Annotated in this window: 37 protein-coding genes, 2 pseudogenes and 1 CRISPR repeat array; of the genes and pseudogenes, 18 read left to right on the top strand and 21 right to left on the bottom strand. The window is 67.9% G+C overall.

The window, feature by feature from the left end; translation table 11 throughout:
• Positions 1-112: 112 nt before the first annotated feature.
• Positions 113-682: a HAMP domain-containing sensor histidine kinase gene (locus tag PHN62_RS15425; protein ID WP_300152192.1), complete on the top strand. Its 570-nt coding sequence runs from the start codon at positions 113-115 to the stop codon at positions 680-682.
• A 285-nt stretch (positions 683-967) separates the two neighbouring features.
• Positions 968-2,386: an MFS transporter gene (locus PHN62_RS15420; protein WP_300152190.1), complete on the top strand. Its 1,419-nt coding sequence runs from the start codon at positions 968-970 to the stop codon at positions 2,384-2,386.
• Here the strand turns inward: PHN62_RS15420 and PHN62_RS15415 are convergent.
• The 7 genes from PHN62_RS15415 to PHN62_RS15385 all read right to left on the bottom strand — a co-directional run bounded on the left by PHN62_RS15415 (position 2,383) and on the right by PHN62_RS15385 (position 8,188).
• Positions 2,383-2,634 (bottom strand): ribbon-helix-helix domain-containing protein, encoded by a 252-nt coding sequence (locus tag PHN62_RS15415; protein WP_300152188.1) that lies wholly within the window; start codon positions 2,632-2,634, stop codon positions 2,383-2,385. The genes PHN62_RS15420 and PHN62_RS15415 overlap by 4 nt on opposite strands.
• Entirely contained in the window at positions 2,631-3,587 is a 957-nt protein-coding gene (locus tag PHN62_RS15410; protein ID WP_300152186.1) for a CPBP family glutamic-type intramembrane protease, read from the bottom strand. Before PHN62_RS15410 ends, PHN62_RS15415 begins: the two co-directional genes overlap by 4 nt.
• A gap of 142 nt (positions 3,588-3,729) precedes the next feature.
• Complete coding sequence (locus tag PHN62_RS15405; RefSeq protein ID WP_300152184.1) at positions 3,730-4,632, bottom strand: electron transfer flavoprotein subunit alpha/FixB family protein; 903 nt, start codon at positions 4,630-4,632, stop codon at positions 3,730-3,732.
• A gap of 1 nt (position 4,633) precedes the next feature.
• Positions 4,634-5,395, bottom strand: coding sequence for an electron transfer flavoprotein subunit beta/FixA family protein (locus PHN62_RS15400; protein ID WP_300152182.1), 762 nt, complete (start codon positions 5,393-5,395; stop codon positions 4,634-4,636).
• 105 nt (positions 5,396-5,500) lie between these two features.
• The gene (gene gatA, locus PHN62_RS15395; protein ID WP_300152180.1) at positions 5,501-6,985 is read right to left on the bottom strand and encodes an Asp-tRNA(Asn)/Glu-tRNA(Gln) amidotransferase subunit GatA; all 1,485 of its coding nucleotides are present in this window, start codon (positions 6,983-6,985) and stop codon (positions 5,501-5,503) included.
• A 5-nt stretch (positions 6,986-6,990) separates the two neighbouring features.
• Entirely contained in the window at positions 6,991-7,278 is a 288-nt protein-coding gene (gene gatC / locus PHN62_RS15390) for an Asp-tRNA(Asn)/Glu-tRNA(Gln) amidotransferase subunit GatC (protein ID WP_300152177.1), read from the bottom strand.
• Positions 7,279-7,360: 82 nt separating this feature from the next.
• Positions 7,361-8,188 (bottom strand): sulfite exporter TauE/SafE family protein, encoded by an 828-nt coding sequence (locus PHN62_RS15385; protein ID WP_300152175.1) that lies wholly within the window; start codon positions 8,186-8,188, stop codon positions 7,361-7,363.
• 512 nt (positions 8,189-8,700) lie between these two features.
• Between PHN62_RS15385 and PHN62_RS15380 the strand changes: the two genes are divergently transcribed.
• Positions 8,701-9,699 (top strand): serine protease, encoded by a 999-nt coding sequence (locus PHN62_RS15380; protein ID WP_300152173.1) that lies wholly within the window; start codon positions 8,701-8,703, stop codon positions 9,697-9,699.
• Positions 9,700-9,706: 7 nt separating this feature from the next.
• On the opposite strand, the gene PHN62_RS15375 is transcribed toward PHN62_RS15380, so the two are convergent.
• Positions 9,707-10,240, bottom strand: a complete 534-nt coding sequence (locus PHN62_RS15375) for a low molecular weight protein-tyrosine-phosphatase (RefSeq protein WP_300152198.1) — start codon at positions 10,238-10,240, stop codon at positions 9,707-9,709.
• A gap of 5 nt (positions 10,241-10,245) precedes the next feature.
• Complete coding sequence (gene pepN / locus PHN62_RS15370; protein ID WP_300152171.1) at positions 10,246-12,906, bottom strand: aminopeptidase N; 2,661 nt, start codon at positions 12,904-12,906, stop codon at positions 10,246-10,248.
• Positions 12,907-13,078: 172 nt separating this feature from the next.
• Here pepN and PHN62_RS15365 point away from each other — a divergent pair, with 172 nt between their 5' ends.
• From PHN62_RS15365 to PHN62_RS15350, 4 genes are all read left to right on the top strand, one after another.
• Entirely contained in the window at positions 13,079-13,477 is a 399-nt protein-coding gene (locus PHN62_RS15365; protein ID WP_300152169.1) for a DoxX family protein, read from the top strand.
• Between the two features lie 339 nt (positions 13,478-13,816).
• Positions 13,817-14,845, top strand: a complete 1,029-nt coding sequence (locus tag PHN62_RS15360) for an ABC transporter substrate-binding protein (protein ID WP_300152167.1) — start codon at positions 13,817-13,819, stop codon at positions 14,843-14,845.
• Between the two features lie 109 nt (positions 14,846-14,954).
• Positions 14,955-15,809 carry a proline/glycine betaine ABC transporter permease gene (locus PHN62_RS15355; RefSeq protein WP_300152166.1) on the top strand — a complete coding sequence of 285 codons (855 nt, stop codon included), beginning with the start codon at positions 14,955-14,957 and terminating at the stop codon, positions 15,807-15,809.
• Between the two features lie 4 nt (positions 15,810-15,813).
• Complete coding sequence (locus PHN62_RS15350; RefSeq protein ID WP_300152164.1) at positions 15,814-17,070, top strand: glycine betaine/L-proline ABC transporter ATP-binding protein; 1,257 nt, start codon at positions 15,814-15,816, stop codon at positions 17,068-17,070.
• A 36-nt stretch (positions 17,071-17,106) separates the two neighbouring features.
• On the opposite strand, the gene PHN62_RS15345 is transcribed toward PHN62_RS15350, so the two are convergent.
• Positions 17,107-18,627: an aldehyde dehydrogenase family protein gene (locus PHN62_RS15345; RefSeq protein WP_300152162.1), complete on the bottom strand. Its 1,521-nt coding sequence runs from the start codon at positions 18,625-18,627 to the stop codon at positions 17,107-17,109.
• 150 nt (positions 18,628-18,777) lie between these two features.
• Between PHN62_RS15345 and PHN62_RS15340 the strand changes: the two genes are divergently transcribed.
• Positions 18,778-20,070 carry an FAD-binding oxidoreductase gene (locus tag PHN62_RS15340; RefSeq protein ID WP_300152160.1) on the top strand — a complete coding sequence of 431 codons (1,293 nt, stop codon included), beginning with the start codon at positions 18,778-18,780 and terminating at the stop codon, positions 20,068-20,070.
• Between the two features lies 1 nt (position 20,071).
• Here PHN62_RS15340 and PHN62_RS15335 read toward each other — a convergent pair whose 3' ends face one another.
• From PHN62_RS15335 to PHN62_RS15325, 3 genes are all read right to left on the bottom strand, one after another.
• Positions 20,072-22,099 (bottom strand): M3 family metallopeptidase, encoded by a 2,028-nt coding sequence (locus PHN62_RS15335; RefSeq protein ID WP_300152158.1) that lies wholly within the window; start codon positions 22,097-22,099, stop codon positions 20,072-20,074.
• A 47-nt stretch (positions 22,100-22,146) separates the two neighbouring features.
• Positions 22,147-23,106, bottom strand: coding sequence for a hypothetical protein (locus tag PHN62_RS15330; RefSeq protein ID WP_300152156.1), 960 nt, complete (start codon positions 23,104-23,106; stop codon positions 22,147-22,149).
• 172 nt (positions 23,107-23,278) lie between these two features.
• The gene (locus PHN62_RS15325; protein ID WP_300152154.1) at positions 23,279-25,192 is read right to left on the bottom strand and encodes a propionyl-CoA synthetase; all 1,914 of its coding nucleotides are present in this window, start codon (positions 25,190-25,192) and stop codon (positions 23,279-23,281) included.
• 412 nt (positions 25,193-25,604) lie between these two features.
• Between PHN62_RS15325 and PHN62_RS15320 the strand changes: the two genes are divergently transcribed.
• Positions 25,605-26,753 carry a CaiB/BaiF CoA-transferase family protein gene (locus tag PHN62_RS15320; RefSeq protein WP_300152152.1) on the top strand — a complete coding sequence of 383 codons (1,149 nt, stop codon included), beginning with the start codon at positions 25,605-25,607 and terminating at the stop codon, positions 26,751-26,753.
• Between the two features lie 40 nt (positions 26,754-26,793).
• Here the strand turns inward: PHN62_RS15320 and PHN62_RS15315 are convergent, their stop codons facing one another.
• The 8 genes from PHN62_RS15315 to PHN62_RS15280 all read right to left on the bottom strand — a co-directional run bounded on the left by PHN62_RS15315 (position 26,794) and on the right by PHN62_RS15280 (position 36,415).
• Complete coding sequence (locus PHN62_RS15315) at positions 26,794-27,636, bottom strand: ABC transporter ATP-binding protein (RefSeq protein WP_300152150.1); 843 nt, start codon at positions 27,634-27,636, stop codon at positions 26,794-26,796.
• Between the two features lie 127 nt (positions 27,637-27,763).
• Entirely contained in the window at positions 27,764-29,098 is a 1,335-nt protein-coding gene (locus PHN62_RS15310) for an ABC transporter substrate-binding protein (RefSeq protein WP_300152148.1), read from the bottom strand.
• A 35-nt stretch (positions 29,099-29,133) separates the two neighbouring features.
• Positions 29,134-30,198: a branched-chain amino acid ABC transporter permease gene (locus PHN62_RS15305; RefSeq protein ID WP_300152147.1), complete on the bottom strand. Its 1,065-nt coding sequence runs from the start codon at positions 30,196-30,198 to the stop codon at positions 29,134-29,136.
• Positions 30,199-30,201: 3 nt separating this feature from the next.
• On the bottom strand, positions 30,202-31,173 hold the full coding sequence (locus tag PHN62_RS15300; RefSeq protein WP_300152145.1) for a branched-chain amino acid ABC transporter permease: 972 nt from the start codon (positions 31,171-31,173) through the stop codon (positions 30,202-30,204).
• Positions 31,174-31,184: 11 nt separating this feature from the next.
• Complete coding sequence (locus PHN62_RS15295; RefSeq protein ID WP_300152143.1) at positions 31,185-32,009, bottom strand: ABC transporter ATP-binding protein; 825 nt, start codon at positions 32,007-32,009, stop codon at positions 31,185-31,187.
• The gene (locus PHN62_RS15290) at positions 32,006-33,994 is read right to left on the bottom strand and encodes an AMP-binding protein (protein ID WP_300152141.1); all 1,989 of its coding nucleotides are present in this window, start codon (positions 33,992-33,994) and stop codon (positions 32,006-32,008) included. Before PHN62_RS15290 ends, PHN62_RS15295 begins: the two co-directional genes overlap by 4 nt.
• 210 nt (positions 33,995-34,204) lie before the next feature.
• On the bottom strand, positions 34,205-34,876 hold the full coding sequence (locus tag PHN62_RS15285; protein ID WP_300152139.1) for a Crp/Fnr family transcriptional regulator: 672 nt from the start codon (positions 34,874-34,876) through the stop codon (positions 34,205-34,207).
• Between the two features lie 3 nt (positions 34,877-34,879).
• A complete protein-coding gene (locus tag PHN62_RS15280) occupies positions 34,880-36,415 on the bottom strand; it encodes an AMP-binding protein (protein WP_300152137.1) in 1,536 nt (511 codons plus the stop codon).
• A 306-nt stretch (positions 36,416-36,721) separates the two neighbouring features.
• On the opposite strand from PHN62_RS15280, the gene glmU reads away from it, so the two are divergent.
• The 9 genes and pseudogenes from glmU to PHN62_RS15235 form a co-directional block, all read left to right on the top strand.
• Positions 36,722-38,101, top strand: coding sequence for a bifunctional UDP-N-acetylglucosamine diphosphorylase/glucosamine-1-phosphate N-acetyltransferase GlmU (gene glmU / locus PHN62_RS15275; protein WP_300152135.1), 1,380 nt, complete (start codon positions 36,722-36,724; stop codon positions 38,099-38,101).
• Between the two features lie 193 nt (positions 38,102-38,294).
• Complete coding sequence (gene glmS, locus PHN62_RS15270; RefSeq protein WP_300152133.1) at positions 38,295-40,118, top strand: glutamine--fructose-6-phosphate transaminase (isomerizing); 1,824 nt, start codon at positions 38,295-38,297, stop codon at positions 40,116-40,118.
• 272 nt (positions 40,119-40,390) lie between these two features.
• Positions 40,391-40,810, top strand: a complete 420-nt coding sequence (locus PHN62_RS15265) for a TnsA endonuclease N-terminal domain-containing protein (RefSeq protein ID WP_300152196.1) — start codon at positions 40,391-40,393, stop codon at positions 40,808-40,810.
• 46 nt (positions 40,811-40,856) lie between these two features.
• Positions 40,857-42,848 carry a Mu transposase C-terminal domain-containing protein gene (locus PHN62_RS15260; protein ID WP_300152131.1) on the top strand — a complete coding sequence of 664 codons (1,992 nt, stop codon included), beginning with the start codon at positions 40,857-40,859 and terminating at the stop codon, positions 42,846-42,848.
• Positions 42,835-43,305 carry a hypothetical protein gene (locus PHN62_RS15255; RefSeq protein WP_300152130.1) on the top strand — a complete coding sequence of 157 codons (471 nt, stop codon included), beginning with the start codon at positions 42,835-42,837 and terminating at the stop codon, positions 43,303-43,305. Before PHN62_RS15260 ends, PHN62_RS15255 begins: the two co-directional genes overlap by 14 nt.
• Positions 43,212-43,703 (top strand): ATP-binding protein, encoded by a 492-nt coding sequence (locus tag PHN62_RS15250; RefSeq protein ID WP_367187041.1) that lies wholly within the window; start codon positions 43,212-43,214, stop codon positions 43,701-43,703. Before PHN62_RS15255 ends, PHN62_RS15250 begins: the two co-directional genes overlap by 94 nt.
• 28 nt (positions 43,704-43,731) lie before the next feature.
• Positions 43,732-44,445: a hypothetical protein gene (locus PHN62_RS15245; RefSeq protein WP_300152128.1), complete on the top strand. Its 714-nt coding sequence runs from the start codon at positions 43,732-43,734 to the stop codon at positions 44,443-44,445.
• 15 nt (positions 44,446-44,460) lie between these two features.
• A pseudogene (locus tag PHN62_RS15240) lies at positions 44,461-44,868 on the top strand (TniQ family protein); the annotation flags it as partial.
• A gap of 9 nt (positions 44,869-44,877) precedes the next feature.
• Positions 44,878-45,006, top strand: a pseudogene (locus tag PHN62_RS15235) (IS5/IS1182 family transposase); the annotation flags it as partial.
• 526 nt (positions 45,007-45,532) lie between these two features.
• Positions 45,533-47,862: direct repeats of the CRISPR family, unit length 28 nt; unit sequence CTCCTAACCCCTCATGGGGTGACGGGAC.
• Positions 47,863-47,902: the final 40 nt, after the last annotated feature.

The following is a 47,902-nucleotide window of genomic DNA, read 5'->3' as shown; positions in this document are numbered from 1 at the left end:
GGGACAGGGAATATCTATTCAAGGTTGCAACAGGGAACTCTGATGGTGCTGATTTCGTCAATCGCCAAGGGAAGACGAATTTCTCAAACCTTGTGTCCCAATTTCTCAAACCTTGTGTCCCGCTATACTTCTGGGGCTGATCAACAGCGTGATCCACTTCGTGCGGGTGGATTCGGGCGCCGATCCCCTGCATGAGGTGGAGACGAGTCTCGGCGATTTCCTGACCGACATGGCCCGCGCGGCGACTCCTTCGGCGATGCGGGCGGGGGTGGAGATCCGGACCCATCTGGCGGAGGGCCTGCCTCGGGCCCGGGTGGACGTGCGGCTTCTGGCGGAGGCGGTGGGCAAGCTGATCGACAACGCGGTGAAGTTCACGCCTTCGGGGGGCGAGGTGCGGCTCTGGGTGGGCTACGCCCGCGAGGGCCTGGAGATCCGGGTGGAGGACGATGGTCCGGGAGTCGATCCGGCGGTGGCCGAGCAGCTGATGAAGCCCTTTTCGCTCGGCGACGAGAGCTATGCGCGCAGTCACGGAGGGATGGGGCTTGGCCTGCCGACGGCTCTGCGGGTGATGGAGCGTCATGGCGGACGCCTGATCGTCGAGCGCCGCGAGGGCGGGGGCGGAGTGGCCCGGGCGATCCTGCCGATGGAGCGCCTCAGCCCCTCGACCGAAAGCGCCGCCTGAGAATCCTCCTCAGGTTGCGGTTTCAGGAGTCTTCTCGCGAGATCGCCCTCCTTGCAGGGAAGAGGAAGATTCATGCGCAGGACGCCAGAGCAGCTTCAGCAGGAGCTTTGGGCGACCGACGCGGAGGCCGCCTTCGACGAAGCGCAAATCCGCGGCTTTCGCGTCACATCGGGCGGCGGGGCGCCAGGCGGGGGGCGGCGGGGCGCCGGGCGGGCCTCGACGCGCGGCGGAGAAAGGCGCATAGGGGTCGGCCTGTCCTTCCCCACTCGCCGGACTCCCTGAATCATGTTGATTCCGCTCATCATCGCCTGCGCGCTCTTCATGGAGAATCTCGATTCCGCCGTGCTCTCGACGGCCCTTCCGGCCATCTCGCAGGATCTCGGCGTCGATCCCATCGCGCTCAAACTGGCCTTCACGAGCTATCTGCTCTCCATCGCGGTCTTCACCCCGATCTCCGGATGGTGCGCCGACCGCTACGGCGCCCGCACCGTCTTCCGCACCGCCATCGTGATCTTCACGGCGGGCTCTGCGCTCTGCGGCTTCGCCAGCTCGCTGGAGGGCTTCATCGGCGCGCGCGTGGTGCAGGGGCTCGGCGGGGCGATGATGGTGCCGGTGGGGCGTCTGGTGCTGCTGCGCTCGGTGGAGCGCAAGGATTACGTCCGGGCGCTGTCCTGGCTGACCATCCCCGGGCTGCTCGGCCCGGTGATGGGCGCGCCGCTCGGCGGATTCATCACGACCTATTTCGAATGGCGCTGGATCTTCTGGATCAACATCCCCATCGGAGTCTTCGGCTTCGTCCTGGCGACGATCTTCATCAGGAACTTCCGCGAGGAGAATCCGCCGCCCCTCGACGGAGCGGGCTTCCTGCTCTCGGCGCTCGGCATGACGGGGCTGGTCTTCGGCGTGGCGGTGAGCGGCGTGGGGATGCTGGCGGGCTGGATCGAGGTTCTGATCATCTTCGGCGGCGCCGGATTCCTCGCGCTTTACGCGCGCCACGCCTTCCGCACGCCGCATCCTCTGGTGGATCTGCGGATCCTGAACGTCCAGACCTATCGCGTGAGCGTCATGGCGGGTTCGGTCTTCCGGGTGGCGATCGGGGGGTGGCCTTTCCTGCTGCCGCTGATGCTCCAGCTCGGCTTCGGCAAGACGCCCATGGAGAGCGGACTCCTCACCATGGCCGGAGCGGCGGGCGCGCTCTCGATGAAGTTCGCGGCGCCGCCTTTGCTGCGCCGCTACGGTTTCCGCAAGGTCCTGACCGTCAACGCCTTCCTGACGGCGGTTTCCCTGGGGCTCTACGGCGCGATGACCGTCGAGACGCCCGCCTTCCTGATCTTCGGCCTGATCTTCGCTGGAGGCTTCCTGCGCTCGCTGCAGTTCACGGCCTTCAACGCCATGGCCTACGCCGATCTGCCCAACAACCGCATGAGCCAGGGGACCAGCCTCTCCAGCGTGATGCAGCAGGTCTCCATCGCGGGGGGCGTGACCCTCGCGGCGCTGCTGCTGGAGCTGAGCCGGAGCCTCGACGGAAGGACCGCTCTGGCGGTTCCGGATTTCTCCTTCGCCTTCGTGATTCTGGCGGGTCTGGCGCTGCTCTGCGCGCCTCTGGTGCTGCGTCTGCCGCCTTCGGCGGGCGAGAACGTGTCGGGGCATCAGGAGAACCCGCGCAACGCCAAGCTGCCCCATCTGCGCGAGCCGCCGCATTAAGAGGAGGCTGCTCCGATCTGGCCCTTCAGCGCCGCTTCGAGCGCCCGCACCCGGATCGCCGAGGAGAGGTTGAGCTCGCCCTCCCCGAGGCGCCCGGCGTCGATGCGGGCGGCCATCTCGCCGAGGCTGACGCCCTCGGCGGCGGCCAGCGCCCGGAAGGCCGCCCAGAAAGGCGCCTCCAGAGTCACGCTGGTGCGATGCCCCCGGATGCTCAGGGAATGCTTGACCAGCTTCAGCTTCCCGCTCACGGCCGGAGTCCGATCCAGCGCCCGAACGGCAGGCGCGGCGTCGTGAAGACCCAGAGGCAGGCCCCCACGTAAAGCGCCATCGTCGTCAGCAGCTCCAGCGGCTCCAGGCCCGAAGAGGAGAGCGCCGCCTCCGGCGAGACCTCGCCGCCCTCCATGAAGAGCAGCAGGAAGACGATGTAGTTGTTCATGGCGTGAAAGCCCACCGCGCCCGAGATCCCGCCCTCGGCGCGGGTCATGGCCAGCGTCATCACGCCCATCCCCGCCGCGAAGAGAATCTGGACGCTCATCAGCGACAGGCCCATGTCGGGCGTCACGCTGGTGACGTGCAGCCCCGAGAAGAGCAGCAGCGGCAGCCCCGCCCAGAGCCAGACCGCGCCTCGCCAGCGCGCCGCGAGGATCTGGGTCATGTGGCCGCGAAAGAGCATCTCCTCCGCGCCGGACTGCAGGATCGTCAGCGGAAAGAGCAGGATGGCCATCCAGAGGAATCCGTCCGGCGGACCGCTGCGGGCGCTGTCGGCGACCGCGGCCTCGGCGGCCTGCATCATCGCCAGATTCCCCGATAGCGCGAGATAGCCCAGCATCAGCGGAATGAAGACCACCCGACCCGCCAGAGCGCAGAGCACGCCCCCCCAGAAGGGCCGCGCTTCGAACCGGCGGCTCCATCCCCAGATCGTCGCGGGCGTCAGCCCGTGCAGCCAGAAGCGCAGCGCGAAGACGCCGATCCAGATCCCCGCGAAGGACAGCAGCAGGATCGTCGTGCTCGTGAAGCTGGAGAACTGGTCGAATCCCTCGGGGCCCGCGCCCGCCGCCAGCAGAAGGGCGACGGTCAGCACCATCTGGCTGACCAGAGCCCCGACCAGAGACAGGACCACGCTGGCCCCGACCCGCCATCCGCCGCCCAGAGGCGCCGCGCGGGCCTGATCCAGCCAGATGTCGAAAGGGTCGCGCTTCATGGGCGCCTCCTGCGCTGAGGGCGGGTCTTCCCGGCCGCGCGCATGAACAAGGCGCGCGACCCGTGCAGGGCCGCGCGCCTTGTCGGTTCGCGTCTTATACGCAAGCGCCGCCCTCCTGCAAAGAGGGCGCGGCTTGCGGAGGTCAGCCCAGAGCCTTCTCCAGCTTGGGCGCGATGTCGAAGAGGTCGCCGACGAGGCCGTAATCGGCGATCTGGAAGATGGGGGCTTCCTCATCCTTGTTGATCGCGACGATCACCTTGGAATCCTTCATGCCCGCCAGATGCTGGATCGCGCCCGAGATGCCCAGCGCCACATAGAGCTGCGGCGCGACCACCTTGCCGGTCTGCCCGACCTGCTGGTCGTTGGGGGCGTATCCGGAGTCCACCGCCGCGCGCGAGGCGCCCACCGCCGCGCCCAGCTTGTCGGCGAGGCTCTCGATGATGGCGAAGTTCTCCTTGGAGCCGACGCCGCGTCCGCCCGAGACGACGATCTTCGCCGCCGTCAGTTCGGGACGCTCGCTCTTGACCGTCTCGTCCGAGACCCATTCCGAGCCGCCGCCCGCCCCCGAAGCCGCAGCCGCCTCGCTCGGCGCGGAGCCGGTCGAGGGCGCGGGATCGAAAGCCGCCGTGCGGAAGGTCACGATCTTGATCTTGTCCGAGCTCTTCACGGTCTGGATCGCCGCGCCCGCATAGATCGGGCGCTCGAAGGTCTCGGCGTCCACGACGCCGATGGCGTCGGAGATGATCATGACGTCCAGCAGCCCCGCCGCGCGGGCGAGGATGTTCTTGCCGTTGGAGGTGGCCGCGGCCACGACATGCGAATAATTCGGCGCCAGAGCCGCCAGCAGGGCCGCCAGAGGCTCGGCGAGCCCATGGGCGTCTCCGGGAGCGGTCAGCACCTTGTCGACGCCCTGGAGCTTCGCGACTTCGGCGGCTTCGCCCTGTCCGGCGACGAGGGCGTGGACCTCGCCCCCGAGCTTGCGGGCGGCGGTCACGGCCTTGGCGGTCGCGTCGAGCTGCGCGTCGGCGAGCAGAAGAACGGCCATCTTAAAGCACCTTCGCTTCGGTCTTGAGCTTCGCCACCAGCTCCTCGACGGAGCCGACCTTGATTCCGGCCTTGCGCGCGGGGGGCTCGGAGACCTTCACCACCGTCAGGCGCGGCGTCACGTCCACGCCGAGATCGGCGGCGGTCTTGACGTCGAGGGGCTTCTTCTTGGCCTTCATGATGTTGGGAAGGCTGGCGTAGCGCGGTTCGTTGAGGCGCAGATCCGTCGTGACCACGGCGGGCAGCGCCACCCTGATCGTCTGGAGGCCGCCGTCGACTTCGCGGGTGACCTTGGCCGCGCCGCCTTCGATCTCCAGCTTCGAGGCGAAGGTGGCCTGAGGCCATCCGAGCATCGCCGCGAGCATCTGTCCGGTGGCGTTGCTGTCGTTGTCGATGGCCTGCTTGCCCATGATGATCAGATCGGGCTTTTCGGCCTCGATGATCGCCTTGAGGATCCGGGCCACGGCCAGAGGCTCGACGTCCTCGTCCACGCTGGAGGCCGCCTGCACGAGAATCGCGCGGTCGGCGCCCATGGCGAGGGCGGTGCGGAGCGTCTCCTGAGCCTTGTCCACGCCGATGGAGACGGCGATGATCTCGGCGGCCTTTCCGGCCTCCTTGAGGCGGACGGCCTCCTCGACGGCGATTTCGTCGAAGGGATTCATCGACATCTTGACGTTCGCGAGATCCACGCCCGAGCCGTCGGCCTTGACGCGCGCCTTGACGTTATAGTCGATCACCCGTTTCACGGGCGTCAGAATCTTCATGACGGAGCCTCCCAATCGCAAGATCTGGTCTTGTCCCTTGCGCCTGTCACTAAGGCGCGAGGCGCCGGGCGTCAATATCGACGCCACGGCGCCCTGAAGCGAGCCTCACCACCAGCGGGCGGGCCTGGCCGAGAAGCCGGAATCCCGCTCCACCGCCTCCGCGAGGGCCAGAAGGCCCGATTCGTCGAAGGGTCGCCCGATGAGCTGAAGCCCGAGCGGAGTCCCCTGCCGCGCCAGTCCGGCGGGCAGGCTGATGGCGGGCAATCCGGCGAGGTTCACCGGCACGGTGAAGACGTCCTCCAGATACATCGCCACCGGATCGTTGGTCTTCTCGCCGAGCCCGAAGGCGGGCGAGGGGGTGGTGGGGGTCAGGATGGCGTCGACCTGCCGGAAGGCCTCGTCGAAATCGCGCTTGATGAGCGCGCGCACCTTCTGGGCGCGCAGGTAATAGGCGTCGTAGAAGCCCGCCGACAGGGCGTAGGCCCCGATCATCACGCGACGGCGGACTTCGCGGCCGAAACCCTCGGCGCGGGTCTTCTCGTAAAGGTCGGCGATTCCGTCGCCCTGCGCGAGCTTCGCCCGACGCCCGTAGCGCACGCCGTCGTAGCGCGCGAGATTCGAGGAGGCTTCGGCGGGCGCCACGATGTAATAGGCCGCGAGGGCGTATTTCGTATGCGGCAGGCTGACTTCGATCAGCTCCGCTCCGGCTTCGCGCAATTTCAGCGCGCCATGGTCCCAGAGGCTCTGGACCTCGCCCGAGAGCCCGTCGACGCGATATTCCTTCGGAATGCCGATCCGCTTGCCCTTGATCGAGCCGCCCAGAGCGGCTTCGTAATCGGGAACCGCGATGTCGGCGCTGGTGGAGTCCTTCGGATCGAAGCCCGCGAAGCTCTTCAGGAAGATCGCGGCGTCGCGGACGGTCTTGGTCATGGGCCCGGCCTGGTCCAGCGAGGAGGCGAAGGCCACCACGCCCCAGCGCGACACGCGCCCGTAGGTCGGCTTGAGCCCCACGATGCCGGTCAGGGCGGCGGGCTGACGGATGGAGCCGCCGGTGTCGGTGCCGAGCGCCGCCACCGCGAGATCCGCCGCCACCGCCGCCGAGGAGCCGCCCGAAGAGCCGCCGGGCGTCAGGGGCCCGGTTTCGCCCTTGCGCCGCCAGGGCGAGACGACGGGGCCGTAGACGCTGGTTTCATTGGAGCTGCCCATGGCGAATTCATCCATGTTCAGCTTGCCGAGGAAGACCGCGCCCTCCGCGCGGAGCTTCGCCGTGACCGTGGAGTCGTAGGGCGGCAGGAAGCCTTCGAGAATCCGCGAGGCCGCCTGGGTCGGCACGCCCTCCACCGCGAAGAGGTCCTTCACCCCGATGGGGACGCCGCAGAGATCGGGGGCGCCGCCTTCGGCCAGACGCGCGTCGGCGGCTTCGGCCATGGCGAGCGCCGCTTCCGGCGTGGGATGGGCGTAGGCGTTCAGCGCCCCGTTGGCTGCGGCGATGGCGGCGCCATGGGCCTCGGTCAGCTCGACGGCGCGGAAGTCCTTGCGGCGCAGGCCGTCGCGGGCCTCGGCGAGGGTGAGCCTGGTCAGATCGGTCATGAAGCTCACTCCACCACTTTGGGCACGACGAAGAATCCCTCGCGGGAGTCCGGGGCGTTCATCAGGATCTTCTCCTGGATGTCTCCGTCGGTCACGAGGTCGGGGCGCTGACGGGCCTGGGTCACGTTGGGGGTGGTCAGGGGCTCGACGCCCTCCACATCCACCTCGGCGAGCTGTTCGATCCAGGTCAGGATTCCGTTCAGCTCGGCGGCCAGAGGCTCCAGCTCCTCGGTCTTCACGGCGATGCGCGCGAGCTTCGCGGCGCGGCGGACGTCTTCAGCGTCGACGGACATTCGGGGACTCCTTGCAGACACGCGCCTTTTAATCCCATCCGGACCCGATTTCCAAGCCCGGCCTCCAGCCTTCCGGCGGCGCTCAGCCCCAGAAGGCCTTGCGCAGCATGTTCAGCGCGATCAGCCCGAGAAACACCGCGAAGGTCCGCTTGAGCGGCTTGACGTCCAGCTTATGGGCCAGCCGCGCCCCATAGGGGGCCAGAAGCGCCGTCAGGGGCGTGATGAGCAGGAAGGCGGGAAGGTTCACATAGCCGAGGCTGTAGGGCGGACGGCCCGGCTCTCCCCAGCCGGTGAGGATGAACAGCAGCATCGAGGGCAGCGCGATGATGAAGCCGAATCCCGAAGCCGTGCCGATGGCCCGATGGATCGCCACGCCGTAGAGCGAGAGGATCGCCACGCCGAAGGCGCCTCCGCCGATGCCCATCAGCGCCGAGAGGAACCCGAGCCCCAGACCCCAGGCGGCGCGCGTCGGCCCTTGGGGCGGCGCCTCTCCGAGCCGGGTCTTCGGATTGCCGAGGCCCATCTGCGCCGAGGTCAGCAGGGCCAGGGAGCCGAAGACGATCATCAGCCCGCGCGTGTCGAGGCTCCCGGCGACGAGTCCGCCGAGCGCCGCGCCCGAGGCCACCCAGGGCGCCCAGGCCTTGAGCAGATCCCAGTCCACCGCGCCCTTGCCCGCATGGGTCCGCACGGAGCGCTGGGAGGTGAAGACGATGGTCGCCAGAGAGGTGCCCACCGCCACATGCATCAGATGGTCCTGCGGAAAGCCGAGCGCCGAGAACACGTAATAGAAGGCGGGCACCAGCACCGCGCCGCCCCCGATCCCGAGCAGCCCCGCGATCAGTCCGGCGAAGACTCCCACCGCCGCCAGAAGCGCGAACAGCGGCGCCAGAGTCGCAAGATCCATGGTCATTGTCCGCACCCCTTCGCAGTTGCGGGAAAGATCGGCCTCGCCGCGCGGATTGGCAAGCGAAAACCGCCCGCCTCCGGAGGGCCCGGAGGCAAGCCCCCGCCGAAGATCCCGGCCGAAGATCCCGGGCGAAACCCCGCCGGAATCCCCGCCGGAGACCTCCGCCGGAAGCTCCGGACTCCGGGCGCCTCCGCCCGCGCCGGAAGACAAGCGGAGGCGGCGCTCCTGAAGAGGAAATCCGGTCGGGATGGATCCTGCGGCGTCATCCGGTCGTCGTCATGAAATCAAAGACGAGATTTCCAGAACCCGGTGCGAATTTTGGCGAAATCTGGGCGAACTTCCCAGAAGTTCTCGGAAATTAACGGATTTCCGCATCTTCTTTGGCGTATTCCATAAAATTGGAATGATGTTCTCATGGTTTTACTTCGAAAAACTTCCGGCGTTCAGGTTCGTTTGAGAGTTTCGGCCCAAGCTCCGGACAAGACCTCGGGGGGAGGTCCCGCAAGGAGGGATCCATGTCGTTCAAGAAGGCTCTGGGCTTGGCCCTTGGCGCAAGCGTGCTGGCGACGAGCGCCGTTCAGGCTCAGTCCGCCGCGCCGCGCTCCAGCCTCACCGGGCTCAACGCCTACGCCTGCGGCGCGCCCAACACGGGCCTGCGCACCCAGGCGGGTTCTTCGGAGGTCGGCCAGCGCTACCGCCGCGACCGTCCCGAGCGCATCGGCGAACAGCGCGATCCGATGTTCCCCTGGATCGCCAAGCTCAACATCATCCATCGCGAGACCGCCAGCGCCGGAGGCGTCAGCACCGAGATGGTCAATTGCGGCGGCTCGATCATCGACTCGCGCTGGGTCCTGACCGCGGCCCATTGCGTCGCCGAGGGCGGCTGGTCGCGCATCGAGATCATCGCCGGATCCCACGACATCGAGGGCGGCGTGGTCATGCGCACCGCCGTGGACGCCGTCTGCCACGCCGGCGCCAACATCGGCACTCTGGACCACGACGTGGCCCTGATCCGCCTGAACGAGCCTCTGCCCCAGACCCTCGTCGACACCGCCGCCAAACTGCCGCCCCAGAGCGCCGACGTGGTGCGCGTGGGCGATCTGGCGCATGCGGCGGGCTGGCGCGTCTCGGGCCCGGTGGACCCGGCCCATACGCTGCGTCGCGCCGAGGTCAAGGTCACCGAGGTCGAGCCCCGCGGCTTCGTCACGGTCTCCTCGATCAACGGGGCTCTGCGGGGCATCTGCCGCGGCGAGAGCGGCGGTCCGCTGCTGACCCGCAAGAACGGCGTCGCCCTGACCATCGGCGTCTTCTCGGGCGTGGATCCGGGCGGCCGCGACGCCCGCAGCGGCGCGGCGCTCGGGCCCTGCTCGGCGCCGGGCTACAACATGTATTTCACGCCGGTCTCGCGCTATCGCGACTGGATCGACCAGGTGCGTCTGCACTGCGATTCCGATCCCGACAGCTGCCGCGCCCAGGGGCGCTATCAGGCCGCCGCCGAGCGCAACTTCCCGTAAGGAGAATTCAGGAGGTCTTTGGGGAGGAGGAGGCGCGACGCGGCCCGACCCTGCGGCGCGTCTCCTCCAGAAGACCGTCGGCCGCCGAGGCGCAGAGGTCGTAGACCTCGGCGAACCCCTCGGGGCCGCCGTGATAGGGATCCGGGACTTCGCGCGGCTTCGAGCGCGCGGAAGAAGAAGAGCCCGGGACGAAATCCAGGAACAACTTCAGCTCCGCCCTCGCGCTCGGCGGAGCCTTTTCTTTGAGATCGCGCAGATTGTCTTCGTCCATGGCGAGGATCAGGTCGAAATCCTGAAAATCCGCCGCCCGGACCTGACGCGCCCGCAAGCCGGAGAGATCGACGCCGCGCCGCGCGGCCTCGGCCTGAGTCCGCCGGTCGGGCGGATGTCCCGCGTGCCAGGCCGCCGTCCCCGCCGAATCCGCCTCGACGAGGCCCGAGAGCCCCGCCTCCCGGAGCTTGCGGCGAAAGACGCCCTCCGCCGTGGGCGAGCGGCAGATGTTCCCCAGACAGACGAACAGCACGCGAAACGCCGCATCCATGGCGCTCACCCCAGGATCTTGCCGAGAATCTCGTAGAGATTCTTCGAGGGCTTGCGTTCGGCGCGGAGCATGTCGTTCATGGCGGCGCGGGCCTGAGCCTGCCGCGTTTCGTCATAGCGCCGCCAGCTCTCGAATCCCTTGGCGATGCGGGCCGAGATCTGCGGATTGAGCAGATCCATCCGCCCGATCCAGTGGGCCGCGAAGCGGTATCCCGAGCCGTCGGCGGCGTGGAAGCGCCAGTGATTCGCCATGAAGCCGCCGATCAGCGCCCGGAAGCGGTTGGGCGTGCGCCATTCGAAATCCGGATGGCGCGTCAGGGCCTCCAGCCGCTCCACGAGATCGGCGCGCGGCGCCTGGGTCTGGCGCAGGAACCAGTCGTCGAGCAATTGCGGATCCTTGCGCCAGCGCTCGTGGAAGCGGGCGAGGGCGGCCTCCGCCTGGGGGGCGTCGGCGGCGACGAGGGCGCTCAGGGCGGCGGCTTCGTCGGTCATGTTGGCGGCGGACGCGAACTGACGGGCCGCGAGATCGCCGTCCAGACGGGCGAGATAGCCCAGAGCCGCGTTCTTCAGCGCCCGACGCCCCGCGCTGGCGGCGTCGGGGGAATAGGGCTCGGGAGCGGCGAACTCCGCGTAGGCCGCGCGCAGCGCGGGTTCGAGACGCCGCGCCAGAAGCCGCGTCAGATGGGCCTTCGCGGCGTGGATGGCGTCGGGATCGGCGGTTTCGCCGCGTCGGGCGGCTTCGGAAGCCATCTCCTCGGCGCCGGGCGTGGCGAGGAGCAGCGCCTTGTAGGCGGGTTCGAGCCGCGAATCGGCCAGAGCCGCCGCGAGCGCCTCGGCGTAATCCTCGCCGCCCGCCGGAGCCGCGCCCGATCGCGCCTCGCGGATCAGGCCGCGCAGGGTGGAGCGGGCGAAGTCGCGCCCCGCCTCCCAGCGGTTGAAGGGATCGGGATCATGGATCAGCAGAAAGGCGCGGTCGGCCGCCTCCGTCTCGCGCTCGACGATGACGGGGGCCGAGAAGTCGCGCAGGAAGGAGAGGACGGGCTTCTCGGCGATTCCCTCGAAGACGAAGACCTGCTCGGGCGCCGTGAGTTCGAGGATCCTGGTCTGATCCTCGCCTTCGCCGCCGATCTCCAGAGGCGCGCCGTTCGCCCCGAGCAGCCCCACCGCGAGGGGAACATGCAGAGGCTCCTTCTTCGGCTCGCCGGGCGTGGGCGGAACCTGCTGCGCCACGGTCAGGGCGTAGCGCCGGGCCTCGGGGTCGTAGGCTTCGGAGACCTTCAGACGCGGGGTTCCGGCCTGGGTCCACCAGCGGAAGAACTGTTTCAGGTCGCGGCCGGAAACCTCCTCGAAACAGGCGAGGAACTGCTCCAGGGTGGCGGCCTCGCCGTCATGGCGGCCGAGGTAGAGGTCCGTGGCCTTGCGGTAGAACTCCGGCCCGAGCAGCCGGTGGAGCATGCCCACGATCTCGGCGCCCTTCTCGTAGACGGTCGCCGTATAGAAATTGTTGATCTCCAGATAGCTCCGGGGCCTCGGCGGATGGGCGAGGGGTCCGGCGTCCTCGTCGAACTGCCGCCCGCGCAGGGCGATGACGTCGGCGATGCGGTGCACCGCCCGCGACCTCTGGTCCTGGGTGAACTTCTGGTCGCGGAAGACGGTCAGGCCTTCCTTCAGGGTCAGCTGGAACCAGTCGCGGCAGGTGACGCGGTCGCCGGTCCAGTTGTGGAAATACTCGTGCGCCACGATGGATTCGATGTTGACGTAAGTGGCGTCGGTGGCGGTCTCGGGGCTGGCGAGGACGTATTTCGAATTGAAGATGTTGAGGCCCTTGTTCTCCATGGCGCCCATGTTGAAGTCGTCCACGGCGACGATCATGAACAGCCCGAGATCATATTCGCAGCCATAGGCCTCTTCATCCCAGGTCATGGCGCGCTTGAGCGAATCCATGGCGTAGGCGCAGCGGTCCTCGTCGCCGGGGCGGACGTAGATCCTCAGATCCACCGGCTTCCCGGAGGCGGTCGTGAACCGATCCTCATGCGAGACGAGATTCCCCGCCACCAGAGCGAAGAGATAGCTCGGCTTGCGATGGGGATCGCGCCATTCGGCGAAATGGCGTCCCTCCGGCAGCTCGCCCCGCGCGACGGGATCGCCGTTCGAGAGCAGCACCGGACAGGAAGACCTCTCCGCCTCGATCCGCACCTCGTAGACGGCCATGACGTCGGGACGGTCGAGGAAATAGGTGATCTTGCGGAAGCCCTGGGCCTCGCACTGGGTGCAATACATGCCCTTCGACATGTAGAGCCCTTCGAGCGCCGCATTGGAGACCGGCGCGATCTCGGTGACGCATTCCCAGAGGAAGGCCCCCCCCTGAGGGATCAGCGCCGCCGGAACGGTCAGGCTCTCCTCGTCGAGGGCGAGGTTGGCGGCGGGCAGGGGGCGCCCGTCGAGCGAGGCCGCGAGCAGCCGGAGGCCGCGTCCGTCGAAGCGCAGATCCTGCGGGGCCTCCGCCGGAGCCGCCGGATTGCGCCGCATGGCCAGAGCCGCCGTCACGCGGGTCGCCTGAGGCTCCAGCTCGAAGGTCAGGCGGACCGTGTCGATCAGGTAGGGCGGCGGCGCGTAATCGGCGAGCAGGACCGGAGCGGGAGCGGGGGCGGAGTCGTCGGGGCGCATGGCGGCTTCCTCGGATGGGGGCCTTCGAGCCATAGCGCGGGCCGTCCGGAAAGGAAAGCGGCGGGCGCGGCTCGCGGCGCGATCACGAAGCGCGGAGCCGGGCTGTGCGGCGTCCGGGAAATCCGATAAGGAGACTCGGAAATTTCTCCTTGCCTTGAAATCAGGTGGCCTCATGAATGATCTCGTCCTGAAGCTGAACGGCTGGCGTCCTCAGGCCCTGAGCCTGCTGCGCATCATGTCCGGTCTGGTCTTCCTCGCCCATGGCACGGGGAAGCTGCTGGGCTTCCCCGCGATGGAGCGCGTCCCCGCGATGGGGAGCATGTCCTGGTTCGCGGGCGTGATCGAACTGGTCGCGGGCGCGCTGATCGCCGTCGGCTTCCTGACGCGGCCCGCCGCCTTCCTCGCTTCGGGGACGATGGCCTTCGCCTATTTCATCGCCCATGCGCCGCGCAGCGTCTATCCGCTGCTCAACGGCGGCGACGCGGCGATCCTCTATTGCTTCGTGTTCCTCTATTTCGTCTTCGCGGGCCCCGGCCCCTGGAGCGTCGACGCCGCGCGCGGCAAGGAATAAGTTTTTTCCGATAACATCTTGAATCCAAAAGATTTCCGCCGCGTCCCCGACGCGGCGGACTTCTTTTGCGCGCCAGGAGGTTTGACGAAGGCCGCTCCAGAGGTTACATGATGTCCATCATCCGGCGGCCCTTTTTCCGGGCGCCGCTTCGAGTCTTCTGCGCCGAGGCGTGCGGAAGGCTCCGGTTCTGGCCCTCCCCTTCGTCTTTTCGGAACGGGCGAGGCCGATTCGCTCGGGCGTCGGGTTCCGTCCGTCGTCCCACACTCAATGAGCGTCGGCGCCCGCAGGCGTCGGCTCTTGAGCTTCGCCGGAGTGCGGGGCGCAACGGAGTCTTGATCGATGCGATCCTTTCAAAAGGCCGGCGCGCGCGTCGTGCTGGGTTTTCTCGCCATTTCGGGCCTCTCGACGGGCCTTGCGCAGGCCGAAGCCTGCGAATTGAACCGCCCCATCGTCTTCGCGGGCCTGGACTGGGATTCCAACGCCGTCCACACCGAGATCGCCCGCTTCATCTTCGAAAAGGGCTACGGCTGCCGCACCGACGTCCTGCCGGGGACGACGGTTCCCCTGCTCAACGGCCAGCTGCGCGGCGACGTCGACGTGACCATGGAGATGTGGCGCGACAACGTGCGCGACATCTACGACCCTGCGATTGAAAAGGGCGAAGCCGTGGATCTCGGGGTGAATTTCCCCGACGCGATCCAGGGTTGGTTCGTGCCGGATTACCTCACCGCCGAGGGCGGCCCCGCCGAGGGTCTGAAGTCGGTGGAGGATCTGCCGCGCTTCAAGGAGGTCTTCCGTGATCCCGAGGAGCCCGGAAAGGGCCGCTTCTACAACGGCGTGCCCGGCTGGGGCGCCGAAGGCGTCTCGACGAAGAAGCTCCACGCCTATGGCCTGACCGCGGATTACGTGAATTTCCGTCCCGGTTCGGGCGCGGCGCTTTCGGGCGCCATCGAGGCGGCGGTCCTGCGCAAGCGGCCGATCGTCTTCTATTACTGGGGCCCGACCTGGCTGCTCGGCAAGCTGGGCGACCAGGTGACCATGCTGGAGGAGCCGCCCTTCGATCAGGCGGTCTGGGACGCCCTTCAGGCCGAAGAAGATCCCGAGAAGGTGGCCGCCGCCACGGCCTTCCCCGTGATCGAGGTGACGATCAGCGCCAATCCGGATTTCGTGAAGGCGGCGCCGCAGCTGGTCGAGTTCCTGCGCGCCTATGAGACCACCGGCCAGCAGGTCTCGAACCTGCTCGCCTGGATGCAGGAGACCGACGGCTCCGCCGAAGAGGCGGCGCTCCAGTTCCTGCGCGAGAACAAGGACCAGTGGCGCGCATGGACGCCCGAGGAGGTCGCGGCGCGGGTCGAGGCGGCGCTCTAGGAGCGCCTGTCCTCCCCTCGCCGGGACGCGACGCGGAGCAGGGTCCGGCCTGCTCCGCGCCGTCGTCCGTTCTTTCCTGTTTCTCCGAGCGCCTCGGAAGGATTCCTCCATGTTCGTCGATCTGGGCAAACCCATCGCGGATGGCGTCAACCAATTCGTCCGCCATCTGATCGTCAATTACGGGGACGGCTTCGAGGCCGTCTCCGGCTTCATTCTCAAGATCCTGCTGTTCATCGAGACGGGCTTGCGGGATCTGCATCCGGCGGTTCTGCTGGCGGTGGTCTTCGGCCTGGCCTGGGCGAGTTCGCGCCATCTGCTCATGGCGGCGGGGCTGACCTTCCTGATGTGGCTGATCGGCTGCTTCGGACTCTGGGAGCAGGCCATGCAGACTCTCGCCATCGTGCTGGTGGCGGTGCTGATCTCGGCGCTGATCGGCCTGCCGCTCGGGGTGCTGTCGGCGCGCTCGACGCGCTTCCGGGCCGTTCTGAGCCCCATCCTCGACCTCATGCAGACCATCCCGAGCTTCGTCTATCTCATTCCGGCGGCGATGCTTTTTGGTTTGGGCAAGGTGCCCGCCGTGCTGGCGACGGTGATCTACGCCGCGCCGCCGCTGATCCGTCTGACGGAGCTGGGCATTCGCCAGGTCAACGCCGAGGTGGTGGAAGCCTCGCGGGCCTTCGGCGCGACCCGCTGGCAGATGCTGCGCGGGGTGCAGTTGCCTCTGGCTCTGCCCTCGATCATGGCGGGGCTCAACCAGACCATGATGATGGCTCTGGCCATGGTGGTCATCGCCTCGATGATCGGGGCGCGGGGCGTGGGTGAAACGGTCCTGCTCGGGCTTCAGCGCAACGACGCCGGACGCGGATTGATCGGCGGCCTGGTCATCGTGATCCTCGCCATCGTGCTGGACCGCATCACGCAGAATTTCGGACGCCGGATGCAGATCCGCGGCGGGGAGGGCTGAGGCCATGAGCATGATCGAAGTCCGGAACGTCACGAAGATCTTCGGCGAGAACCCGGCCGAGGCCCTGCGCCTCCTCCGCGAGGGGGCGGCGAAGGACGAGATCCTCGCGAAGACCGGCTGCACGGTCGGCCTGCGCGACGTCTCGCTGGAGATCAAGCGCGGCGAGATCTTCGTGATCATGGGGTTGTCCGGCTCGGGCAAATCCACGCTGATCCGCCATTTCAACCGGCTGATCGACCCCACCGACGGCCAGATCCTCTTCGAGGGCGAGGACATCCTCAAATACGACGCCCGGCGTCTGGAGAAATTCCGCCGCGAGAAGCTCGGGATGGTGTTCCAGCGCTTCGGGCTCATGCCGCACCGGACGGTGCTGGAGAACGCCGCCTATGGCCTGAGCGTGCGGGGCGTGCCTCGCGCCGAACGCGAGGCCAAGGCCATGGAATGGCTCAAGACGGTGGGTCTGGAGGGCTTCGAGAAGCAATATCCGGGGCAGCTTTCGGGCGGCATGCAACAGCGCGTCGGGCTGGCGCGGGCTCTGGCCAACGACCCCGACGCCCTGCTGATGGACGAAGCCTTCTCGGCGCTGGATCCCCTGATCCGCGGCCAGATGCAGGACCAGCTCGTCGAGCTTCAGGCGCAGCTCAGGAAGACCATCGTCTTCATCACCCATGACCTCGACGAGGCCCTGCGCCTCGGCGACCGGATCGCGATCCTCAAGGACGGCGCGCTCGTGCAGGTCGGGACGCCCAACGAGATCCTGCTTGAGCCCGCCGACGACTACGTCCGGGCCTTCGTGCGGGATGTGAACCGCGCCAAGGTGCTGACCGTCGAGAAGCTGATGAAGCCTCCCGCGCATCGCATCGCGCATGACGACCTCGACCGGGCTCTGGCCGAGATGCGCAAGGCGGGCGAGACCTATGGCTTCGTCTACAGGAGCGGCGCCTTCCAGGGCGTTCTGACCGAGGCGGCGCTTCAGGTGGCCGTGGCGGAGGGCTCTTCGGCCAGCCCCTCGGAGCTGGCTCAGGAGCCGCCGCGCATCGAACACGGCTCGGCGCTGGCCGAGGCCCTGCCCATGGCCATGGGCACCGACCTGCCTCTGGCGGTGATGCAGGACGACCAGTTGCGCGGCTTCGTCCATCAGGAGCGGATCGGCGAGGTTCTGGCCATGGAGCCCGCCCCCGAACCGCCCGCCGAAGCCGGGCCTCCCCCCGCCGCCCGGGAGGCGCAGAAGCAGGCCGAGGACGCCAGGCCCGCCGCCTGATCGGGAAGGGGGCCTTGCGCGGCCCCCTCTCCCGGATCATTCGAGGTCGAAGACCACGCCCTGAGCCAGAGGCAGGGCGTCGGAGTAATTGATGGTGTTGGTGGCGCGGCGCATGTAGGCCTTCCAGGCGTCGGAGCCGGATTCGCGTCCGCCCCCGGTCTCCTTCTCGCCGCCGAAGGCGCCGCCGATCTCGGCGCCCGAAGTGCCGATGTTGACGTTGGCGATGCCGCAATCCGAGCCCGCCGCCGAGAGGAAACGCTCCGCCTCGCGCAGGTCCCGCGTGAAGATCGCCGAGGAAAGCCCCGCCGTCACGGCGTTCTGGGCGGCGACGGCCTCCTCAAGCTCCGCATAGCGCATGACGTAGAGGATCGGGGCGAAGGTCTCCTCCAGCACGGGGCCGAGCTGCCCGGGCATCTCCACGAGGGCCGGGCGCACATACCAGGCCGCTTCCGGCCCGACGGCCTCGCGCCCGCCGCCATGGACGATCCCGCCCGCCGCCTTCGCGGCCTCCAGAGCCTTGACCATGCCGTCATGAGCGGCCTTGTCGATCAGCGGCCCCACGAGGGCCTCCGTCGCGAGGGGATCGCCCACCGAAACCGAGGCGTAGGCTTTCTTCAGGCGCGGCACGAGGGCGTCGTAGACCGAGTCCTGCACGAAGAGCCGCCGCAGACTGGTGCAGCGCTGGCCCGCCGTGCCCATGGCGCCGAAGGCCACGGCGCGCAGAGTCATGTCGAGATCCGCCGTCGGCGCGACGATGGCCGCGTTATTGCCGCCCAGCTCCAGAATCGTGCGTCCGAAGCGCGCCGCGACCTTCGGCCCGACGATCCGGCCCATGCGGGTCGAGCCCGTGGCCGAGATCAGCGGAACGCCATGGCTCTCGACCAGGGCCGCCCCGATCTCCGGCCCGCCGATGAGGACCTGACTCAGATGCTCCGGAGCCGATCCGAAGCGCGCCAGAGCCTTCTCCAGCACGGCCTGAGAGGCGAGGGCGGTCAGGGGCGTCTTCTCCGAGGGCTTCCAGATCGCCGGATCGCCGCAGACCAGAGCCAGAGCCGCATTCCACGACCAGACCGCCACCGGGAAGTTGAAGGCCGAGATGATCCCCACCGGCCCCAGCGGATGCCATGTCTCCATCATGCGATGTCCGGGGCGTTCGCTGGCGATGGTCAGGCCGTAGAGCTGGCGCGAGAGGCCCACGGCGAAATCGCAGATGTCGATCATCTCCTGAACTTCGCCGAGGCCCTCGGAGCGGCTTTTCCCCGCCTCGATGGAGACCAGCGCCCCGAGATCCTCCTTGGCGGCGCGCAATTCCTCGCCGAGGAGGCGCACAAGCTCGCCCCGACGCGGCGCGGGGACTTCGCGCCAGATCCGGAAGGCCGCCTGCGCCCGCTCCACGGCCTGAGCGACCTGCGCGAGGGAATGGGGCGTCAGTCCGCCGACGACTTCGCCGGTCAGCGGCGAGCGGCTGTCCAGAGGCCCGCCCTGAAAGGCGGAGGCCGGGACTCCCAGTCGGGCGAGAATTCCGGCGGTCCGGGCGGCGAGAGGCGAGGGCGACATGGCGGGCCTTTCTTGCAAACAGGGAATCGCCGCCAGCTTAAACATGGAGACCCCCGCAAAGCCACCCCGTCCGGCTTGCGCGAAGCCTCTGGCGCGGCGCGGGAATCCGCGCGAGAAAGGGCGGATCCTCCTCCCTTTCCGGGTGCCGCCATGTCGCCGCTCACGCAAGATCCCCGCAGTCATGGACTCTGGGCGCGCAGCGCCCCGCCCGCGCCCGAGACGCCCTCTCTGGCCGGAGAGGCGCAGGTCGAGGCTCTGGTGATCGGCGCGGGCTATACGGGGCTTTCGGCGGCGCTGCATCTGGCCGAAGGCGGCATGCGGACCCTCGTTCTGGAGGCCGAAGAACCCGGCTTCGGCGGCGCCGGACGCAACGTCGGGCTGGTCAACGCGGGCATGTGGGTCATGCCGGAGGCGGTGCTCGAATCCTTCGGGCCGGAGCGCGGCGAGGCCCTGCTGGACCTGCTCGGCGCGGGGCCGGAGCGGGTCTTCCGCCTGATCGCGCGCCATGGCATCTCCTGCGAGGCGGTCCATGCGGGCACGCTCCATTGCGGCGTCGGGCGCAAGGGGATGGCCGAGCTTCAGGAGCGCGAACGCCAGTGGAAGGCGCGCGGCGCCGACGTCGAGCTTCTCGGCCGCGAGGCCGCCGCCGGATTGGTCGGCTCAGGCATTTACGAAGGCGCGCTTCTGGATCGCCGCGCCGGGACGATCCAGCCTCTGGCCTATGCGCGAGGTCTGGCGGGGGCGGCTCTGGCGGCGGGGGCGCGGATCTGCGGCGGCTCGCCCGCCCTTGAGGCCCGCCATGACGGCGAGGCTTGGATCGTCCGCACGCCGGGCGGCTCGGCGAGGGCGCCGCGCCTGATCCTCGCGACAGATGCTTACGGGCGCGATCTCTGGCCCGAGGCCGCCGGACAACAAACCCGCCTGCCTTACTTCAATTTCGCCACTGCGCCTTTGCCGGAGGCTCTGCGGGCGCAGATCTTGCCGCAGCGCCAAGGCGCCTGGGACACCAAGGAGGTTCTGACCTCCTTCCGCATGGACGCCGCCGGAAGGCTGGTGGTGGGGAGCGTCGGGGCGCTTCAGGGGATCGGCGCGCGGATTCACCGGGATTGGGCGCGTCGGGCCATGGCCGCCCTTCATCCCGACCTCGCGGAGATCCCTTTCGAGGCCGAATGGTTCGGCGTGATCGGCATGACCGACGACAGCCTGCCGCGTCTGCATCGGCTGGGGCCTCAGGCTCTGGCGATCTGCGGCTACAACGGACGCGGCATCGCGCCGGGCACGGTCTTCGGGGCGGCTCTGGCGGCGCATCTCCTCGGAGACCTGCCGCTCGAAGGGATTCCCCTGCCGGAGAAGCCCCTCGCGCAGGCGCCTTGCCGGGCCTTGCGCGAAGGGTGGTATGAACTCGGGGCGCAGATGCTCCACGCCGTCGAGAAGCGCCTCTGACTCAGGCCAGGCCGCGTTTCTTCATCATGGCCTCGGGGGCGGGCATGCGGCCCCGGAAGGCGGTGTAGAGCGCTTCGGGATCCCTGGAGCCGCCCGCCGCATAGATGTTCTCGCGCAGCTTCTTAGCCACCGTGGGGTTGAAGACGTCGCCCGTCTCGGAGAAGGCCTCGAAGGCGTCGGCGTCCAGCACTTCGGACCACATGTAGGAGTAATAGCCCGCCGAATAGCCCTCGCCCGAGAAGACATGCAGGAAATGCGGCGTGCGATGGCGCATGGCGATGGTCTCGGGCATCTTCAGGCGCTTCAGGGTCTCCGCCTCGAAGGCGGCGGGATCCTCGGGCGCTTCGGATTCGGCGTGATAGGCCATGTCCACCAGAGCCGAAGCCGCGAACTCCACCGTCGCGAAGCCCTGTCCGAAATTCCGCGCGGCGAGCATCTTCCCGAGCAGATCCTCCGGCAGAGGCTCGCCCGTGTCGTGGCGCAGGGCGTGGGCCTTCAGCACCTCGGGCGTGGTCAGCCAGTGCTCGTAGAGCTGCGAGGGCAGTTCGACGAAATCGCGCGACACCGAGGTTCCCGCGATGGAGGGCCAGCGGGTTTCGCTCAGCATCCCGTGCAGGGCGTGGCCGAATTCATGGAACAGCGTGCGGGCGTCGTCGATGGAGAGCAGCGCGGGCTTTCCGGCGGGAGGCTTCGCGAAATTGCAGATGTTGTAGATGATCGGCGTCGAGCCCGCCCCGAGGCTGAAGCCGGACTGCAGCGCGCTCATCCAGGCGCCGGAGCGCTTCGAGGGGCGGTTGAAGTAATCCCCGAGGAAGACCGCCCGATGGGAGCCGTCGGCGTTCGTGACCTCATAGGCCTTCACGTCGGGCGTCCAGCCCCGGACGTCCTTGCGCTCCTCGAAGCGCAGGCCGAAGAGCTTGCCCGCCACGTCGAAGGCGGCTTCGATGATCCGGTCGAGCTGGAGATAGGGCTTGAGCGCCGCTTCGTCGAAATCGAAGCGTTCGGCGCGGAGCTTCTCCTCGTAGAAGCGCCAGTCCCAGGCCGCGAAGGGATCGTTGGCCCCCGCCGCGCGGGCCAGACGCTCCATGTCGGCCTGATTCTCGGCGGCGCGGGCGCGGGCCTTCTCCCAGACGGGTTCGAGGAGGCCCAGCACCGCTTGCGGCGTCTTGGCCATGGTGTCGTCGAGCTTGAAGGCGGCGTAGCTCGGATAGCCGAGCAGCCGGGCCTTCTCGGCCCTCAGCGCGAGGGTGCGCTTCACGATGTCGGCGTTGCGGGCCTCTCCGCGGGCGATGAAGCCGCGCCAGGCCTTTTCGCGCAGATCGCGCCGCGTGGAGCTTTGCGAAAAGGGCTCGTAGATCGAGCGCGAGAGGGTCACGGCGAAGCGGCCTTTCTCGCCGCGGGCTTCGGCGGCTTCGGCCATGGCCTCCCTGAGCGCCTCGGGGATTCCGTCGAGATCGGCCTCGTCGAGGATCAGGGCCCATTCGGCTTCGTCGGCGAGGACGTTCTGTCCGAATTGCGCGCCGAGTCCCGCCGCCTCCTCGTTGATCGCCGCGAGCCGGGCCTTGTCGGCCGCGTCCAGCCGGGCGCCGGACCGGACGAAGCCTTTCCAGCTCTTCTCCAGCACGCGCAGGGTTTCGGAATCCAGCCCGAGGCTCTCGCGCTGCTGATAAAGCGCGTCGATGCGGGCGAAGAGCGCCGCGTTCATGGCGATGGCCGAGCCATGACGCGCCATTTTCGGCGAGATCTCGCGCTCCAGAGCCTGAAGCTCCGGATTGGTGTCGGCTCCGGCCTTGAGCCAGAAGACCGAGGAGACCCGGTCCAGAGCCTCGCCGGAGAGATCCAGAGCCTCCAGGGTGTTGGAGATGCTCGGCGGTTCGGGATTTTGCGCGATGGCCTCGACCTCTGCGGCGTGAGCCTGCATGGCGGCCTCGAAGACCGGAGCGAAATCCTTGTCGCGGATCGCGCCGAAATCCGGCAGGCCGAGCGGCCCGGTCCAGTGCGTCAGGGGAGAGAGGGCGAGATCGGTCATGGGAATCCTCAAGCGGTCGGGCGGAATCGGCGACTCCCTTCTAGCCGCTATTCCGTGAAAGGTCTGAGCCTTTTCAACAGGCCGCTCCAGGGGCGGGCCTCCGGCGCGGCGAGGAAGGTCCGGCGCAGCAGCGCCGCCGCAGGCTCGAGTTCGGCGTAGCGCAGCTTCAGCCGCAGCAGCGAGCCCGCCAGATCCGCGATCCGGCTTGCGGCTTCGGGCTCGGGGCGGCCCATGCTCTGGGCCCGGAGATGGGCGGCGGCCTCTTCGGCGGGCAGAGGGCTCAGCGCGGGGGCGATCCCCTCCCGACGCTCCAGAACGACCATCGCCGCCAGAGGCGCCCGCATCCCGAAGGGCGCGACTCCCGGCGCGGCGAGATGGGCGTAACGGTCGTCGCGGAATCCGCCATGCCGCGCCAGATGGGCCCTCAGCACCGCCCCGGCTCCGGCGGGCAGGGGCAGCCGCAGACGCGGCGCCGCGCCGAGCGCCAGCCCCTCGCCGCGCGGCGTCAGCGGCAGGACGTCGTCGCAGAAGATGCGCAGGTCAGGATCCGCCGAGAGCCGGGCGATGAGCGTGCTCTTGCCCGCCCTCTGCGGCCCGAGGAGCAGCGTCAGCCCGCCCGAGGCGAGGAAGGCCCCGCAATGCAGCCCGAGGAAGCCGGGGCGGCTCTCGTAGAAATCCTGCGCGAGATCGGCGATCAGCGCGCTGGCCGCGCTGGCGAGCGGCAGGCCGGTCAGGGGCCGGTCGAGGGCTCGGGAGGCGATTTCATAGCCGCCCGCGTCGGGCCGGGCCGTCGCGAGGGGCGCGTGGAAATCCTCGGGCCTGGCGGGCCTGAGGCCGGGCCGCCAGCCCTTGAGCGCCCGGGAGAGCCCCGCGACGATCTCCGGCGCCCGGATCAGCAGGATGGGCGCCGAAGCGCCGGGAAACAGCAGAGCGAGGCTCTCGGCCGCGCGCCGCGAGGCCTCGCCGAAGCTGGAGACGGCGGGCCGCCGTTCGGGAATCTCCTCCACGAAGCGCAGATCCTCCCTCTCCGGAGCCGCAGCGAACCCGACGCCTCCTCAGGCGCGGGGGCGAAAGCTCCATGAGACCCCCCGGAGGCCGGAGTGTCAACCGCGCGGCCCTGAAACAGGCGCGGCGGCCCCCTTCCGGAGGCCGCCGCATGGTTTTCACGTCCGGGAGGCCTCAGGCCTTGGCGCCGTCCGAGCGGTTCTTGCCGATGATCTCCTCGATCTCGCCGAGCACGGCGGGATCGTCGATGGCGGCGGGCATCTCCCAGGGGAGGCCGTCGGCGATCTTCTGCATGGTGCCGCGCAGCACCTTGCCCGAACGCGTCTTGGGCAGGCGGTTGACCGGCAGGGCCATGCGGAAGGCGGCGACGGGGCCGATCCTGTCGCGCACGAGCTTCACCAGCTCCTCCGCGACCTGCGCGGGCGGAGTGGTCACGCCGTTGTTCAGCACGAAGAAGCCCGCCGGAGACTGGCCCTTGAGCGCATCCTGAACGCCGATGACCGCGCATTCCGCGACCGCCGGATGGCTGGCGAGGACCTCCTCCATGGCGCCGGTCGAGAGGCGATGTCCCGCGACGTTGATGACGTCGTCGGTGCGGGCCATGATGAAGACGTAGCCGTCCTGATCGACGAGCCCCGCGTCCGAGGTGGCGTAGGAGCCGGGGAACTCGGCGAAATAGGCGCTCCTGTAGCGCTCTTCGGCGTTCCAGAGGGCCGGGAAGTTGCCCGGAGGCAGCGGCAGCCTGATCGTGACGTTGCCGAGGGTCCCGGGCTCGACCGGATGGCCCTCGTCGTTCAGCACCTCGATCCTGTAGCCCGGCAGCGGCACGCCCGAAGAGCCCGGCTTGATCGGCAGGACGCCGAGGCCCACCGGATTGCCGGTGATCGGCCAGCCGGTTTCGGTCTGCCACCAGTGGTCGACCACCGGCACGCCGAGCTTGTCCTGGGACCAGTGGATGGTCGCCGGATCGGAGCGTTCGCCCGCGAGGAAGAGCGCGCGCATCTTCGAGAGGTCGTATTTCCGGATGAACTCGCCTTCCGGATCCTCCTTGCGGATGGCGCGGATGGCGGTCGGGGCGGTGAAGAAGGTGGTGACGCCATGCTCGGCGACCACGCGCCAGAAGGCGCCGGCGTCCGGAGTGCCGACCGGCTTGCCCTCGTAGACGATGGTCGCGCAGCCGTGCAGCAGCGGGCCGTAGCAGATGTAGGAATGGCCGACCACCCAGCCCACGTCGGAAGCCGCCCAGAAGACTTCGCCCGGATTGGCGCCGTAATGGTTGCTCATGGTCCACTTGAGCGCGGTCATGTAGCCGCCGGTGTCGCGCACGACGCCCTTGGGCTGGCCGGTGGTGCCCGAGGTGTAGAGGATGTAGGAAGGATGCGAGGCCTCGACGGGCACGCATTCGGTGGTCTGTCCGGCGGCCTTCGCCGCGCCCACGACCTGGGCGTAATCGAGATCGCGGCCGGCGATCAGCTCGCAGGGATGGACCTCGCGCTGGAGGATCACGCAGGCCTCCGGTTTGGCCGTCGACATCTCGATGGCCTCGTCGAGCAGCGGCTTGTACTGCACGACGCGCTTGCCCTCGATGCCGCAGGAGGCCGAGATGATCGCCTTGGGCCTGGCGTCGTCGATGCGCACCGCGAGCTGCTTGGAGGCGAAGCCGCCGAAGACCACCGAATGGATCGCCCCGAGCCGCGCGCAGGCCAGCATGGCGAAGACCGCCTCGGGCACCATGGGCATGTAGATGACGACGCGGTCGCCCTTCTCGACGCCCTGCGCCCTCAGCACCGAGGCCAGCGCGCCGACTTCGGCCAGGGCCTCGGCGTAGGTGAATTTCGTGGTCTTGCCGGTGGCGGGGCTGTCGTGGATCACCGCGAGCTGATCGGCGCGTCCGTCGGCCACGTGACGGTCCAGCGCGTTATGGCAGAGATTGCAGAGCGCGCCTTCGAACCAGCGCCCCCAGACTCCGGCTTCCGGATCGAAGACCTTGTCCGCCGGACGGAACCAATCGATCTCCTCCGCGGCCTTCCCCCAGAAGCCGACCGGATCAGCTTGCCAATCTGCGTAGACCTGACCGTAACGAGACATGCTGATGCTCCTCCTTGGCGTCGACCATTTGAAATATCTTTGCGCGTGAAGCGAGTCGACTAACGTCGAAATAGCGGGCGGCGCGGCGCTGCGCAATAAAACAATCCACCCGGGATCCGGGAAGGCGCGAGTCCCCATCGAGTCCCGATTCCGGGCGGGGTTCCGGAGCCTTCCGCCGCCTCCCCGACGCGGATTCGACGCAGGATCCCGGCTCCATCCGCAGGAGGCGGGCCGCCGGAAGGCTTCCGGCGCGGCGGGGCGGCGGATTCGGGACGCCCTCCCGTCGGCGGAGGGAGAATCGCGGCTCCCGGAGGATCGGCGTCCTCCGCCCGGCGCGGCGCGGATTCCTGTCGCCTTCCGCCCGCCTTCCGGATTAGGCTCGGGGCGAGGACGGGCCAGGGCGGAGGGAAGGATGAACGGACCCTTGCAGGGCTTGCGGATCGTCGAGATGGTCGGGGTGGGGCCTGCGCCCTTCGCGGCCATGATGCTGGCCGACCACGGCGCCGAGGTGGCGCGCATCCATCCTCCGGAGGCCCGCCCCGAGATTCCTCTGATGGACACCCCTCACGACGTGACGGCGCGGGGTCGGCGCTCTCTGGCGGTGGACCTCAAGCGCCCCGAGGGCGTCGCCCTGCTCATGGCGCTGCTGGAGAAGGCGGACGGCCTGATCGAGGGCTTCCGCCCCGGCGTGATGGAGCGGCTCGGGCTGGGCCCCGACGAGGTTCAGGCGCGCAATCCGGCTCTGGTCTACGGGCGCATGACCGGATGGGGGCAGGAGGGCCCGCTCGCGCCTCTGGCGGGGCATGACCTGACCTATCTGGCGGTGAGCGGAGTTCTGGGGGCGCTCGGCCCTGCGGATTCGCCGCCGTCTCCGCCGCTGAATCTGGTCGCCGACATGGGCGGCGGCGGGATGATGCTGGCGTTCGGCATGGCGGCGGCCCTGCTCGACGCCCGGCGCACCGGCAAGGGCAGGCGCATCGACGCCGCCATGACGGAGGGGTCGGCCCTGCTGGCGGCGATGATCTGGGGCTTCCGCTCCGGAGGCGTCTGGCGGGACGAGCGTCAGGCCAATCTTCTCGACGGCGGGGCCTGGCATTACGGGGTCTATCTCTGCGCGGACGGGAGGCATCTGGCTCTGGCGCCCATCGAGGCGAAGTTCCGCCGCATCTTCCTGGAGCGCCTGGGGCTCGATCCGGCGGAGTTCCCCGAGGGCGACCGGCGGACATGGCCTGTCTTGCGGGCGAAGCTGGCGGCGCATCTGCTGACCCGTCCGCGCGACGCCTGGGCCGGGCTCTTCGCGGACAGCGACGCCTGCGCCGCGCCGGTTCTGGACTGGGCCGAGGCCGTGAGCCATCCGCATGCGGCGGCGCGCGGCTCCTTCATGGAGCTGGCGGGGGTGATCCAGCCCGTCCCGGCGCCGCGGATTTCGGGATCCGGAGATTTCGCCCCGCTTCCGCCGCCCCGTCCCGGAGAGCAGAGCCGCGAGATCCTGACGGACTGGGGCCTGGCGCCCGGACGGATCGAGGCGGCTTTCGCTTCGGGCGTGGTCCGCCAGGGCTAGAGCCCTGTCCGGCGGAGCCGGAAGGCGCCGCGTCGCGATCTCAGGAGAGCCAGCGCTTGCGGCGCTTGTAGCTCTTGATGTCGCGGAAGGACTTGCGGCCTTCTCCGCCCACGCCGAGATAGAACTCCTTGACGTCCTCGTTGTCGCGCAGATCGTCGGCGGTTCCGTCCATGACGATGCGGCCCGTCTCCATGATGTAGCCGTAGGAGGCGTATTTCAGGGCCATGTTGGTGTTCTGCTCGGCCACGAGGAAGGAGACGCCCTGCTTGCTGTTGAGATCCTTCACGATCTCGAAGATCTCGTCCACCACCTGGGGCGCGAGGCCCATCGAGGGCTCGTCGAGCAGGATCATGCTGGGACGGCTCATCATGGCGCGGCCGATGGCGCACATCTGCTGTTCGCCGCCCGAGGTGTAGCCCGCCATCGAGCCCTTGCGCTGACGCAGGCGCGGAAAATAATCATAGATCATCTCGAGGTCGTCCTTGACGGCCTTGGAGCCGTCGCGCCGGGTGAAGGCTCCGGTCAGGAGGTTCTCCTCGATGCTGAGATGGCCGAAGCAATGGCGGCCCTCCATCACCTGGATGCAGCCGCGCCGCACGAGGTCGTTGGGGCTGAGCCTGTCCACCCGCTCGCCCTTGAACTCGATGGAGCCCTTGGTGACCTCGCCGCGTTCGGCGTGGAGCAGGTTGGAGACGGCCTTGAGCGTGGTGGTCTTGCCTGCGCCGTTGGCGCCGAGGATCGCCACGATCCCGCCTCTGGGCACGGTCAGCGAGACGCCCTTGAGCACCAGGGCCACGCGGTCGTAGATGACTTCGATGTTGTTGACCTTGAGCGCGATCTCGGCGCTGACGTCGGCGGCGGCCTGCGGGGCGGCTTGGGACATGACGGCTTCCCTCCCTGGGGGGATGAAGGCGCCTTGGCGGCGCTCGGGTTCTGAAAGGCGGGGGCGGCCCCCTCCCCGCAGGGAGAGGGCCAGGTCGCGGAGCCGTTCCGGCTTCGCTGGAGGAGGCTCAGTTGTCGCAGGGCTCGGTGCGGGCGGGCCAGGGCGCGTTGCGTTCGGCGAAGGCCTTGGCGTCCTCCTCCAGCAGCGGCAGGACGTACTGGCTGAGGGGCGGCGCGTAATCGGTGATCTTCTCGTAGCTGTCGCCGTCCCAGCGCTGGACGAAGGTCGGGAAATGGCCGTTGTGGTCGGCGCAGGTCAGCTTGACGGGGCTGGTGAAGCCGCCGAGTCCGATCTCTTCGAGGCGCGCCTCGTCGATGTTCAGGTTTTCGAGGCCCCGGCGCACGTCCTCGCCGGTGACGACCTTCTTGCCGGTGATCTCCTGGGCCTTGCGGATGGCCTCGGCGATGAGCATCGAGTTGTAGACGCCGCGGTTGTAGAGCACCTGCCCGATCTTGTCGGGCGCGGTCTGGCTCAGGCCCTTGTCGACGACATGGGTCCTGATGTCCTGATGAAGCGGGAAATCCGCGCCCACGGCGTGCCAGTTCAGCGTCTTGAAGCCCGCTGCGCCCGGACCTGCGCCCGCCGCGTCGTCTTCGCTCGGCCACCAGATGGAGATGAATTTCTCCATGGGGAATCCGGTGCGGACGGCCTCGTTGATGGCGGTCGGGTTGAGCGCGCCCCATCCGTAGAGGATCATGTAGTTGGGGCGGTCGCGGCGCACGCTCAGCCATTGCGAGGACTGGTTCTGCATGTCCGAGGCGGCCACCGGATAGAGCTTCGCCTCGAAGCCCAATTCCTTGGAGAGCTTGTCGATCAGCGGCAGGGGCTCGCGCCCGAAGCTGGCGTCGAGGAAGATGTAGCCGATCTTCAGCCCCTTGAGCTTCTCGACTCCGCCGCCTTCCTGCTCGGCGATGTATTGCAGGATCTGCGTGAAGCCGTCCCAGTAGGTGGCGGGCGGATTGAAGATCCAGGGGAAGGTCTCGCCCTTGGCCGAAGAGGACAGGCCGTAGGCCATCGACAGCACCGGGATCTTGTCCACGGCCGCGCGCGGGATCAGCGGCAGGGTGGTGCCCGTGGACCAGGGATTGACCATCACCGGGCTCTTGGGCTTCACGGCCTCGTAGCATTCGAGGCCCTTCTTGGCGTCGTAGCTGGTCTCGCATTCCTCGATGACCAGCTTGACGCCGCCGATTCCGCCGTCGCGCTCGTTGAGCAGCGTGAGGTAGTCGCGCATGCCGTTGGCGATGGGAATGCCCGAGCCCGCGAAGGCGCCCGTGCGATAGGTGAAGAGCGGCACGTAGATCGTGTCGGCGCTCTGGGCCGCCGCCGGGGCGGGGGCCGCCAGAGGCGCGCCCGCGACCAGAGCCGCGCTCAGCAGGAAAGCCGCTTTGGACAGCTTCATTCTCGATTCCTCCCAAACTCCGTCTTGGTCGGCCCTCAGTAGGGGAAGGGCCAGACGCGGAGCTTTTGCTTCAACAGACGCCAGAGCTGCGCGAGCCCGTGGGGCTCGACGATCAGAAAGAAGATGATGAGCGCGCCGACCAGAAGGAAGGTCAGATGCTCGACCATGGCCGCGTCGCCGCCGAGCGGCAGCATGCGGATCACGATGGGCAGGACATGGATCAGCGCCGCTCCGAGGAAGCAGCCGATCAGGGAGCCCAGACCCCCGATGATCACCATGAACAGGATCTTGAAGGACAGGTTGATGTCGAAGACCACCGGCTCGGCCGCCCCGAGCCAGAAGAAGACCATCAGCGCGCCCGCGACTCCGCAGAAGAAGGAGGAGACCGCGAAGGCCAGCAGCTTGGTGGGCAGCAGCCGGATGCCCATGAGCTGGGCGGCGATGTCCATGTCGCGCACGGCCATCCAGCTGCGCCCGATCCTGCCGTGCACGATGTTGGAGGCGATCAGGGTCATGAAGACCACGATGCTCAGCACCACGAGATATTGCGTCAGCGGCGTGGCGTGAGGCCCGGTGATCGGCAGGCCGAAGAGCGTCCGCGCCGGGATCTGGATCGCGCCGGAGGGGTCGTGATTATAAAGCCAGCCCACGCGCACGAAGGACCATTGCAGGAAGAACTGCGCCGCGAGGGTCGCCACCGCGAGATAGAACCCCTTGATCCGCAGCGAGGGCAGGCCGAAGACCGCTCCCACCGCCGCCGCGAAGAATCCCGAGCACATGACCCAGATCAGCACGTTGACCTGGGGAAAGCTCGTCGTGAGCTTGTAGGCGGCGTAGGCCCCGACCCCCATGAAGGCGCCCGTGCCCAGCGACAGAAGCCCCGTATAGCCGACCAGGATGTTCAGCCCGATGGCCCCCAGAGCCATGATCAGGAAGGGGGTCATGATCGAGTTGAGGAAGAAGGCGTTCCCCAGCAGGGGCACGACCAGAAAGGCGGCCAGAAGGATCACGCCGAGGCCGATCCGGTCCTGAAGGATCGGAAAGACCGCCCGATCCGCCGCGTAGTTATCCTTGAATTGACCTGCTTCGCGATAAAACATGGGCTATATCCGCTCGATGATCTTGTCGCCGAAGAGGCCTTGCGGCCGGAAGAGCAGGAAGACCAGCGCGATCACGTAAGCGAACCACGCCTCGATTCCTCCGCCCACCAGCGGCCCCCAGTAGAATTCCGCGAGCTTCTCGCCCACGCCGATGATCAGCCCGCCCACGATGGCCCCGGGCACCGAGGTGAACCCCCCGAGGATCAGCACCGGCAGCGCCTTCAGCGCGATGATCTGGAGCGAGAAGGAGACGTTGGAGCGCGCGCCCCACATGATCCCCGCCACCAGAGCCACCACCCCCGCCGCGAACCACACGATCACCCAGATCTGGTTGAGCGAGATGCCCACCGAGAGCGCCGCCTTGTGGCTGTCGGCCACGGCGCGGAGCGCGCGTCCGATGCGGGTCTTCTGGAAGAACACCGCCAGCGAGGCGATCATCAGCGAGGCGATGACCGCCGCCGCCACGTCGAGCTTCTGGAAGACCACCATCCCCCCGAGCATGTCGACGTTCCAGGCGCCGCGCGGCAGGAAGAGCTGATCGGAGATCATGGCCTTGGGCTCGCCGCCGAAGATGATCTCGCCGAGGCCGATCAGGAACCAGGTGATCCCGAAGGTGGCCATGAAGAGGATGATGTCCGGCTGGTTCACCAGAGGCCGCAGGACGATCTTCTCCACCGCCACCGCCAGCAGGAACATCACGCCGATGGCCCCGACCAGCGCCACGAAGGCCGCCAGATGCCCCGAAAACCCGTTGCGCGCGAGGAACTGGTAGATCCCCACGAGGCTCAGCGCCGAGAACACCACCATGATGCCCTGCGCGAAGTTGAAGACTCCCGAAGCCTTGAAGATCAGCACGAAGCCCAGCGCGATCAGCGCGTAGAGCACCCCCGAGACCAGACCCTCCCAGAGCACCTGAACCAGCAGGTCGGGCATCTGGGCCATCTGGACGAAGGGATCCATGAAAACGTCATACATGCGCCCGCCCCCTAATGCGCCACGCCGAGATAGGCGTCGATGACCCTGGGATCCGCCTTGACCTCGTCCGGGACGCCGTCGGCGATCTTGTGGCCGTATTCCAGCACCACCACCCGGTCCGAGAGGTCCATCACCACGCCGATGTCATGTTCGATCAGGGCGATGGTCACGCCGAACTGGCTGTTCAGATCCAGGATGTAGCGGCACATGTCCTCCTTTTCCTCGAGGTTCATGCCCGCCATGGGTTCGTCGAGGAGCAGAAGCTCCGGCTCCATGGCCAGGGCCCGCCCCAGCTCGACGCGCTTCTGGAGTCCGTAGGGCAGCTTGCCCACGGGCGTCTTGCGGATGGCCTCGATCTGGAGGAAGTCGATGATGTCCTCGACCACGCGCCGATGCGCCACCTCTTCGTCCATGGCTGGCCCCTTGCGGAGCATCTGCCAGAAGAGGCCGCGCTTCATCTTCAGGGTGCGCCCGACCATGATGTTGTCGAGGGCGCTCATGCCCTTGAACAGCGCGACGTTCTGGAAGGTGCGCGCGATGCCCTGGCTGGCCGCCTGATAGGGCTTCATCCGCGCGCGGGCCGCCCCGCGATAGGAGATCTCGCCCTGTTGCGGATGATAGAACCCGTTGATCACGTTGAGCATCGAGGTCTTGCCCGCGCCGTTGGGGCCGATGATGGCGCGGATCTCGCCCTTGCGGATGTCGAAGGAGACCTTCGTGATCGCCTTCACTCCGCCGAAGGACAGCGAGACGTCGGAGACCTTCAGCAGGGTCTCGCCCCTGGCGAGGCTCGATCTGGCCGAGGGATCGCCGTAAAGCGTGAGGGGCGCGGTCATGCGGCCTCCTTTCGGGCTCCGGCCGCGCCAGCATGGGCGGGGGCGTGGGTTTTCGCTTCCTCGACGCGCAGCCGCCCCGAGATCACGCCCTTGCGGCCGTCCTCGAAGGTGACTTCGGTGGAGACGTCCACCAGATCCGAGCCGTCGTAGAGCGCCGTGATGATCGGGGCGTAGCGTTCGGCGATGAAGCCCCGGCGCACCTTCTGGGTGCGGGTCATCTCTCCGTCGTCGGCGTCCAGCTCCTTGTGCAGGATGACGAAGCGCTTGACCTGAGCCGCCGCCATGCGGGGCTCTTCCGAGAGTCCGCGGTTGGCTTCGGCCACATGGCCCGCGATGAGCTCGTAGACCTCGGGACGCGCCGCCAGCTCCTGATAGGAGGCGTAGGCGATGCCCCGGCGCTCGGCCCAGTCGCCCACCGCCGACATGTCGATGTTGATCATGGCGGTCGCATGGTCGCGATCCTGCCCGAAGGCCACCGCCTCCTTGATGTGGGCGAAGAACTTCAGGCGGTTCTCGATGTATTTCGGCGCGAAGAGCTCGCCCGAGCGCAGCTTTCCGACGTCCTTGGCGCGGTCGATGATGTTGAGTTCGCCTTTGGCGTCGAAGAATCCGGCGTCTCCGGTGCGCACGAAGCCGTCTTCGGTCATGGTCTCGACGGTCTTTTCGGGCTCCTTGAAGTAGCCGACGAACTGCCCCGGCGATTTGTAGAGCACCTCGCCCGCGTCCGAGAGCCTGATCTCGACGTTGGGCAGGGGCGGGCCGACGGTCTTCGCGCCGACATGGCCGTCTTTATGGGCGGTGACGAAGAGGAAGGCCTCCGTCTGGCCGTAGAGCTGCTTCAGGTTCATCCCGAGCGCGCGGTAGAAGGAGAAGAGTTCGGGCCCGATGGCCTCTCCGGCGGTGTAGGCGGTGCGGATGCGCGAGAATCCCAGCACGTTCTTCAGCGGTCCATAGACGAAGATGTTCCCCAGCTTATAGGAGAGCCGCGCCCCGAAGGGGACCTCCTCGCCGTTGAGGATCTTCTCGCCCCAGCGCCTGGCGACCTCAAGATAATGATGGAACATCCGGCGCTTGAGCTTGCTCGCGTCCTCCATGCGGATGAGGATGCGGGTGAGCAGGTTCTCAAAGACGCGCGGCGGCGCGAAATAATAAGTAGGGCCGATCTCGCGCAGATCGATCTCCACCGTCTCGGCGCTTTCGGGGCAGGCGACGCAAAACCCCGCCACCAGCGCCTGAGCATAGTTCATATAGTGGTCGCCCACCCAGGCCAGCGGCAGATAGGCGAGCAGCTCGTCCTGATCGGTGAGCTTGTCGAAAGCCACCGTGTCGCGGGCGGCGGCGATGCAGCCTCCGGCGGTGAGCATCACGCCCTTCGAGCGCCCCGTGGTGCCCGAGGTGTAGAGCATGATCGAGATGTCGTCGGGGCCTCCGGCCAGGCGTTCGGCCTCGATCCAGCGGGCGAAGTCGGGATCCTTCAGACGCTCGCGGCCCCGCTCGACCACGCCCGCGACGGCGTGCAGATGCGTATGGTCGTAATCGCGCAGGCCCCGGGGCTCGTCGTAGAGGATGGTCCGGAGGCGCGGCGTCTTCTCCCGGATGGAGAGGAGCTTGTCCACCTGCTCCTGATCCTGGGCCACCGCGAAGGAGGCCTCGGCGTGATCCAGCACATAGGCCATCTCTTCGGCCACGGAATCCGCATAGACCGGCACCGGGATCGCCCCGAGCCATTGCGCCGCGAGGATCGTCCAGTAGAGCCAGGGCCGGTTGGCCCCGACCACCGCGACATGATCGCCGCGCTTCAATCCGAGATCGCTCAGACCCGCCGCATAGGCCCGGACTTCGGCTTGCGCCTCGGCCCAGCTCCAGGTGCGCCAGATCCCGAGATCCTTGTGCCGCATCGCCGGACGCGTCGGCCGCAGCCGCGCATGTTCCGCCAGAAGTTTCGGAAACGTGTCCGCATGCGCGTGGTCGCTTGCTTGCGCCAAGGCCGCCTGTTCCTTCCCTGAGATTTTCTTGTGCTGGCCGAAGTCGAGCCCGGCCTTGAACCCAGATTCTCAAGCTTGCGGGGTTTTGACAAGCCCGCGCTTGACAGACTCGCGCCGTGGACTTCAGATAAGGTGGTCAGGCGCGCGCGCCGCGCCGCGTCCGGAGAGCGCGTCCGCCCGCCAGGCGCCGCAAGGGCGCAGACCGGTCCCTCAGGCGCCGTAATGGCGCAAGCCGGTCCAGTCCAGCACGCGCAGGCCTCCGCGCTCGGCCCGCAGCACGCCCTGAGCCTCCAGATCGCGCAAGGCGCGATTCGCCGTCGGGCGCGAGACCCCCGCCAGAGCCGCGATCTCCTCCTGATTGATCTCCATCCGGTCGCCGACGAAGGGGCTGATGGTCGGGTTGAACAGCCAGGCGAGGCTGCGCGCCACCTTGCCGGTGCCGTCGAGCATGCGGTCGTGCTCGATGGAGGCGATGAACTGCCCGAGCCGCTCGTTGAGCAGCCGCACGAGCAGCCGGTTGAAGGCGACGCTGTTCTCGTAGAGCCACATGAAGGCGGCGCGGTTGAGCCAGGCGGTTTCGGTCTCGCGCAGCGCGACGACGTCATATTGGCGCGGCTCGTCCTTGAGCAGCGAGCCTTCCCCGAACCAGGCGCTGGAGGGCAATCCGGCGTAGGTCACCGCCTTGCCCGCGTCCGTGACCGAACCGAGCTTGAGCAGTCCGTCCAGCACGCCGATCCAGGCGTCGATCTTGTCGCCGCGATGGATCACCGCCGCGCCGGGCGCGAACCGCCGCAGCGTCACGCCGCGCCGGGCGCGTTCGCGTTCGTCGGGCGGGAGTTCGCGCGCCCAATGGACCCTGGCCTCGAAGCGCGCCTCCTCCATGCTTCAGAGCGCCTCCCCGACGAGCTTCAGGGCCGCCGCGCGGTCGGGTTTCCCGTCGGCGCCGCGGGGCAGGGCCTCGACGAAGACCACATGGCGCGGCTGCTTGAAGCGGGCGATGCGTCCGGCGAGGAAGGCGCCCAGATCCGCCGCCGAGACCTCCGCGCCGGGCTTGCGCGCGCAGAGCGCCGCCACGGCCTCGCCCCATCGGGCGTCCGGCAGGCCGACCACCACGGCCTCCGCGAGGTCGGGATGGGCGAGGAGGGCCTTCTCCACCTCGGCGGGATAGACGTTTTCGCCGCCGGTCTTGATGAGCAGCTTGGTCGGGGCGCGGCCTGCGTAGACGAGGCGTCCCCGGGCGTCGATCCGCCCGAGGTCTCCCGTATGCAGCCAGCCATGGCGGAAGGTCTCCCGGTTGACCTCCTCCTGATCCCAGTAGCCGAGCATCGCCACGGGCCCGCGCACGAGGATCTCGCCGACCGTCTCCGGCGTGGTCGCGGCGAGGGGCGCGCCGGTCTCGTCGGCGAGGGCCAGTTCGGTCAGGATCCCCGGAACGCCCGCCGTGCCCGCGAAGAGGTCGCCCCGGCCGTAGGTGACGTATCCGGAAGTCTCCGTCTGGCCGAAGCCGAGCAGGAACTTCGCGCCGGGCCAGCTCCTGTGGAGCCGCTCGATCATGGGCGGCCCCTCCAGCCCGACCACCGCCCGCAGGCTGGAGAGATCGGCGCCGGTCTCGTCGGCGGCGTCGAGGATCTGTTCGAGGATCGGCGGGAAGGAGCCCGCCAGCGTGACCTTGTGCTCGGCGATTCCGGCGGCGGCGGCTTTGGCCTCGAAACGGGGTTGAACCAGCGTCGCGCCCCCGACGAGCTGGACCGCCGCCGCGAAGCCCACCCCGACGATGTGGAAGTTCGGCAGGGCGCCGAGGAACACGTCCGTTTCGCCCAGAGCCGCCGCATGAGCCAGCTGCGCGCCCGCCGCGACGAGGTTCGCCCCCGAGAGGGTCGCGCCGCGCGGCTTGCCCTCGACGGCGGCGGTGTGGATCAGGCAGAGCGGGTCGTCGGGGCCCGAGGGCTCCAGCGCGAGGGCGGCGGCGGACTCCGGCGCGATCATCTCGAAGGGGAAGGCCTCGGGGCCTTCGAAGGCGCGGACGGCCTTGAGGCTCGGGGGGAGGCCGACGCCCTCCGGCAGGGGCGCGCCATGGAGCAGCAGCTCCGGCGCGCAGCCGCGCAGGATGTCGGTCGTCTCCTCGGGCCCGAGCCGCCAGTTGACCGGCGCCAGAGCCCAGCCGCCGAGCGCGCAGGCCCCGAGAAGGAGATGGATCTCCCTGCGGTTTTCGGAAATCACGCTGATTCGCGCGCCGGGCGAGAGTCCCATCTCGCGGAGGGTCGCCGCCGCGCCGAGCGCCCGCCGGAGGAAATCCGCATGGCTCATGGCGCCTGCGGCGTCGAGCAGGGCGGGCCTTTCCGGACGGATCGCCGCATTGCGTCGCAGCACGCCCGCCCAGCCTGCGCCGCGCAGAATGGAACTTACGGATTTCTCGAACATTTTCCTTGTCCTCTCCCCAAAGCGGCGGCGTCCGTGTCGGCGGGGCCTCCGGCGCCTGCGCGCCCATAGAGCGGGAATTCCGCCCGGAAGTCAAAAGCCGTGGCGCATCGCCGCGCGAAGGGAGGGGGTCGCCGAATGGGCTTGCGGGCTCTCCACCAAATTGTCACAATTCTGGTATGAAGGTATGGACATGTTCGCCATGTTTCCTTTCAGGTTCGCCGTCTGCGCGGCCTCATCGTCCAGGAGGCCGACTCTGCGTTCGTCATTCCGTGTTCTTTACCGCATTGCAGCGCCGGATTCTCCTGCATGACCGAAATCTCCCCTCCTCGCGCGGAACCCGCGCTGAATCTCGTGATTCTCGCCGCCGGCAAGGGCACGCGCATGGCCTCTTCGCGCGCCAAGGTGCTGCACGAGATCGGCGGGCTCTCGCTGATCGGCCACGCCCTGGCGGGCGCGCGGCCCCTGAGCCCCGGGCGGGTGGCGGTGGTGGTCGGCCATGACGGCGACTCCGTCGCGGCCGAGGCGGCGCGGCTCTGGCCGGGCGTCGCGACGGCGCGTCAGGAGGAGCAGCTCGGCACCGGCCACGCCGTCCTCCAGGCGCGCGAGGTGCTGGAGGGCGCCACCGGCGACGTCCTCGTGCTCTACGGCGACTCGCCCTTCGTCTCCACGGGCACCCTGCGGCGTCTGATCGCGGCGCGTCGGGCGGGAGCCGCGGTGGGGGTGCTCGGCTTCGAGCCGGAGGAGCCCGGCGGCTACGGACGCCTCAAGCTCGCCCCCGACGGGGGCCTGGACGCCATCGTCGAGGCGAAGGACGCCACCCCCGAGGAGGCCGCCATCCGGCTGTGCAACTCCGGCGTGCTGATCTTCCCGGCCGAGCGGCTCTTCGGCTGGCTCGACCGCCTGAGCCCGGCCAACGCCAAGGGCGAATATTACCTGACCGACGTGGTGGCTCTGGCGCGGGCCGAGGGCCTGCCCTGCGCCGCCGTGCGCGCGAGCGCCGAAGAGGTTCTGGGCGTCAACAGCCGCCTCGAACTGGCGGGCGCCGAGGCCCTGTTCCAGCAGGAGCGCCGCCGCGCGGTCCTCGAGTCGGGGGTCACGATGACCGCGCCCGAGACGGTCTTCTTCAGCCACGACACGCGGATCGAGCCGGACGTCCTGATCGAGCCGCATGTGGTCTTCGGGCCCGGGGTTCATGTGCGCGGCGGAGCGCGGATCCGGGCCTTCTCGCATCTGGAGGGGGCGGAGGTCGCTTCCGGCGCGATCGTCGGGCCCTATGCGCGGCTGCGTCCGGGGACGCAGGTCGGCGAGGGGGCCCATGTGGGCAATTTCGTCGAGCTCAAGAACGCCCGGCTCGGGGCGGGCGCCAAGGCCAACCACCTCGCCTATCTCGGCGACGCGGCGGTCGGAGCGGGGACCAACGTCGGGGCGGGGGTCATCACCGCCAATTACGACGGGGTGTCCAAGCATCGCACCGAGATCGGCGAAGGCGCCTTCATCGGCAGCAACGCGGTGCTGATCGCGCCGATCCGGGTGGGCGACGGGGCGCTGGTGGCGGCGGGCTCGACGGTCCTGAAGGACATTCCCGCAGAGGCGCTTTCGGTGGCGCGTGCGGATCAGAGAATTCTTCCTGGCGCTGCGGCGCGCCTGCGGGCGCGTCTGCGGGCGGGCAGGACTCCGAAATCCTGAGGCGGCGACTTGTGAAAGGCGTCGGAAAGGCGGGCTTTGCGTGACCTGGCGCCTTTCATGCTGATCACCCTGGGGTGGTCGTTTCGGGAGGGCCGCGGCGCCGGGATGCGCCAGGCCGCTTGAAGGTCGGCGGGATCGGTTCGATCTCCGTCGGCGCGGTTCGTGCGCCGCTTGTGCAATTGAGGAGCGTATCATGTGTGGCATCGTGGGTGTGATCGGGCGGGAGGACGCGGCTCTGGCCGCCCTCGAGGCCCTGAAGCGGCTCGAATATCGCGGCTATGATTCGGCGGGCCTGGCCACGCTGGAGGCCGGACGCCTGACGCGCCGCCGGGCGCCGGGCAAGCTCTCGGCTCTGGCGAGCCTTCTGGAGAGCTATCCCCTGCGGGGGGCTCTGGCCGTGGGCCATACGCGCTGGGCCACTCATGGCGCGCCCACCGAGAGCAACGCCCATCCGCATCAGGCGGGCCGGGTCCTGGTGGTCCACAACGGGATCATCGAGAACTTCCGCGAGCTGCGCGCCGAGCTTCAGGCCGGAGGCAGCGTCTTCGAATCCGAGACCGACACCGAGGTGGTGGCGCATCTCTGCGACCGCTACATGACGCGGGGCCTTTCGCCGGCCGACGCCGCCGCCGCGACTCTGGGGCGGATCCAGGGCGCCTTCGCGCTCTGCTTCCTCTTCGAGGGGCACGAGGATCTGATCATCGCGGCCCGTCGCGGCTCTCCTCTGGCCCTGGGCTACGGCGAGGGGGCGATGTATGTGGGCTCCGACGCCCTGGCCCTGGCGCCGATGACCAACCGCATCTGCTATCTGGAGGAAGGCGACTGGGCGGTGGTCCGCCGCGAGGGCGCCGAGATCCATGACCGCGACGGCCGTCTGGTCGAGCGCCCCGTCCGCACCGTGGCGGTGGAGTCGGTGCTGGCCGACAAGGGCGAATACCGCCATTTCATGGCCAAGGAGATCCACGAGCAGCCTGGCGTGCTGGGCTATGTGCTGGGCCGCTATCTCTCGACCGACCGCCGCAGCCTGGCGGCGCTGGATCCGGCGGTGGACTTCGCGGCCGCGAGCTCCATCCAGATGGTGGCCTGCGGCACCGCCGCCTACGCCGCCCAGACGGCGAGCTACTGGTTCAACCAGATGGCCGGCCTGGCGGCGCATGTCGAGGTGGCTTCGGAGTTCCGGTATCGCGAGCCTCCGCTGCCCGCCGACGGCCTTGCGCTGTTCGTGTCGCAGTCGGGCGAGACCGCGGACACTCTGGCGGCGCTGCGCTACGCGGAGTCCCAGGGTCAGAAGATCCTCGGCGTGGTGAACGTGCCGGAAAGCTCGATCGCGCGCGAGAGCGACCTCGTGCTGCCGACTCTGGCGGGCCCCGAGATCGGCGTGGCCTCGACCAAGGCTTTCGTGTGTCAGCTGACGGTCCTTGCGGTTCTGGCGGCTCAGGCTGCGCGGGCGCGGGGTCGGCTGTCTGCGGAGGCGGAGACGGAGTTCGTCACGGCTCTGGGCGAATTGCCGCGCCTGATCGCGGAGGCTCTGGCGCAGGAGCCTCAGGTGGCGAAGATCGCGCGCGAGCTCGCCGAGGCGCGGGACGTGCTCTATCTGGGGCGCGGCGCGATGCATCCTCTGGCGATGGAGGGCGCGCTGAAGCTCAAGGAGATCTCCTACATCCACGCCGAGGGCTATGCGGCGGGCGAACTGAAGCACGGACCGATCGCTCTGGTGGATTCCCAGGTGCCGGTGGTGGTTCTGGCTCCGCGCGACGCCTTGTTCGAGAAGACCGTCTCGAACATGCAGGAGGTGATGGCGCGCGGCGGCAAGGTGCTGCTGATTTCGGACGCCGAGGGGATCGCGCAGGCCGGAGAGGGCGTCTGGGCGAGCCTGACGCTGCCGAAGGTTCATCCGCAGCTTGCGCCGATCCTTTACGCGATCCCGACGCAGCTTCTGGCCTATCATACGGCTCTGGCCAAGGGCGCCGACGTGGATCAGCCCCGGAACCTCGCCAAATCCGTCACGGTGGAGTGAGGAGGGGCGGGCGGATCGCTTCTCCGATGAGGGGAGGGGATCCGCCTGGCGAGCTTTGCAGAGGCCGCGCCTGAAGGGGCGCGCCGAGTCGACAAGTCAGGATCGCGCGCTTCCGCAAGGAGGGGCGCGATCTTGCTTGTAGGGCCGAGCGCAAACCCTGTCTGATCATTCTGGAGGCTCCATCGCGGCAAGAGGCGCCCGGCTGCTCGGGGCCTCGCCGGACGCATCCACCCTCCCGGTGCGATATAGACTTGGCGCCTTCCTCATCATGAATTCCGCGACGACATCCCGAGCCATGTCCTCTTCATCTTGAGGAGAGGCGGATCGCGCTGGAGGCTGACGTCTCCCATCCCGTCGACAAGAAAAGCCGGACGGCTCTGGTGCGGATGACCGACTTTCTGCCGGATGTGGAGCGCAGCAGCCGGATGGTGACGCTCGCTCGAACGGTCAAACCCTCCGAAGCTCTGAGCGATGCGCGCACGATTGCAAAACTGGAGATCGAGCGGAGATACTGGACCTCGCGCGGTGTGGACTGGGGAATCGTCACGGAGCGGGATCTTCCCCCGATCCTGCTGCGCAATCTCGATTTCCTTCAGGGCTGCGTTCTGCGCTTTCTGGAAGACGGGCGGCGCGAACGCCTGCTCTGGATGTCCTCAGAGGCTCGCGGTCTGGCTCATCGACATCGACGATGATCGCGCCGCGCCGATCCTCCGGAGCCATGCCGAGATTGAGGAGGCGATGGGCGAGGGGCTGGCGCTCCTGACGGAAGATCCGGCGCTTGATCTCCAAAGCCTGCCCTTGACCGAGACGCGCAGGAAGCGGCGGGATGAGGCTTGGGAGGCGATCCGTCCCCTTGCTCTGGCGCAGCCGGAGATCTTCAACCCGAGGAGCCGGGCGGCGCTGGTTCAACAGCGCGTCGAGGAGACAGGAATTACGCGGCAGAGGCTCTATCGCCTGCTGCACCGCTGGTGGCGACGCGGCATGACCATCGCCGCCCTGACCCCGGACACCGCCAATTCCGGGGCTCCGGGAAAGAGCAAGCCGGAGAGCGGCAAGAAGCGCGGAGCGCCGGTTCGGGGCGGCGCACAGGGCCTGAACGTCGATGAGAAGGTTCGCCAGGCCTTCAGAGATGCGGTCACGCGATATTTCGCCAAAAACAAGCGCGTCGACATGACGGATTGCTATCATCAATGTCTGAAAGACCATTTTTCCGATCTTCTTTTGAACGAAGAGACCGGACGTCAGGAACGCGTCCTCCGCCCGGCGCATCCCAGCCTCAGGCAATTCCGCTATTGGCTGGCGCAGGATAACGACCTCTTCGCCCTCGCCCGCAAAAGGCGCACGCCGCGCGTCCATGACAAGGACAACCGCGCTATCCTGGGAACCTCGACCGCCGAAACGCTCGGTCCCGGCTCGCGTTATCAGATCGACGCCACTATCGCCGACGTCTATCTCGTCTCGCGCTTCGACCGGACGAAGATCATCGGCAGGCCGGTGGTCTATGTCGTCATCGACGTCTTCAGCCGGATGATCGCCGGGCTCTATGTCGGATTGGAGGGGCCAAGCTGGGTCGGGGCGATGACGGCTCTGGCCAACGCCGCCTCTCCGAAAGCGGAATGGTGCCGGAGCTTCGGCGTGGAGATCTCCGAGGCGGACTGGCCCTGCCGCAGCCTGCCCACCGCGCTGCTGGCGGATCGCGGGGAGATGCTGGGCGCCTCTGCGGATCGTCTGGTCGAAGTTTTCGGGGTGCGGATCGAAACCGCCGCGCCCTATCGCGCCGACTGGAAGGGCGTCGTCGAACGTCGTTTCGGCTTGCTGCACGCCGCCTTCCGGCCTTTCACGTCCGGATTTGTGGAGCCTGATTTTCAGGAGCGCGGCGCAAGAGATTATCGCCTCGACGCGGTTCTGGATCCGGACGAGTTCACGGCCATCCTCATTCGCTCGACGCTCTATTACAATAACGAACATGTGCTGAGCGGCTATCCGCGAGATCCTGCGATGATCGCCGAAGATGTCAAGGCCGTCTCCATCGAGCTTTGGGAATGGGGCGTGCGGAGACGAACGGGCCAGCAGAGAATATTCCTGGAAGAGATGGTGAAACTGGCGCTTTTGCCGTCGGATGAAGCGACGGTCACGGCGCAGGGGATCCGATTCTACGGCTGTTATTACAGCTGCGACCGCGCCATCAGGGAGCATTGGTTCGAGAAGGCCCGCCAGACCCGCAGCTGGAAAGTTCCGATCAGCTACGAGCCGCGCCTGATGGACCGGATCTGGCTGCGCGATCCCAAGGGCCGCGAGCCTTTCCTTCCCTGCGCCCTGACGGAGGCCAGCGGAGAGATGCGCGGCAAGACCCTCTGGGAGATCGATCAGCTGCATCAGGAGGACAGACGCCAGAGGGACGCCCTGACTCCACGTCGACGTCAGGGGCGGATCAACCTCAACGAGGAGATTGAGAGGATCGCCGCCCTCGCCGCAAGCGCCCGCCCGGAGGATCCGCGCTCCAAAGCCGAACGCCTGCGCGACATCCGCGGCAATCGCGCCGAAGAGCGGGCCGCCAATCGCGTTCAGGAGGCTTTCCGCCCTCATCTGGAGCAGGGAGAGCCTGCGCAGGTCTTGCCCTTCAAGGGCGAGCCCAAACCCGCGAAGGGGAATTATGATTTCCCGGACATCATGCAAGCCCGCAAGCACCTCGAGAGAGAGAAGGAGAAAGGCGAGGATGATGACGGATGAATCTCTGCTGCCCGAATACGCCGCGAATCCCTTCATCGCCCGCCTGCCGCCGCCGCTGTCGGTCGAGGCGGCCCTCGCCGCGCTGACCGATCTCCCGAGCTTCAACGCAGAGGAACGTCTCTATCCAGCCCACCTTCGAGCGCATTGCATCCAGCGCCTCGGCCAATATTTCGAGCCGCTGATCCGTCATCTCACGCTGGAGCAGAGGATCGGCCTGCTGATCCGCCAAGGCTATCTCGGCCGCAATCCCATGACGACGGATTATATTCATCGCCTGCGCAATAATCATGAGCGCATCATGCAGCGGGTCTGGACGCGCCGCCGCCTCATCCGGTCGAAACCACCGCCTCGGGCTTCGCGCTCATCGGGGCCTCGGGGATCGGGAAGACGCGCAGCGTCGACCGCATCCTGCGTCTTTATCCTCAGACCGTGGCGCATGACGAGCCCATGGCCCTGACGCAGGTGGTCTGGCTCAAACTCGAATGTCCGCATAAGGGATCGCCGAGACAGCTCTGCATCAGCTTTTTCAATGAGATGGATCTTCTTCTCGGGACCCGGTTTCAGGCCCGGCATGGCTCCGGCCGGATCGCGCTGGACGAGATGGTCGTCCATATGGCGCAGATCGCCGACCGCCACGCGCTCGGGATTCTGGTAATTGATGAGATCCAACATCTCACGCAAGCCCCCGGCGCGGGGCGGGAGGATCTGCTCAATTTCCTCGTCACCCTGATCAACAAGATCGGGCTTCCGGTGATGCTCGTCGGCACGCCCGCCGCACTGTCCCTGCTTCAGGGAGCCTTCCGTCAGCCGCGCCAGCGGTCTGGGGAGCGCAGTTTGGGAGCCGCGGACCGATGATGAGGATTGGGGCAGCTTCATCGAACGGATGTGGGCTTTCCAGTGGACGCTGGAGGCCGCCCCGCTGGATGAGGAGATCCGCGCGGCGCTGGCCGATGAGAGCCAGGGCGTCGTCGACGTGGTGGTCAAACTCTTCATGCTGACGCAAATGCGCGCGATCCAGCTTGGACTTCTGGAGGGCCGGGAGGAAAGGATCAGCGCGGCTCTCATCCGCCATGTGGCCCGGACGGAGTTGAAGCTGATCGCGCCGATGATCGACGCCCTGAGGCGGGGCGATCAACGCGCGCTGCAGCAATATGACGACCTGAGGCCCTTTGAGGATTTTATGCGCCAGACCCTGAGCGACGCCGTCGTCCGGCTGGGCGGCCGCATGACGCCGCCTGTGCCCACGCCCGCTCCCACCTCATCCATGACAGATGACAAACTGATCGTCATGCTGGAGGAGATGGGCCTCGGAGCCGACATCGCCGCCCTCCTGCTGGCGGAGGTCCGCGCCGATCTGCCTGAAGCCGGGCCTCTCGATCTCGTTCGTGAAATCGCGGAGCGTCTGAAAGGGCGCGGCCTGATTGCCAAGCCCGCCCAGCGCAAACGCAAGGCGGCCCCGAAGATCGCCGCTCCATCGCCCGCGCCGCAGGAGGATCCTCAGGACCTCCGCCGCCTGCTGACGCCGGAGACGACCGACGCCTACGCCGCATTTCGCGAGGCGGGCTGGACCAAACTGCCCGCCGACGACGCGGCGTAAGGAAGGGAGGGAGAGATGCTCGCCTACTTCCCCGCGTCTCTCCCTGACGAACTCCTCTTTAGCCGCCTCGCCCGCTATCATCTCCATATCTGCTCCCAAAGCTCCAAACAGACGCTCGACGACCTCTTCGGCGACCGCTCCGTCCGGGCTTCGGTCGATCTGCAATGCCGCCTCAGCGCTCTGGCGCAGAGGCTGCCCCCTTCGCTCGGCGCGACGGCGGAGGATCTGGCTCAGGCGACGCTCTTCGGCTATCACGCGGCCTTCCAGCCCGCCGGGACGCGGCGTCTTGCGCTTCGCTCCATGCTCGACGGGGAGGCCGCAGGGCTGCACGCTCGTCTCGGGATCGCGGCGGGGCTGCGCGCTCCGGCCCATCGCCTGCGCTGGTGCGCGGCCTGCCATGAAGAGGCGCTCGCCACCCATGGCGAGACGGTGCGCGCCCAGGTCGAACATCCCTTCGCCGTCCTCAAGGGGCCCATGCGGCTCGTGATCCGCACCATCAGCCTCGCCCGCGCTTCGGCTGCCGTCACCCTCGCCGCCATGGCCTTCAACATGAAGCGATGACTCTGGCTCCACGCCAGAACGGCGCCCGCATAAGGCGGAAAAGCCCTAAAATCAGCCGCTCACAGACCAAAAGCGCTACGAGGACCCTCAACAGACCGCCCAGAAGAGCACTGCCGGTTTCAAAGAAGCCGAAAATCATCGTTTCCGGAGGTGTTCATCTCTCGTAGCAAATCCCTCTCCCAAGAGACGTTAGAAATATTGCCCCAGAGCTAAACGAGAGCGCCGGTCGCTGGACATAGCCGATCCACTCTCCATCTGTACTCTGATCTACGTCCGATCTCGACGGCGTGCAAGTCAATGCATTCATATTTCAGCGACCGACCTGCTTCCACCTTCCAAGTAAAAACTTTATTGAAAATATTGCAGTAACTTCGAGACGAAAATCCCCGTCTATGTAGAATCTCTGTATTTGATCTCATTTTTATGATTATTATTTTTCAACGCATTATGTGGACTTTAGGTACAAATTTTATTGCGAGGCGACAGGGACCTATGTGATCGGGGTCCATCTGCTCCCCGTTCCGGGCTCCCAACCCCTCATGGGGTGACGGGACCCGCGCTGGACCTGCTGATCTTCGCGATCACCTCGCATCTCCTAACCCCTCATGGGGTGACGGGACTGGCGCGAAAGATCGCCGAGCTTTCCGACCGCTATAGCTCCTAACCCCTCATGGGGTGACGGGACCCTCGACGCTCTGCGCATGAAGGCCGCCGCGCTGCGAGACTCCTAACCCCTCATGGGGTGACGGGACCCGGCGAGGGTCGCGGCGTCGCCGAGATCCGCCCCCGCCTCCTAACCCCTCATGGGGTGACGGGACCGCCTATCCAGGGCCCGGCCTCCTTGATCCAGTCGATCTCCTAACCCCTCATGGGGTGACGGGACCAGTTCGACCGGGTCCAGGTTGCTGTTGAGGCCCGCCTCCTAACCCCTCATGGGGTGACGGGACTCGGGCGGGGGGCGGTTCGGCGGCCGCGCCGCCCTCGGGCTCCTAACCCCTCATGGGGTGACGGGACGGTGGCGACCGGTCGCGCCAGACGCGGCCGGAGGTCCTCCTAACCCCTCATGGGGTGACGGGACCAGCCCTCACTCGATGTTCGTCGGACCGAGCGGAGACTCCTAACCCCTCATGGGGTGACGGGACAGCCCCTCCGCATCCGCGCCCAGTTGAGGGACGAGACTCCTAACCCCTCATGGGGTGACGGGACCCGACGAGCGCCCCGACGACGACGAGATCGCCGCCCTTCTCCTAACCCCTCATGAGGTGACGGGACTAATACACATGCGCGCGCGCATGGGCGGGCCTTGCGCCCCTCCTAACCCCTCATGGGGTGACGGGACGCAGGCGGGGAAGGTCTCCCCGACCGCGCCGGACGCGCTCCTAACCCCTCATGGGGTGACGGGACCCGGCATCGGGGGCTTCTTCGGCTTTGCTGACGGCGGCGTCTCCTAACCCCTCATGGGGTGACGGGACGGATGTTCGATCAGGTCGATAGCGGACTTCACTTCAGACTCCTAACCCCTCATGGGGTGACGGGACTCATCGGCGCCCGAGAACACGCGCCGCGCGCGCTCCACTCCTAACCCCTCATGGGGTGACGGGACCGGACCCGACATCGAGCGCTTCGCCCATGACGGCGCGCCCTCCTAACCCCTCATGGGGTGACGGGACCTCCCGCGTCGGGCTCGAATAATGCCCGTCCTCCCGCTCCTAACCCCTCATGGGGTGACGGGACCGGCGGATTCAGCCGCAGGGGCGGCGGGCGTAGGCGTCTCCTAACCCCTCATGGGGTGACGGGACTTGGCGAAATGGCGCAGCCGACCCCAAGCCCTGCAGGGCGCTCCTAACCCCTCATGGGGTGACGGGACAAGCTCGGCGATCTTCTGCGCCACCACGACACGGGACTCCTAACCCCTCATGGGGTGACGGGACTCGCACATCTCCAAACCTACCCACGCCCAATCGAGCTTCTCCTAACCCCTCATGGGGTGACGGGACCTCCTCGTCGAGACCCGCCGCGCGGGCGCAGGCGTGCTCCTAACCCCTCATGGGGTGACGGGACCGCGACGGTCTGCGAGGCCGGAGCGCGGTTCCTCAACCTCTCCTAACCCCTCATGGGGTGACGGGACAGCGCCGCTTTCGCAGTCTACAGGGCCGCGGCGGACGCGACTCCTAACCCCTCATGGGGTGACGGGACACGAAACCGCGTGGTCCAGATCGGCGGGCAAGCGAGACCTCCTAACCCCTCATGGGGTGACGGGACCGGGACAGGTCAGTCATGATGGCGCCCGAACCAGAGGGCGGCGCCCCTCCTAACCCCTCATGGGGTGACGGGACTGGGCCAGGCTCTGGGATCCGCGCGACCCGGCGCAGCTCCTAACCCCTCATGGGGTGACGGGACCGGCGGCGTCCCACGCATCTCCGATGTTGTTGGCGTTCTCCTAACCCCTCATGGGGTGACGGGACTGGGACCGGGTCCGGCAGTTCTGGGCGGAAGAGCGCTGCTCCTAACCCCTCATGGGGTGACGGGACGCGGCGAGGTCGCGCTGCAGCGAGTCCTGAAGCCCCTTCTCCTAACCCCTCATGGGGTGACGGGACAGAAGGCCGCTGACGCTCCGAAGGAGGTGGCGGATCACTCCTAACCCCTCATGGGGTGACGGGACTCCATATCTTTCGCGGTTCAGGCTGTGGCCGAAGACTCCTAACCCCTCATGGGGTGACGGGACCCGCCATCCGCCGCCATCCCTGCGCATGTGGAGCGCAACTCCTAACCCCTCATGGGGTGACGGGACTCGAGGCTGCGGCCATGGGAACGACGTCTGCCAGGACCTCCTAACCCCTCATGGGGTGACGGGACCCGTCCGTCAGGGCGTCCGCGTCTCCTACAGCTACGACCC

This window comes from Neomegalonema sp. (genome assembly GCF_028688855.1).
Taxonomy (GTDB): domain Bacteria; phylum Pseudomonadota; class Alphaproteobacteria; order Rhodobacterales; family Rhodobacteraceae; genus Neomegalonema.
Note: the sequence above shows the minus strand (reverse complement) of the source record. Positions and strands in the feature narration are given on the sequence as shown.

Excerpts from the sequence above, each read along its gene's own strand:
- PHN62_RS15420 (WP_300152190.1), top strand. The coding sequence starts at position 968 with ATGTTGATTCCGCTCATCATCGCCTGCGCGCTCTTCATGGAGAATCTC.
- PHN62_RS15410 (WP_300152186.1), bottom strand. The coding sequence starts at position 3,587 with ATGAAGCGCGACCCTTTCGACATCTGGCTGGATCAGGCCCGCGCGGCG.
- PHN62_RS15405 (WP_300152184.1), bottom strand. The coding sequence starts at position 4,632 with ATGGCCGTTCTTCTGCTCGCCGACGCGCAGCTCGACGCGACCGCCAAG.
- PHN62_RS15400 (WP_300152182.1), bottom strand. The coding sequence starts at position 5,395 with ATGAAGATTCTGACGCCCGTGAAACGGGTGATCGACTATAACGTCAAG.
- gatA (WP_300152180.1), bottom strand. The coding sequence starts at position 6,985 with ATGACCGATCTGACCAGGCTCACCCTCGCCGAGGCCCGCGACGGCCTG.
- gatC (WP_300152177.1), bottom strand. The coding sequence starts at position 7,278 with ATGTCCGTCGACGCTGAAGACGTCCGCCGCGCCGCGAAGCTCGCGCGC.
- PHN62_RS15385 (WP_300152175.1), bottom strand. The coding sequence starts at position 8,188 with ATGACCATGGATCTTGCGACTCTGGCGCCGCTGTTCGCGCTTCTGGCG.
- PHN62_RS15380 (WP_300152173.1), top strand. The coding sequence starts at position 8,701 with ATGTCGTTCAAGAAGGCTCTGGGCTTGGCCCTTGGCGCAAGCGTGCTG.
- PHN62_RS15375 (WP_300152198.1), bottom strand. The coding sequence starts at position 10,240 with ATGGATGCGGCGTTTCGCGTGCTGTTCGTCTGTCTGGGGAACATCTGC.
- pepN (WP_300152171.1), bottom strand. The coding sequence starts at position 12,906 with ATGCGCCCCGACGACTCCGCCCCCGCTCCCGCTCCGGTCCTGCTCGCC.
- PHN62_RS15365 (WP_300152169.1), top strand. The coding sequence starts at position 13,079 with ATGAATGATCTCGTCCTGAAGCTGAACGGCTGGCGTCCTCAGGCCCTG.
- PHN62_RS15360 (WP_300152167.1), top strand. The coding sequence starts at position 13,817 with ATGCGATCCTTTCAAAAGGCCGGCGCGCGCGTCGTGCTGGGTTTTCTC.
- PHN62_RS15355 (WP_300152166.1), top strand. The coding sequence starts at position 14,955 with ATGTTCGTCGATCTGGGCAAACCCATCGCGGATGGCGTCAACCAATTC.
- PHN62_RS15350 (WP_300152164.1), top strand. The coding sequence starts at position 15,814 with ATGAGCATGATCGAAGTCCGGAACGTCACGAAGATCTTCGGCGAGAAC.
- PHN62_RS15345 (WP_300152162.1), bottom strand. The coding sequence starts at position 18,627 with ATGTCGCCCTCGCCTCTCGCCGCCCGGACCGCCGGAATTCTCGCCCGA.
- PHN62_RS15340 (WP_300152160.1), top strand. The coding sequence starts at position 18,778 with ATGTCGCCGCTCACGCAAGATCCCCGCAGTCATGGACTCTGGGCGCGC.
- PHN62_RS15335 (WP_300152158.1), bottom strand. The coding sequence starts at position 22,099 with ATGACCGATCTCGCCCTCTCTCCCCTGACGCACTGGACCGGGCCGCTC.
- PHN62_RS15325 (WP_300152154.1), bottom strand. The coding sequence starts at position 25,192 with ATGTCTCGTTACGGTCAGGTCTACGCAGATTGGCAAGCTGATCCGGTC.
- PHN62_RS15320 (WP_300152152.1), top strand. The coding sequence starts at position 25,605 with ATGAACGGACCCTTGCAGGGCTTGCGGATCGTCGAGATGGTCGGGGTG.
- PHN62_RS15315 (WP_300152150.1), bottom strand. The coding sequence starts at position 27,636 with ATGTCCCAAGCCGCCCCGCAGGCCGCCGCCGACGTCAGCGCCGAGATC.
- PHN62_RS15310 (WP_300152148.1), bottom strand. The coding sequence starts at position 29,098 with ATGAAGCTGTCCAAAGCGGCTTTCCTGCTGAGCGCGGCTCTGGTCGCG.
- PHN62_RS15305 (WP_300152147.1), bottom strand. The coding sequence starts at position 30,198 with ATGTTTTATCGCGAAGCAGGTCAATTCAAGGATAACTACGCGGCGGAT.
- PHN62_RS15300 (WP_300152145.1), bottom strand. The coding sequence starts at position 31,173 with ATGTATGACGTTTTCATGGATCCCTTCGTCCAGATGGCCCAGATGCCC.
- PHN62_RS15295 (WP_300152143.1), bottom strand. The coding sequence starts at position 32,009 with ATGACCGCGCCCCTCACGCTTTACGGCGATCCCTCGGCCAGATCGAGC.
- PHN62_RS15285 (WP_300152139.1), bottom strand. The coding sequence starts at position 34,876 with ATGGAGGAGGCGCGCTTCGAGGCCAGGGTCCATTGGGCGCGCGAACTC.
- PHN62_RS15280 (WP_300152137.1), bottom strand. The coding sequence starts at position 36,415 with ATGTTCGAGAAATCCGTAAGTTCCATTCTGCGCGGCGCAGGCTGGGCG.
- glmU (WP_300152135.1), top strand. The coding sequence starts at position 36,722 with ATGACCGAAATCTCCCCTCCTCGCGCGGAACCCGCGCTGAATCTCGTG.
- glmS (WP_300152133.1), top strand. The coding sequence starts at position 38,295 with ATGTGTGGCATCGTGGGTGTGATCGGGCGGGAGGACGCGGCTCTGGCC.
- PHN62_RS15260 (WP_300152131.1), top strand. The coding sequence starts at position 40,857 with ATGGGCGAGGGGCTGGCGCTCCTGACGGAAGATCCGGCGCTTGATCTC.
- PHN62_RS15255 (WP_300152130.1), top strand. The coding sequence starts at position 42,835 with ATGATGACGGATGAATCTCTGCTGCCCGAATACGCCGCGAATCCCTTC.
- PHN62_RS15245 (WP_300152128.1), top strand. The coding sequence starts at position 43,732 with ATGTGGGCTTTCCAGTGGACGCTGGAGGCCGCCCCGCTGGATGAGGAG.